50 protein-coding genes, 2 tRNA genes and 4 pseudogenes are annotated in these 56440 nt (G+C 72.8%); 13 read left to right on the forward strand and 43 right to left on the reverse strand.

The genetic code is table 11. From position 1 onward, the window contains the following. Positions 1-272: pseudogene (locus AB0447_RS24855) on the reverse strand (2-isopropylmalate synthase); the annotation flags it as partial. 379 nt (positions 273-651) lie between these two features. Between AB0447_RS24855 and AB0447_RS24860 the strand changes: the two are divergent. From AB0447_RS24860 to AB0447_RS24880, 5 genes are all read left to right on the forward strand, one after another. Beyond that, the gene (locus AB0447_RS24860; protein ID WP_366478956.1) at positions 652-1857 is read left to right on the forward strand and encodes a transposase; all 1206 of its coding nucleotides are present in this window, start codon (positions 652-654) and stop codon (positions 1855-1857) included. Positions 1858-1964: 107 nt separating this feature from the next. Then, a complete protein-coding gene (locus AB0447_RS24865; protein ID WP_366478957.1) occupies positions 1965-3035 on the forward strand; it encodes a M4 family metallopeptidase in 1071 nt (356 codons plus the stop codon). 18 nt (positions 3036-3053) lie between these two features. Further along, complete coding sequence (locus AB0447_RS24870) at positions 3054-3329, forward strand: protealysin inhibitor emfourin (protein WP_366478958.1); 276 nt, start codon at positions 3054-3056, stop codon at positions 3327-3329. Positions 3330-3392: 63 nt separating this feature from the next. After that, positions 3393-4205: a GNAT family N-acetyltransferase gene (locus tag AB0447_RS24875; protein ID WP_366478959.1), complete on the forward strand. Its 813-nt coding sequence runs from the start codon at positions 3393-3395 to the stop codon at positions 4203-4205. Positions 4206-4318: 113 nt separating this feature from the next. Further along, the gene (locus tag AB0447_RS24880) at positions 4319-5020 is read left to right on the forward strand and encodes a class I SAM-dependent methyltransferase (protein ID WP_366478960.1); all 702 of its coding nucleotides are present in this window, start codon (positions 4319-4321) and stop codon (positions 5018-5020) included. Positions 5021-5066: 46 nt separating this feature from the next. On the opposite strand, the gene AB0447_RS24885 is transcribed toward AB0447_RS24880, so the two are convergent. From AB0447_RS24885 to AB0447_RS24905, 5 genes and pseudogenes are all read right to left on the reverse strand, one after another. After that, positions 5067-5639 (reverse strand): hypothetical protein, encoded by a 573-nt coding sequence (locus AB0447_RS24885; protein WP_366478961.1) that lies wholly within the window; start codon positions 5637-5639, stop codon positions 5067-5069. Between the two features lie 185 nt (positions 5640-5824). Continuing rightward, complete coding sequence (era, locus tag AB0447_RS24890; protein WP_366479025.1) at positions 5825-6766, reverse strand: GTPase Era; 942 nt, start codon at positions 6764-6766, stop codon at positions 5825-5827. Positions 6767-7273: 507 nt separating this feature from the next. Next, positions 7274-7666, reverse strand: a pseudogene (locus AB0447_RS24895) (DUF916 domain-containing protein); the annotation flags it as partial. Positions 7667-7758: 92 nt separating this feature from the next. After that, positions 7759-9048, reverse strand: a complete 1290-nt coding sequence (locus AB0447_RS24900; RefSeq protein ID WP_366479026.1) for a beta-xylosidase — start codon at positions 9046-9048, stop codon at positions 7759-7761. A gap of 152 nt (positions 9049-9200) precedes the next feature. Continuing rightward, positions 9201-10250 (reverse strand): helix-turn-helix domain-containing protein, encoded by a 1050-nt coding sequence (locus tag AB0447_RS24905; protein WP_366478962.1) that lies wholly within the window; start codon positions 10248-10250, stop codon positions 9201-9203. 70 nt (positions 10251-10320) lie between these two features. On the opposite strand from AB0447_RS24905, the gene AB0447_RS24910 reads away from it, so the two are divergent. Beyond that, positions 10321-11667 (forward strand): MFS transporter, encoded by a 1347-nt coding sequence (locus tag AB0447_RS24910; RefSeq protein ID WP_366478963.1) that lies wholly within the window; start codon positions 10321-10323, stop codon positions 11665-11667. 125 nt (positions 11668-11792) lie between these two features. Here AB0447_RS24910 and AB0447_RS24915 read toward each other — a convergent pair whose 3' ends face one another. The 7 genes from AB0447_RS24915 to AB0447_RS24945 all read right to left on the reverse strand — a co-directional run bounded on the left by AB0447_RS24915 (position 11793) and on the right by AB0447_RS24945 (position 17575). Beyond that, the gene (locus tag AB0447_RS24915) at positions 11793-12146 is read right to left on the reverse strand and encodes a cytidine deaminase (RefSeq protein ID WP_366478965.1); all 354 of its coding nucleotides are present in this window, start codon (positions 12144-12146) and stop codon (positions 11793-11795) included. Between the two features lie 60 nt (positions 12147-12206). Next, the gene (locus AB0447_RS24920; protein WP_366478966.1) at positions 12207-12869 is read right to left on the reverse strand and encodes a hypothetical protein; all 663 of its coding nucleotides are present in this window, start codon (positions 12867-12869) and stop codon (positions 12207-12209) included. Between the two features lie 89 nt (positions 12870-12958). Next, a complete protein-coding gene (locus tag AB0447_RS24925) occupies positions 12959-13312 on the reverse strand; it encodes an MmcQ/YjbR family DNA-binding protein (RefSeq protein ID WP_366478967.1) in 354 nt (117 codons plus the stop codon). Then, on the reverse strand, positions 13309-14613 hold the full coding sequence (locus AB0447_RS24930) for a hemolysin family protein (protein WP_366478968.1): 1305 nt from the start codon (positions 14611-14613) through the stop codon (positions 13309-13311). Before AB0447_RS24930 ends, AB0447_RS24925 begins: the two co-directional genes overlap by 4 nt. Beyond that, positions 14610-15107, reverse strand: coding sequence for an rRNA maturation RNase YbeY (gene ybeY, locus AB0447_RS24935; protein WP_366478969.1), 498 nt, complete (start codon positions 15105-15107; stop codon positions 14610-14612). The genes AB0447_RS24930 and ybeY overlap by 4 nt, the downstream gene beginning before the upstream one ends. A 14-nt stretch (positions 15108-15121) precedes the next feature. Then, positions 15122-16138: a PhoH family protein gene (locus AB0447_RS24940; RefSeq protein WP_366478970.1), complete on the reverse strand. Its 1017-nt coding sequence runs from the start codon at positions 16136-16138 to the stop codon at positions 15122-15124. A gap of 300 nt (positions 16139-16438) precedes the next feature. After that, on the reverse strand, positions 16439-17575 hold the full coding sequence (locus AB0447_RS24945) for a PfkB family carbohydrate kinase (RefSeq protein WP_366478971.1): 1137 nt from the start codon (positions 17573-17575) through the stop codon (positions 16439-16441). Positions 17576-17841: 266 nt separating this feature from the next. Here AB0447_RS24945 and AB0447_RS24950 point away from each other — a divergent pair, with 266 nt between their 5' ends. Both AB0447_RS24950 and AB0447_RS24955 read left to right on the forward strand, forming a co-directional pair. After that, a complete protein-coding gene (locus tag AB0447_RS24950) occupies positions 17842-19185 on the forward strand; it encodes an MFS transporter (RefSeq protein ID WP_366479027.1) in 1344 nt (447 codons plus the stop codon). Between the two features lie 10 nt (positions 19186-19195). Next, positions 19196-19942 (forward strand): hypothetical protein, encoded by a 747-nt coding sequence (locus tag AB0447_RS24955; protein WP_366478972.1) that lies wholly within the window; start codon positions 19196-19198, stop codon positions 19940-19942. Position 19943: 1 nt separating this feature from the next. On the opposite strand, the gene AB0447_RS24960 is transcribed toward AB0447_RS24955, so the two are convergent. The 6 genes from AB0447_RS24960 to hrcA form a co-directional block, all read right to left on the reverse strand. Continuing rightward, positions 19944-20849 (reverse strand): ribonuclease Z, encoded by a 906-nt coding sequence (locus AB0447_RS24960; RefSeq protein WP_366478973.1) that lies wholly within the window; start codon positions 20847-20849, stop codon positions 19944-19946. A gap of 2 nt (positions 20850-20851) precedes the next feature. Further along, a complete protein-coding gene (locus AB0447_RS24965; protein WP_366478974.1) occupies positions 20852-21211 on the reverse strand; it encodes a histidine triad nucleotide-binding protein in 360 nt (119 codons plus the stop codon). A 71-nt stretch (positions 21212-21282) separates the two neighbouring features. After that, positions 21283-22026, reverse strand: coding sequence for a 16S rRNA (uracil(1498)-N(3))-methyltransferase (locus AB0447_RS24970; RefSeq protein WP_366478975.1), 744 nt, complete (start codon positions 22024-22026; stop codon positions 21283-21285). Continuing rightward, on the reverse strand, positions 22023-23129 hold the full coding sequence (locus AB0447_RS24975; protein WP_366478976.1) for a nitronate monooxygenase: 1107 nt from the start codon (positions 23127-23129) through the stop codon (positions 22023-22025). Before AB0447_RS24975 ends, AB0447_RS24970 begins: the two co-directional genes overlap by 4 nt. Before the next feature lie 252 nt (positions 23130-23381). Continuing rightward, positions 23382-24521, reverse strand: a complete 1140-nt coding sequence (dnaJ, locus tag AB0447_RS24980; RefSeq protein ID WP_366478977.1) for a molecular chaperone DnaJ — start codon at positions 24519-24521, stop codon at positions 23382-23384. Beyond that, positions 24522-25538 carry a heat-inducible transcriptional repressor HrcA gene (gene hrcA, locus AB0447_RS24985; protein ID WP_366478978.1) on the reverse strand — a complete coding sequence of 339 codons (1017 nt, stop codon included), beginning with the start codon at positions 25536-25538 and terminating at the stop codon, positions 24522-24524. A 175-nt stretch (positions 25539-25713) separates the two neighbouring features. Between hrcA and AB0447_RS24990 the strand changes: the two genes are divergently transcribed. Together AB0447_RS24990 and AB0447_RS24995 are read left to right on the forward strand one after the other, a co-directional pair. Continuing rightward, positions 25714-26445 carry an MBL fold metallo-hydrolase gene (locus AB0447_RS24990; RefSeq protein WP_366478980.1) on the forward strand — a complete coding sequence of 244 codons (732 nt, stop codon included), beginning with the start codon at positions 25714-25716 and terminating at the stop codon, positions 26443-26445. A 31-nt stretch (positions 26446-26476) separates the two neighbouring features. After that, positions 26477-27304, forward strand: coding sequence for a DUF3097 domain-containing protein (locus AB0447_RS24995; protein WP_366478981.1), 828 nt, complete (start codon positions 26477-26479; stop codon positions 27302-27304). A gap of 574 nt (positions 27305-27878) precedes the next feature. On the opposite strand, the gene hemW is transcribed toward AB0447_RS24995, so the two are convergent. From hemW to lepA, 3 genes are all read right to left on the reverse strand, one after another. After that, the gene (gene hemW / locus AB0447_RS25000; RefSeq protein ID WP_366478982.1) at positions 27879-29111 is read right to left on the reverse strand and encodes a radical SAM family heme chaperone HemW; all 1233 of its coding nucleotides are present in this window, start codon (positions 29109-29111) and stop codon (positions 27879-27881) included. Positions 29112-29188: 77 nt separating this feature from the next. Beyond that, a complete protein-coding gene (locus AB0447_RS25005) occupies positions 29189-31078 on the reverse strand; it encodes an AMP-dependent synthetase/ligase (protein WP_366478984.1) in 1890 nt (629 codons plus the stop codon). 178 nt (positions 31079-31256) lie between these two features. After that, positions 31257-33122 carry a translation elongation factor 4 gene (lepA, locus tag AB0447_RS25010; protein WP_366478985.1) on the reverse strand — a complete coding sequence of 622 codons (1866 nt, stop codon included), beginning with the start codon at positions 33120-33122 and terminating at the stop codon, positions 31257-31259. A gap of 189 nt (positions 33123-33311) precedes the next feature. Between lepA and rpsT the strand changes: the two genes are divergently transcribed. Beyond that, on the forward strand, positions 33312-33572 hold the full coding sequence (rpsT, locus tag AB0447_RS25015; RefSeq protein ID WP_366478986.1) for a 30S ribosomal protein S20: 261 nt from the start codon (positions 33312-33314) through the stop codon (positions 33570-33572). 173 nt (positions 33573-33745) lie between these two features. Here the strand turns inward: rpsT and AB0447_RS25020 are convergent, their stop codons facing one another. Further along, a complete protein-coding gene (locus tag AB0447_RS25020) occupies positions 33746-34339 on the reverse strand; it encodes a TetR/AcrR family transcriptional regulator (protein WP_366478987.1) in 594 nt (197 codons plus the stop codon). An 81-nt stretch (positions 34340-34420) separates the two neighbouring features. Continuing rightward, positions 34421-35419 carry a DNA polymerase III subunit delta gene (gene holA / locus AB0447_RS25025; protein ID WP_366478989.1) on the reverse strand — a complete coding sequence of 333 codons (999 nt, stop codon included), beginning with the start codon at positions 35417-35419 and terminating at the stop codon, positions 34421-34423. Between the two features lie 38 nt (positions 35420-35457). Between holA and AB0447_RS25030 the strand changes: the two genes are divergently transcribed. Then, on the forward strand, positions 35458-35718 hold the full coding sequence (locus AB0447_RS25030; protein ID WP_366478990.1) for a hypothetical protein: 261 nt from the start codon (positions 35458-35460) through the stop codon (positions 35716-35718). A gap of 72 nt (positions 35719-35790) precedes the next feature. Here the strand turns inward: AB0447_RS25030 and AB0447_RS25035 are convergent, their stop codons facing one another. The 14 genes and pseudogenes from AB0447_RS25035 to AB0447_RS25100 all read right to left on the reverse strand — a co-directional run bounded on the left by AB0447_RS25035 (position 35791) and on the right by AB0447_RS25100 (position 50060). Then, the gene (locus AB0447_RS25035) at positions 35791-36594 is read right to left on the reverse strand and encodes a YceI family protein (protein WP_366478991.1); all 804 of its coding nucleotides are present in this window, start codon (positions 36592-36594) and stop codon (positions 35791-35793) included. Between the two features lie 211 nt (positions 36595-36805). Beyond that, positions 36806-39148 (reverse strand): annotated as a pseudogene (locus AB0447_RS25040) (ComEC/Rec2 family competence protein); the annotation flags it as partial. A 23-nt stretch (positions 39149-39171) separates the two neighbouring features. After that, positions 39172-40104, reverse strand: a complete 933-nt coding sequence (locus tag AB0447_RS25045; protein ID WP_366478992.1) for a helix-hairpin-helix domain-containing protein — start codon at positions 40102-40104, stop codon at positions 39172-39174. 475 nt (positions 40105-40579) lie between these two features. After that, the gene (locus AB0447_RS25050; protein WP_366478993.1) at positions 40580-41425 is read right to left on the reverse strand and encodes a DegV family protein; all 846 of its coding nucleotides are present in this window, start codon (positions 41423-41425) and stop codon (positions 40580-40582) included. 111 nt (positions 41426-41536) lie between these two features. Further along, positions 41537-42301, reverse strand: a complete 765-nt coding sequence (locus AB0447_RS25055; RefSeq protein ID WP_366478994.1) for a hypothetical protein — start codon at positions 42299-42301, stop codon at positions 41537-41539. 200 nt (positions 42302-42501) lie between these two features. Beyond that, positions 42502-45366 (reverse strand): leucine--tRNA ligase, encoded by a 2865-nt coding sequence (gene leuS, locus AB0447_RS25060; RefSeq protein ID WP_366478995.1) that lies wholly within the window; start codon positions 45364-45366, stop codon positions 42502-42504. Between the two features lie 248 nt (positions 45367-45614). Next, positions 45615-45687 (reverse strand) — tRNA-Ala (locus tag AB0447_RS25065). Between the two features lie 128 nt (positions 45688-45815). Continuing rightward, positions 45816-46049 carry a hypothetical protein gene (locus tag AB0447_RS25070; protein ID WP_366478996.1) on the reverse strand — a complete coding sequence of 78 codons (234 nt, stop codon included), beginning with the start codon at positions 46047-46049 and terminating at the stop codon, positions 45816-45818. Positions 46050-46192: 143 nt separating this feature from the next. After that, a tRNA-Ala gene (locus tag AB0447_RS25075) sits at positions 46193-46265 on the reverse strand. Positions 46266-46377: 112 nt separating this feature from the next. Continuing rightward, complete coding sequence (locus tag AB0447_RS25080) at positions 46378-47025, reverse strand: histidine phosphatase family protein (RefSeq protein ID WP_366479029.1); 648 nt, start codon at positions 47023-47025, stop codon at positions 46378-46380. Next, positions 47022-47468, reverse strand: a complete 447-nt coding sequence (rsfS, locus tag AB0447_RS25085) for a ribosome silencing factor (protein ID WP_366478997.1) — start codon at positions 47466-47468, stop codon at positions 47022-47024. The genes AB0447_RS25080 and rsfS overlap by 4 nt, the downstream gene beginning before the upstream one ends. Before the next feature lie 84 nt (positions 47469-47552). Then, positions 47553-49199 (reverse strand): LCP family protein, encoded by a 1647-nt coding sequence (locus AB0447_RS25090; RefSeq protein WP_366478998.1) that lies wholly within the window; start codon positions 49197-49199, stop codon positions 47553-47555. A gap of 25 nt (positions 49200-49224) precedes the next feature. Further along, positions 49225-49842, reverse strand: coding sequence for a nicotinate-nucleotide adenylyltransferase (gene nadD, locus AB0447_RS25095; RefSeq protein WP_366478999.1), 618 nt, complete (start codon positions 49840-49842; stop codon positions 49225-49227). A gap of 50 nt (positions 49843-49892) precedes the next feature. Next, positions 49893-50060, reverse strand: coding sequence for a hypothetical protein (locus tag AB0447_RS25100; RefSeq protein ID WP_366479000.1), 168 nt, complete (start codon positions 50058-50060; stop codon positions 49893-49895). Positions 50061-50202: 142 nt separating this feature from the next. On the opposite strand from AB0447_RS25100, the gene AB0447_RS25105 reads away from it, so the two are divergent. Next, positions 50203-51318, forward strand: a complete 1116-nt coding sequence (locus AB0447_RS25105) for a M48 family metallopeptidase (protein ID WP_366479001.1) — start codon at positions 50203-50205, stop codon at positions 51316-51318. Here AB0447_RS25105 and AB0447_RS25110 read toward each other — a convergent pair. The 5 genes and pseudogenes from AB0447_RS25110 to proB all read right to left on the reverse strand — a co-directional run bounded on the left by AB0447_RS25110 (position 51302) and on the right by proB (position 56284). Continuing rightward, complete coding sequence (locus tag AB0447_RS25110; RefSeq protein WP_366479002.1) at positions 51302-52474, reverse strand: hypothetical protein; 1173 nt, start codon at positions 52472-52474, stop codon at positions 51302-51304. The two genes, AB0447_RS25105 and AB0447_RS25110, sit on opposite strands and share 17 nt — an antisense overlap. 34 nt (positions 52475-52508) lie before the next feature. Then, the gene (locus AB0447_RS25115; protein ID WP_366479003.1) at positions 52509-53066 is read right to left on the reverse strand and encodes a hypothetical protein; all 558 of its coding nucleotides are present in this window, start codon (positions 53064-53066) and stop codon (positions 52509-52511) included. A 77-nt stretch (positions 53067-53143) separates the two neighbouring features. Then, positions 53144-54436 (reverse strand): annotated as a pseudogene (locus AB0447_RS25120) (glutamate-5-semialdehyde dehydrogenase); the annotation flags it as partial. Positions 54437-54712: 276 nt separating this feature from the next. Next, positions 54713-55099 (reverse strand): hypothetical protein, encoded by a 387-nt coding sequence (locus AB0447_RS25125; RefSeq protein ID WP_366479030.1) that lies wholly within the window; start codon positions 55097-55099, stop codon positions 54713-54715. 96 nt (positions 55100-55195) lie between these two features. Then, positions 55196-56284, reverse strand: a complete 1089-nt coding sequence (proB, locus tag AB0447_RS25130; protein WP_366479031.1) for a glutamate 5-kinase — start codon at positions 56282-56284, stop codon at positions 55196-55198. Positions 56285-56440 lie beyond the last annotated feature (156 nt).

Below are 56440 nucleotides of genomic sequence, written 5' to 3' on the forward strand. Positions count from 1 at the left end.
TCGATCTCCTTGTAACCCATGCGCACCAGCAGGTCGAACATCTCCCGCTTCCGGGCGGGCGTCATGGGGTCGATCAGCGACTGGTTGCCGTCCCGAAGATCAGTGGACAGCCAACGCGGAGCCTTGGTGATACGAGCGTCCGGCCAGGTGCGGTCCGGGATGTCGACCTGCTCGTACTCGCCGTACTTGTGGATCGGCATGCCGGAGGGCTGCTGGGTGTGGGTCGCGTTGGTGATGGGCGTGGGGCGACCGGCAAAGCTGTGCTGGCTCATGGCGTAGGGCTCCTCGCGTGTCCGCGTGTAGTTCGCTGGAACGGCCGACAGGTCGTAAATCCGCAACACCAGACTCCGCGGGGAGGGGGTCGGCCTACGACTACAGGCCCTCGCCGCGGCAGCTAAGGAGAAGCAGCCCGAAACGCATGATGAGCGGCAGCCTAGCCGAGCCGCACCGGGGGCGCGTGGCTGTTTCAGTATGCAAGACCACCTAGTCCGTTTTGCCTCAATTGTGAACTAAGCCTCGTTCGCCGCGGAGAGGTCGGTTCCATCAGCCAAGGCCCCCCGGATCCGTACGTACGATCCCCTGATAGCCGGTCCTGGTGACGGACACGCGATCGCTCTCCGACCAGACGTACGGCCCGCTAGCTTCGCAGTCATGAAGCTGGTGATGCAGGTCAGGCTGTTGCCGACGCCCGCCCAGGCGTCGGCGCTGGAGAGGACCATTCAGGCCTGCAACGAGGCAGCTTCATGGGCGGCCGAAGTCGCATGCGCCAAGGAGGTGTACCGGAATTTCGACCTGCGTAGGCACACCTACGCGGAAGTGAAGGCCCGGTGGGGGCTGGGCGCGCAGGCCGCGCAGCACGTGATCAAGAAGGCGGCTGACGCATGCACCTCCATGCGGGCGAAACTGCGCGCCGGGCGTCGCCGCGGATCGGATTCGAGAGGCCGCCTCCAGGCCTCGGGTAAGCCGCCGACCTTCCGATCCGACGCGGCCCAGCCGTACGACGACCGCATGCTGTCGTGGCAGATAGAAGCACGCACCGTCTCGATTTGGACGACAAGCGGGCGCCTCAAGGGCGTGAGCATTGCGGCCGGCGTCGAGCAGTTCGCCACCCTGGCCAGTCACCGCCAAGGCGAGTCCGACCTCCTCTACCGGGATGGCGGCTGGTACCTGCTCGCGCCCTGCGAGGTGCCCGAGGCGGTGCTGAACGCCGAGCCCGCGGATTTCCTGGGCGTGGACCTGGGGATCGTGAACATCGCCACCACCAGTGACGGCCAGATCATGGCCGGACGGCGGCTCAACCGACTGCGCCGCCGCGATCGCGCGCTGCGCGGCAAGCTCCAACGAAAGGGCACCAAATCCGCCAAGCGGCGGGCCCGGCGTCGGCGACGTAAGGAGTCTCGGCGGAGCCGGGACATCAATCACAAGATCGCGAAACACATCGTGGCCGAGGCTGAACGCACCGGGCGCGGAATCGGTTTGGAAGATCTGACCGGCATCCGTGAACGGGTACGGCTGAGGAAGCCCCAACGGGTCACGCTCCATTCCTGGGCCTTCGCCCAGCTCGGAGAGTTCATCGCCTACAAGGCCCGCCGGGCAGGCGTGCCGGTGGTGCACGTCGATCCGGCGTACACCTCCCTCACCTGCTCCCGGTGCGGGCACGTGGACAAGGCCAACCGGGCCTCGCAAGCCCGCTTCGCGTGCCGGTCCTGCGGATTCGTTGATCACGCAGACCGCAACGGCTCCCGCAACATCCGCGCACGCGCGCAGATGCTGTGGCGAAGCGGGGCCCCGTCACCGGCCCCCGCCGTCCCGCACCAGCGCGACGGCCGGACGCGGGCGGTGCGCCACAGCCAGTGATGCGCCGTAACGCAAGCCCGTCGCCCGGCGACCGGCATGTGACACAACCGAATGAATCATGGTTGCAGCTAGTGACAATGCCGTACCTCGGTGTCACATTGCCGGGCATGGATGTCTCCCGATTTAACCGCCACCCGGTCTTCTGCACCATCGTGCCGCCCCACCTGCTCGACAAGATCGCGCTGTCCGAGGACACCCGGCGCGCCGACATCGCGCAGCGCACCCTCGAGCACGACTCCCTCCAGCGCACCCGGCGCCGGGTCACCACCCTGCGCGGGATCGCGCCCGCGCTGGCCGCGCGCGTGTCCGAACAGCCCGAGCGGACCATCTACGACGCCCAGCACAAGACCCGGCTGCCCGGCACCAAGGTGCGTGGGGAGGGGACCGAGCCGGGGCAGGACGCGACGGTCAACCGGGCCTACGCGGGGCTCGGGGCGACCTTCGACCTCTTCCTGAAGGCGTTCGGGCGCCACTCGATCGACGACGCCGGGCTGCCGCTCGACGCCACCGTCCACTACGGCGTGGAGTACAACAACGCGTTCTGGGACGGCCGGCAGATGGTCTTCGGCGACGGCGACGGGGACCTGTTCCTCGACTTCACCGTGTCCGTCGACATCATCGGCCACGAGCTGGCCCACGGGGTCACCCAGTACACGGCCAACCTGGAGTACTACAAGCAGGCCGGCGCGCTCAACGAGTCCATGTCGGACGTCTTCGGCTCCCTGATCAAGCAGTACGGCCTGGACCAGACCGCCGACCAGGCGGACTGGCTGATCGGGGCAGGACTGCTCGGCCCGGACGTGACCGGGGTCGCGCTGCGCTCGATGAAGGCGCCGGGCACCGCGTACGACGACGACGAGCTGGGCAAGGACCCGCAGCCGGCGACGATGGACGACTACGTCGAGACCAGCCGGGACAACGGCGGGGTGCACATCAACTCGGGCATCCCGAACCGCGCCTTCTACCTGCTGGCCACCGAGCTCGGCGGCAAGGCCTGGGAGCGGGCCGGGCAGATCTGGTACGACACCCTCACCGGCGGCGAGCTGGGCACCAAGGCGAAGTTCGCGGACTTCGCGCGGCTGTCCGTGGCCGCGGCGGCCGCCAGGTTCGGGGACGGCGGCGCGGAGCACCAGGCGGTGCTGAAGGCATGGTCCGAGGTGGGTGTGCCCGCCGAGTAGAGCAGGTAGACAGATCCCATGCGGATTCACGTGGTGCGGACGGGCGGCTTCGCGGGCATCGAGCGGCAGGCCGAGGTCGATACGTCGGGCCGGCCCGACGCGGAGGTGTGGCAGGCCCTGGCCGAGCGGGCACTGGCGCCGGACCGCTCGGGTGCGCCCGGCGGGCGGGCCGTCGTACCGGACGGCTTCAGTTACGTCATCACGGTGGACGGCCGGACCGTCAGGTGCGCGGATCCGCACCTGACGGACGCCCAGCGGGAGCTGATCAGCCGGGTCCTCAAGGAGGGCGCCTGAGCGAGGCAACGCAGCGAGGATAAACGAGGTGCCTGAGCTGGGCATCTTTGTTTGGATCGTCCGGTGACGATTCTTGATGACCTTGAGCGGTACTACGACACCGTCCCCCGGCTGGGCGGAGCGCGGGCCGAGGACTTCGGCCCGCTGACCTTGTTCGTCCAGGAGGGCGGCGGCTGGCCGTACTACGCGCGGCCCACTCTTGCGGGTGCCGGTGACGGCGCCGAGGTGACGGCGGAGGCGGTCCGGCGGGTCCGCGAGCGGCAGCGGGAGCTGGGCGTGCCGGAGGCCTTCGAGTGGGTGGCCGAAACCAGCCCCTCGCTGCGGGCCGCCGCGGAGGCGGCGGGACTGGACGTGCACGCGCATCCGCTGATGGTGCTGGCGACGGATGCCGAGCCGCCGGCCCCGCATCCGGAGGTGCGGCTGGTGGGCGCCGACGACCCGCTGCTGCCCGCCGCGGTGACGGTGCCGAAGCTGGCGTTCGGGGCGCCGGGCACGGCCCTCGGCGAGGCCGGCCCGGCGGAGCTGGCACAGGCGCTGGCGGATCCGGGAACGGCGGACCGGGCGGCGCACGTGTCGGCGAGGCTCGGCTCCGGGCGCAGCGGGATGGCGGCGGCCGTCCGGGACGGGGTGGTGCTGGCCTCGGGCATGCACAACCCGGTCGGCGGGGTCGCCGAGGTCGTTGCGGTGGGCACGCTGCCGGCGGCGCGCCGCCAGGGCCTGGCGCTGGGTGTGACGGCGGCCCTGGTCGCGGACGCGCGGGCGCGGGGCGCGGACCTTGTCTTCCTGTCGGCGGGCGACGAGGACGTGGCCCGTATCTACGGTCGGGCGGGTTTCCGGCGCGTGGGTACGGCCCTGATCGCGGAACCGGCGGCGTAGGACCCTTCCCGCAGCGGGAGTTTTTTGCCGGAACAGCAAGGTTCTTTGCCCCGGGATGGCGGGCGGGCGCAGCATCGGCGGTATCGACGACCTGCGACCGGAAGAGGCATCCGATGACGGCACAGCCGCACGAGAACGAGCACGAGCGCCGGCACGAGCAGCACCGGCATCAGCACGGGCACTTCCCCGCCCCGGAGTCCTCCGGTGCGGAGTTCTGGGACGACCGCTACCGGGAGAGCGACCGGATCTGGAGCGGCAACCCCAATGCCGCCCTGGTCCGGGAGGTCGAGGGGCTGGCCCCGGGCCGGGCCCTCGACCTCGGCTGCGGTGAGGGCGCCGACGCGGTGTGGCTGGCCCGGCGGGGGTGGCGGGTCACCGGCACCGACATCTCCGGGGTGGCCCTGGCCCGGGCGGCCGAACACGCCGCCGAGGCCGGGGTCGCCGACCGCGTCGACCTCCAGCGGCACGACCTGGGCGAGTCCTTCCCGGCCGGGGAGTTCGACCTAATCTCCGCCTGCTACCTGCACTCCCACGGGGACATGCCCCGGGAGCGGATCCTGCGGACCGCGGCGGCGGCCGTGGCGCCCGGCGGGACCCTGCTGGTGGTCGGCCACGGCGGCTGGGCCCCCTGGGAGGAGAACCCGCACCCGGGCATCCACTTCCCCACACCCGCGGAGGTGGTGGCGCAGCTGGAGCTGCCGGAGGGCCGGTGGGAGGTGCTGCGGTGCGAGGAGCACGAGCGCACCCAGACGGCGCCGGACGGCCGGCCCGGCATGCGCACGGACAACACGGTCAAGGTCCGCCGGCTCCGCTGAGCACCGCCCGGGTGTTTCGCCCCCTCCCGGCCACTGTGCCGCTGCCTCAGTTCTGCCTGTCGGTCCCGGTTTGGCAGAAGCGTTCGAAGCCGAAGTCCTGGCCTGCGAGGTAGCCCTTTTCGTAGTTCGGGTCGAGGCCTGTGAGTCCGGGCTTGGGGGGTGTCTTCCGGCAGTCGTCCCGCGCGTCGTTCCGGCCGTCTTGGAAGCCCTGCCGGTACTGGGTACGGGCTTCCTCCTGCTCTTGCTTGGGGTCCTTCTCCGGAGGCGCGCCGACCAGCCTGCAAGGTACCTGCACATTGGTGCCGGTGGCGGTGACCTTGACGGTTGCCGCGTCGTTGGGTTCGCCCGGAGAGGTGTGACGGAAGGCACCCGCCGCGTCGGTCTTCACCACCACACCGCTGCCGGCGCCTGAGTCCGGGGAAAGGCGTACCTCGCTGTTTGCGGGGAATGCCGCTCCGTCGAAGTGAATGACGCTCGAATTCGCATCGAACATCGGCGTAACGGTGCAGGTGGCTGCGGGCGGGGCTGCGACGGCTGCGGATACGGGCAGCAGTACGGAGGCGCCGATGACGGCCGACGACAGCAGCGTGGAGGCTATGAACGGGAGAGGCGGCTTCATGGTGATTCCCAAGAAGGCGGGGGAGGGGGACGCAAGTTGCGGCCGATCCTGACAGGGGCCGTTCGCAGCCCGCCCGGCCGCGCAAGCGCGAAGCGAGGATCATCGCATCGGGCATCCGCTTCCCATCATCTCTCCCCCTGGCCACAACGTCGACACGGCAGGGTCGGCCCGACCCCCCAAGGGGGTCAGAAGCCGAGCTTGCGGAGCTGCTTGGGGTCGCGCTGCCAGTCCTTGGCGACCTTCACGTGCAGGTCCAGGAAGACCGGCGTGCCGAGCAGCGCCTCGATGTGCTTGCGCGACTTCATGCCGACCTCCTTCAGGCGCGAGCCCTTCGGGCCGATGATGATGCCCTTCTGGCTGGGCCGCTCGATGTAGACGTTCGCGTGGATGTCCAGCAGCGGCTTGTCCTTGGGGCGGTTCTCCCGGGGGATCATCTCCTCCACCACGACCGCGATGGAGTGCGGGAGTTCGTCCCGGACGCCTTCCAGCGCGGCCTCCCGGATGAGCTCGGCGACCATCACCATCTCGGGCTCGTCGGTGAGGTCGCCCTCCGGGTACAGGGGCGGGCTCTCCGGGAGCAGCGGGGCGATCAGGTCGGCCAGCAGCTGGACCTGGCTGTCGCCGACCGCGGAGACGGGCACGATCTCGGCCCATTCGAAGCCGAGCTCCTGGCCGAGCTGCTGGATGGCGATCAGCTGCTCGGCCAGCGCCTTGGAATCCACCAGGTCGGTCTTGGTCACGATGGCGATCTTGGGGGTCTTCTTGATCCCCGCGAGTTCCTTCGCGATGAACTTGTCGCCGGGGCCGAGCTTCTGGTCGGCGGGCAGGCAGAAGCCGATGACGTCGACCTCGGCCCAGGTGGTGCGGACGACGTCGTTCAGCCGCTCGCCGAGCAGGGTGCGCGGCTTGTGCAGGCCGGGCGTGTCGACGAGGACGAGCTGGGCGTCCGGGCGGTGCACGATGCCGCGGACGGTGTGCCGGGTGGTCTGCGGCCGGTTGGAGGTGATCGCGACCTTCGTGCCCACCAGTGCGTTGGTCAGGGTCGACTTGCCCGCGTTGGGGCGGCCGACGAAGCAGGCGAAGCCCGCACGGTGCGGGGCGGTGGGCTCGGGGGAACGATCGCTCATACGGGCCATTCTCCCCGATGCGGCTGCCCTCGCCGACCAGGCGGCTGCCGGGAGGGCGAGGAGCCCGGCGAGGGCGGTGGTCAGGTGGGGGTGGGCGGCGTACGCGGTGGTGGCGTGGGCGGCCGTGCCGGGGGCGGTGGCGCGGACGGTGATCTCGGCCCAGTCGAGGGGCGGCGGGCCGGTCCAGGACTCGGTGAGGCGGACCCGCTGGCCGGGGAGCAGTTCGGCGGGCAGGCCGGTGAGGGTGCGGCGGAGCAGGCTGCGGCCGAGGGTGCCGGAGGCGGTGAGGGCGGCCCGGGGGCGGAGGGTGACGTTGCCGAGGTTGTGCAGGGTGTACGTGATCTCCGCGCGGCCGGCGTCGCTGCGTACGCCGAGTTCCTCGACGGCCAGGGCGGGGGCGGTGGGTCCGGAGACGCGGAGGTGGACGCGGGCCGCGACGGCCTGCTGGACGCCGAGGCCCTGCGGGCTGCCGTGGATCCGCTCCTCCAGGGCGACGACGGCGCCGGGGTGGTCTCCGGGTTCGGCCTGTTCGGGGACGGTGAGGGTGAAGGGCACGTCGGTGGCGGACCGGGCGGGGACGGTGACCCGGTCCCGGGCGAGGCGGAGCCAGGCTCCGGTGGCCCGGCGGGGTTCGTCGGGGCCGCGGACGGCGAAGCCGCCGTCGCGTGCGGTGTTGTGGGCGTCCGCGGCGTACAGGCGGAAGGTGCGGGGGCTGTCGGTCCGGTTGGTCAGGGTCACGGTGTCGGTGACGGTGCCGCCGGGGGTGGTGGCGAGGTAGAAGTAGGGCCGCTGGCCGACCTTGGTGACGGCGGGCAGGACGGCCCACTGGCCGTTGTCGGCGGCCGCGGCCGTCGCGGCGGGGCCGAGGAGTACGGCGGCCAGCGCGGCGAGGGCGACCATCGCGGCGAGGGCGGCCGGCGCAGCGAGGGCGGCCAGCGCGAGGGCGGTCGCCCTGCGGGCGGTCCTCCCCCGGTACAGCGGCTGCCCGCGGTTCACGACAGGGTGAGGGTCAGCAGGGCCGTGTAGGCGCCGGGCGGTGCGTAGGGCGGGACCTGGAGGGTGACTCCGGCGTCCACCGTGAAGGTGCCGCCCACGAGGTCGGCGTCGGGGGTGGAGGCCAGCACGGCGCCGTCGGGACCGACCGGGCCGGCGCTGCCGGGGGCGCAGGTGCTGGGGCTGCCGGGGGTGGTGGTGCAGGTGGGGGTCCAGCTGAGGGAGGCGCCGGGGATGCGGGTGCCGCCGGGTCCGGCGAAGTCGGTGACCTTGCCGACCAGGGACCAACCGGCGGGGCCGCCACGGGCGTCCTTGACGGTGACGGTGCTGAGCTTGCCGGGCGCCCCGCCGCCTTCGCCGTACGGGACGGCGCCGAGGGCGGTCTCCGTACCGGCCTGGGTCATGGAGAGGGTGCCGGGTTCGACGGTGGCGGTGACCTTCTGGGTGCCGGGCGGCGGCGGGGCCGGGGCGATCACGGTGTAGGCCGCCGGTCCGGAGCCCTTGGCCGCGGTCCAGGCCGGGCCCTCGTAGCCGACGACGGCGGTCGTGGCCGGGTCGGTGACGGGGAGTTCGGCGGTGAGCCGGCCGTGGGCGTCCGCGGTGGCGGTGGCCCGGTCGGCGGTCCGGGAGGCGCCGGCGCGGCCGGCGAGGGTGACGGGGGCGCCGGGGGTGAACCCGGCCGCGGTCACCTTGACGGTGGCGCCCGGTGTGCCGTGGGCCGTGCCGAGGGCGAGGTACCGCAGGTTGGCGGTGGGCAGCGGGGTGGCGGTGAGGCGCCCGGAGACCGGGGCGGTCCCGGCCGGGGTGCAGGGGGTGCCGAGTTCGGTGAGGTGGCCGGTGTGCAGGGAGTAGCCGCCGGGGGCGAGGGTGGTCTCGCCGGGGGCGGTGACCGTGAAGGTGCCGGTCATCAGGAAGGCGCCGAGGGTGGTGCCGGGCGGGACCGGGCTGTTGCGCCGGGCGCCGACCACGGTGACCTCGCCGGTCTGGGCGCCGGCCAGCCGGACGGTGCCGGTGGGGGTGAGGGTGTCGGCCGGGAGCTCGGCGGCGAGCGGGTTCACGGCGGGGGTGCGGGTCACCCGGTAGGTGACGGTGACGGTGTCGCCGACCTGTGGTGCGGGGTTGTCGACGGTGATCTCGGCGGTGGTGGGGCCGTCGGCGGGCGGCAGCCCGGCCTCCTGCGGGGGGACGCACTGGGTGGGGAACTCGACCCGGCCCGGGGCGGGCCGGGCCGGTGGGTCGGCGGCCGCGGGGGCGCTCAGGGCGCCGCTCGCGGCGGCGAGGACGGCCATTCCCACGGCCGCCGGCCAACTCCTTCTGCGCGCCGCTCTGCCCACTGCCCGCCCACCCCCCGGGGTCCGCCGGTCGCCTCTGGGCGCCATTCACGAGCGGGCGGCGGCAGAAGTCAATGCACGGGTCCGGCATTGACTGATGGGCCATCAGGTCATGGCAGGGTCGGCCTCGGCCCGGCCCGGTTGCCGTCCCCCGTGAGCGCGGTGGTGGGGGCGGGGCCGGTGAGCGGCTCGCCGCCGGCCCGGAAGGTGCGCCGGTACGCGGTCGGGCTGACGCCCAGGGCCGCCTGAACGTGTTTGCGGAGGGACTGGGCGGTGCCGAAACCCGTCCGGTGGGCGACCTGGTCCATCGACAGCCCGGTGGTCTCCAGCAGGTGGCGGGCCCGGTCCACCCGCTGCATGACGATCCACTCGCCGGGGCTGACCCCGCACTCCTCGCGGAACCGGCGGGTGAAGGTCCGTACGGACATGGCCTCCTGGCGGGCCATGTCGGCCAGCCGCAGCGGCTCGTGCAGCCGCTCCAGCACCCAGGTGCGGGCCGCGGTGGTGCTGGCCAGCTGCGGCTGGGGCACCGGGCGTTCGATGAACTGGCTCTGCCCGCCGTCCCGGTGCGGCGGTACGACGGTCAGTCGGGCCACCTCGTTGGCCACCGCCGCGCCGTGGTCGCGGCGGACGATGTGCAGGCAGAGGTCGATGCCGGCCGCCACCCCGGCGGAGGTCAGCACGTCCCCGTCGTCGGTGTACAGCACGTCGGCGTCGACCCGGACGGCCGGGAAGAGCCGCTGGAAGTGCTCGGCCGAGGCCCAGTGGGTGGTGGCGCGGCGGCCGTCCAGATATCCGGCGGCGGCCAGCACGTAGCCGCCGGTGCAGATGGCGACGAGCCGGGTGCCGGGCCGGATGTGGGCGAGGGCGGCGGCCAGCTTCGCGGAGAGCCTGCCCTCCTCGTGGGCCGGCCCGAGCTCGTACGAGGCGGGGACGACCACGGTGTCGGCGGTGGCCAGCAGCTCCGGCCCGTGCTCGACCTGGACGGTGAAGTCCGCGTCGGTGCGGACCGGGCCGGGGGCCAGCCCGCAGGTGAGGATCTCGTACAGCGGCCGGCCGGCCGGATCCTTGGCCCGGCCGAAGATCCGGTGCGGAATCCCCAGCTCGAAGGGCAGCAGCCCGGCGAGCGCCAGCACGACAACCCGATGCGGCACGGTCATGGCCCGATCATACCGAACCCTGTCGGTCAGGCCACTGGAGCGGAGGGCGGGCCGGCCCGAGGCTTACCGCGTGACACAGACAGAACCTGCCTCCGCCTCAGCCTCGGCCTCGGCCTCCGCGCCCGACTCCGGCCGGCCGGCGCCCAAGCACACCCCGCGCACGCCCCGCGTCCACCGCGCCTGGTTCGTCGCGGCGGTGTCCTTCGTGACGATCATCGGGGCGGCCGCCTTCTCCTCGCTGCCCGGTCTGCTCATCGAGCCGCTGCACGAGGATTTCCGCTGGTCGCGCGGCACCATCGGCTTCGCCGTCTCGGTCAACCTCGCGCTCTACGGGCTGACCGCGCCGTTCGCCGCCGCCCTGATGGACCGCTTCGGCATCCGCAAGGTGGTGGCCTGCGCGCTGACGGTGATCGCCGGGGGCTCGGTCGCGACGGTGTGGATGACCGCGCCGTGGCAACTGGTCCTGTTCTGGGGCGTGCTGGTCGGCCTGGGCAGCGGCTCCATGGCGCTGGCCTTCGCGGCCACCGTCACCAACCGCTGGTTCACCGCCCGGCGCGGCCTGGTCACCGGCATCCTGACCGCGGCCGGCGCCTCCGGTCAGCTGATCTTCCTGCCGCTGCTGTCCTGGCTGGTGGAACACCACGGCTGGCGGCCGGCCGCGGTCACCGTCTCCCTCACCGCGCTGGCCGTCGTCCCCTTCGTGTGGCTGCTGCTCCGCGACCATCCGGCGGACGTGGGAGTCGCCCCGTACGGGGGCACGTACGCGGAGAAGCCCGCGCCGGTCCCGGGTGCGGCGCGGCGCGCGGTGACGGTCCTCTTCCGGGCGGCCCGGACCGGCCCGTTCTGGCTGCTGGCCGGCACCTTCGCGATCTGCGGCGCGTCCACGAACGGCCTGGTCAGGACGCACTTCGTGCCGGCCGCGCACGACCACGGGATGCCGGTCACGGCGGCCGCCGGACTGCTCGCCGTCATCGGGGTCTTCGATGTGATCGGCACGATCGCCTCGGGCTGGTTCACCGACCGCTTCGAGGCCCGCCGCCTGCTGGCCGTCTACTACGCGCTGCGCGGTGTCTCGCTGCTGTTCCTGCCGATGCTGCTGGCGCCGTCCGTGCACCCGCCGATGGTGTTCTTCATCATCTTCTACGGCCTGGACTGGGTCGCCACCGTCCCGCCGACGATCGCGCTGTGCCGCGAGCACTACGGCGAGGACAGCGCGATCGTGTTCGGCTGGGTGCTGGCCTCGCACCAGGTGGGTGCGGCCGTCGTGGCCTTCCTCGGCGGGATGGCCCGCGACACCTTCGGCTCGTACGACGTCGTCTGGTACGCGTCGGGCGCGCTGTGCGCGATGGCGGCGCTGATGGCGATGGTGATCCGCCGCCGCCCCGCAGTGCCTACGCCGGCGCCTGCGTCCGCGTAGGTTGCGGGACATGACGGACCATCCGCAGGTCCGGACGGCGCGGAGCTGCCCGCAGGGCTTGTCCTGCGGGCGCGCATCGCGACGTTCCTGCTACGAGCGCGGCCCCGCCCCGCGGGACCGACCGGTCAGCCCGCCGGGGTCGTCGACTTCAGGGCGCCGTCCGGGCCGGCCAGCAGCACCGGGGTGTCCGGGCCGCCCAGGTCGCGGACGGCCGCGCGGTCGGCCTCGGCGGGCGCCTCGGCGGCGCTGACCACGGCGGCGGCCTCCAGCGACTGCGCCCCGCTGGCCACGGCCATGGCGACGGCGGTCTGCAGCGCGCTGAGCTTCAGCGAGTCGAGCTCCACGGTGCCGGCGACATAGGTCCGCCCGGTCTCGTCCCGGACGGCGGCACCCTCGGGCACGCCGTTGCGGGCCCGGGCGCTGCGCGCCAGCGTGATGATCTTGCTGTCCTCGGGGTCGAGCGCTGTGGTGTCGGTCATGGTCGAAAGCATAGGGAGCGCCCCGACGGTGCCGTGCAACGACCCCGTTCCGCCGCGCGCCTAGGGGGCCTGAGCCGTCAGCTTCTTCACGACCAGGCTGGTGAACGCCTCGAATCCCTTGGCGTCCGGCCGGTCGCCGACGGAGGAACTGCCGGAGGTGGCGATCAGACCGCCCCGGCGGACGAGCACCACGTTCACGTGCCGCGACATGTCGGAGTCGAGCGCGGCGTCCACGGAGAAGCCGTAGCTGCCGTCCCCCGCCGATGGGGCCGCGAGCGGTTGGGCGCGCGAGGGCAACGGCGGCTCGGCGCCGCCGTCCGCCTCCGCGGTGACGGAGTACGCGCCGCATGCGCGCACGGCGTTCTCGACGTCCTTCAGGAACCCGGCCGCGCCCGCCTCGCCGAGTTCGAACACGCTCGTCTCGTAGCTCGCCCCAGCGGCATTCGCGAAGGAGGCGACCGCGGCGCCCCCTTCGAGCTGCGCCGGCCGGCCGGCTTCCGTCAGGTCCACCAGCACCTGGCACTCCGGCTTGTCGGCCGGTGAGGATCCGTTCTGTGTCGGTGACGTGCTCGCGGTCCAGCCCTCGGGCAGATCCGCCTCGATGAGGACGGCCTTCGCCGGCGTGGGCGGCGCCGACGGGTCGGCGGGGCCGCCGCCGCACGCGGTGAGGAGTATCGACGTCGTCAGGGCGGCGGTCGTCACACGGGCGGTACGGACGTACACGGGCACTCCGGGGATGTCGCGTTGTGTGCGGGGCCGCGACAGGATAAGTGCGCCTCGGCGGGGGCGGAAACCTCCGCCACCAAGGCGCCCTACGGGCGGTCGAGCCGCAGCCGCTCCGCCCGGGGCAGGCCCGCGACCACCAGGTCGTACGAGTCCTCGATCAGCTCCCGCACCATCCGGTCGGGGAGCCCGCCCACCGTCACCGTGTTCCAGTGCCGCTTGTTCAGGTGCCAGCCGGGCACGATCGCCGGGTGCGCGGCCCGGAGCTCGACGGCGAGTTCCGGGTCGCATTTGAGGCTGACCTTCAGCGGCGCGGCGTCCAGCGCGGAGAGCGCGAACACCTTGCCCAGCACCTTGAAGACCGAGGTCTCCGGGTTGAACGGGAACTCCTCCACCACCGCGTTGAAGCCCAGGCAGAAGGTCCGCAGTTGCGCCGGGGTCATCCGATGGAGTCCTCGTCGGCCTCGGTGGGCGGCACCGGCTCCGCCAGCACCGTCACGATCTTGTTCCGGCGGCCGGCCGGGGACTCCGCGGTCAGCCGCAGCGAGCGACCGTCCGGCAGTTCGACCACGGCCGATGCCCCGGCGATCGGCACCCGGCCGAGCGCCTTGGCCAGCAGGCCGCCGACCGTCTCCACGTCCTCGTCGTCGAAGGAGTCCAGGCCGAACAGCTCGCCGAGGTCGGTGATGTCGAGGCGGGCCGTGACCCGGTAGCGGTCCTCGCCGAGGTCTTCCACCGGCGGGAGTTCGCGGTCGTACTCGTCGGTGATCTCGCCGACGATCTCCTCCAGGATGTCCTCGATGGTGACGATCCCGGCGGTGCCCCCGTACTCGTCGATGACCACCGCGACGTGGTTGCGGACCTGCTGCATCTCCCGCAGCAGGTCACCGGCGTTCTTCGTGTCGGGCACGAACACCGCCGGCCGCATCGCCGTGGAGACCAGGTCGGCCTCGGCGTCCCGGTTGATGTGGGTCTTGCGGACCAGGTCCTTCAGGTAGACGATCCCGACGATGTCGTCCTCGTTCTCGCCGGTCACCGGGATCCGCGAGAAGCCCGAGCGCAGCGCCAGCGTGGTGGCCTGACGGACCGTCTTGTACCGCTCGATGCAGACCAGGTCGGTGCGGGGCACCATCACCTCGCGCACCAGGGTGTCGCCGAGCTCGAAGACCTGGTGCACCATCCGGCGCTCGTCGTCCTCGATCAGCGACTCCTTCTCCGCCAGGTCCACCATCGCCCGCAGCTCGGCCTCGGAGGCGAAGGGCCCCTTGCGGAAGCCCTTCCCGGGGGTGAGCGCGTTGCCGATGAGGATCAGCAGCTGCGGGATCGGGCCCATGATCTGGGCCAGCGGTACGAGGACGTACGCGGCGGCCGTCGCGGTGTTCAGCGGGTGCTGGCGGCCGATCGTACGGGGCGACACCCCGACGGCGACGAAGGAGACCAGCACCATCACGCCGATGGCGACGAGCAGCGCGGTCCAGTTCTCGCCGAAGTGGTCGAGGCAGACGTAGGTGACGAGCACCCCGGCGGCCATCTCGCAGGTGACCCGGACCAGCAGCGCCACATTGAGGTACCGGGTGGTGTCGGCGGCGACCTCGGCCAGTTTGGCGCTGCCGCGCCGGCCCTCCCGTACGGCCTGTTCGGCGCGGAAGCTGGAGACCCGGGCGATGCCCGCCTCGGCGCAGGCCGCCAGCCAGGCGACCATGACCAGCAGGACCGCGCCGGTGATCAGCTGGGTGGCGGTCACGACACGGTGGGCGCGGGCGACGGGCCGGTCAGACCGCGCTCGCTCCGCCAGCCGTCCACGATGGCCGCCTGGAGCCCGAACATCTCGGCCTTCTCGTCGGGCTCCTCGTGGTCGTAGCCGAGCAGGTGCAGCACTCCGTGGACGGTCAGGAGCTGGAGCTCCTCGTCCATGGAGTGCTGCGTCGGGGCTTCCTCGCCCTGCCGCTTGGCGACTTCGGGGCAGAGCACGATGTCACCGAGGAGCCCCTGCGGGGGCTCCTCGTCGTCCTTGGCCGGCGGGCGGAGTTCGTCCATCGGGAAGGACATGACGTCCGTCGGGCCGGGCAGGTCCATCCACTGGATGTGGAGCTGCTCCATCGCGTCCTCGTCGATGACGATGACGGAGAGCTCCGAGAGCGGGTGGATCCGCATCCGGGTGAGCGCGTAGCGGGCGATGTCGAGGATCGCCTGCTCGTCGACCTCGGTTCCGGACTCGTTGTTGACGTCGATCGACATGGTGCGCTGTTGCTCTACTTCCCGTTTCGGCTGTCGTACTGCTCGTACGCGTCGACGATACGGCCGACGAGCTTGTGCCGGACGACATCCTGCGACGTGAGCAGCGAGAAGTGCACGTCCTCGACCCCTTCGAGGATCTCCCGGACCTGCTTGAGGCCCGACTTGGTACCGCCGGGCAGGTCGATCTGGGTCACGTCACCGGTGATGACGATCTTCGAATCGAAGCCGAGGCGGGTGAGGAACATCTTCATCTGCTCGGGATTCGTGTTCTGCGCCTCGTCGAGGATGATGAAGGCGTCGTTGAGGGTCCGGCCGCGCATGTAGGCGAGCGGGGCGACCTCGATCGTGCCGGCCGCCATCAGGCGCGGGATCGAATCCGGGTCGAGCATGTCGTGCAGCGCGTCGTACAGCGGGCGCAGGTACGGGTCGATCTTCTCGTAGAGGGTGCCCGGCAGGAAGCCGAGCCGCTCGCCCGCCTCGACGGCGGGCCGGGTCAGGATGATCCGGCTGATCTGCTTGGACTGCAGGGCCTGGACCGCCTTGGCCATGGCGAGGTAGGTCTTGCCGGTACCGGCGGGACCGATGCCGAAGACGATCGTGTGCTTGTCGATCGCGTCGACGTAGCGCTTCTGGTTGAGGGTCTTGGGGCGGATGGTGCGGCCGCGGTTGGAGAGGATGTTCTGGGTGAGCACCTCGGCCGGGGTTTCGGCCGGTCCGTTGCCGTTCTCGCTCGCCTGGAGCATGGCGATCGATCGTTCCACTGCGTCCTCCGTCATCGGCTGCCCGGTGCGGAGCACCAGCATCATCTCGTCGAACAGGCGCTGGATCAGGGCGACTTCCGCCGCGTCGCCGACCGCGCTGACCTGGTTGCCCCGAACGTGGATGTCGGCCTTCGGGAACGCATTCTCGATCACGCGCAACAGGGCGTCACCCGAGCCGAGCACCGTCACCATCGGGTGCTTGGCGGGAACGGTGAAGTGGGCTCGTGCCTGCCCCGGCGCGGGGGTCTGGGCTGTGGGTGTCTGAGTCATGGGCCGGCTCTGTGGCCTGCACATACCTCCCGTTGAGAGGTCTCGCCGATCGACAACCTCTGGAATACCAAGCGTACGACGCCGCAGGAGGTAGCCCGAGGGGTTTTCCGGCACGGCTCGGCGGGCCGCCGCGGCCCCGGGCTCGGGCCTCGGGTGCGGGCCCCGGGCTCGGGCCTCGGGCTCGGGCCCGGGGCTCGGGCTCCGGCAGGCGCTCGGGTACAGGCCTTGGCAGGCGCCCGGGTGCGGGCCTCGGGTGCCGGCTTGGGCACCGGCCTCGGGTACCGGCCTCGGGTGCCGGCCTCAGGCGGGGTGCCGGAAGCCGATCGTCGGGACCGCGCGGCGGCGGGCGGAGGCCGCGGGCGGGGCCGCCGGGTCCTCGTGCTGCGGGCCCAGCAGCTCCTCCAGGAACCCGAACCGGGCCGGCCGCTCCCCCTGGGAGCGCCACCAGTGGGCGACCTCCTCCCAGCCCGGCGCGGAGAGCGAGCCGCCGAACTCCTGCACCGACAGCGCGGCCGTCAGCCCCGCGAAGGCCAGCCGGTCGGACAGCGGCCAGCCGGCCAGGGTGCCGGTCACGAAGCCCGCCACGAAGACGTCCCCGGCGCCCGTCGGGTCGAGGGCGTCCACCGCGATGCCGGGCACCTCCGCGGTCTCCCCGGTCCGGCTGTCCACCGCGTACGAGCCTTCGGCGCCCATGGTCACCACCGCGACCGGCACCCGCTCGGCCAGCGCCCTGGCCGCCGCCCGCGGGCAGTCGGTCCCGGTGTACCGCATCGCCTCGCCCGCGTTCGGCAGGAACGCCTCGCAGTGCTCCAGGTCCGCCAGCGCGCCCAGGTCCCAGCGGCCGCTCTCGTCCCAGCCGACGTCGGCGAACACCCGGGCACCGCGGCAGGCCGCCTCGGCCACCCAGGCCTCCCGGCGGCCCGGGGCGAGCGAGGCCACCGCCGCGCGGGCCCGCGGCGGGCAGTCCGGGAAGGGCCCGGTGCCGGCCGGGGGCGGGGGCGGGGCCTCGTGGCCGTGCGAGACCATCGTGCGCTCCCCCTCGTACGCCATGGAGACGGTCACCGGGCTGTGCCAGCCGGCGATCGTCCGGGACATCGACAGGTCGATGCCCTCGCCCTGCTCCAGTGCGTCCCAGCAGTACTCGCCGTAGTGGTCGTCGCCGAACGCGGCCGCGAGGGAGGTGCGCAGCCCCAGCCGGGCCAGCGCGGTGGCCATGTTGGCGACACCGCCGGGGCTGGAGCCCATCCCCCGCGCCCAGGACTCGGTGCCCCGGACCGGGGCCGAGTCGAGGCCGGTGAAGATGATGTCGAGGAAGACCGCGCCGGTCAGGAAGACGTCGCAGCCGGGGTCCTGCGGCGCGCGGAGTGCACCCAGCGGGTCCACCCCGGCGGTGCGCGGGGTGGTGTGCGATCCGTTTCTGCTGGTCCGGCCGGTCATCGGGTACTCCCCCTTTTGAGTGGAAAGCTGGCAGCTATGCCCGCCCGGCGGCGGCGCAAAACCAAGTGTGTCCCACATCACGACGGGGCCGCCCTTCTCCTCGGCTCGCGGCGCTTGATACATATGGGCCCCGCTCGTCCTGCGGTCCCCTCGCGACACCTCGCGCCACCCCCGCACCACCTGGAACCACCGTGTCCGACCGGACCCCCGCGCCCTCGTCCGGGCCCTCTCCCGCGCCCTCGTCCGGGCCCTCCCCGGCCTGGCCCCTGGTGGCCCTGTTCACGGCCGGGTACCTCGCCCCGTACCTGCTTCCCACCGTCGTCGGACGGCTCGACGCCGGGCTGCCCCTCAGCCCCGCCCAGGCCGGCCTGATCGGCTCGGCGCTGCTGCTCGGATCGGCCGCCGCCGGATTCACCCTGGCCTCCCGCATCCCGCGGTACGGGCCCCGCCCGCCGGCCCGGCTCGGGCTGCTGCTCGCCCTCGTCGGCTACGGGACGGCGGCGGCGACCCCGCTGCTGCCGGTGGTGGTGGCGGGCGCGGTGGTCGGCGGGTTCGGCTCCGGGACGGCCACCGCCGTCGCCGCGTCGGGGATCGCCGCGCAGCGGGACCCGCACCGGACCTCCGCTCTGGGCCTGTTGTCGGTGTCGGCGACGGCCGGAGTCCTCTACCTGACGCTGCCCCGGCTGGGCGGCGGGCACGGGCTGCCGTTCGCGGCCATCGCGCTGGTCGCCCTGCTGGCGTGGCCGGCGACGGGTCGGCTGGCCGCCCCGCCGGCCGCCGCGGTCTCCCCCGGCCTGCCCGCCGGCCCGCCCACCGCTCTGCCCGCCGGCCGGCTGCCGTACCCGCGGGCCGGGGCGCTGCTCGCGTGCTCCCTGCTGCTGTGGTCCATGGCCCAGAACGCGCTGTGGGGCGTCAGCGGCCGCATCGGCCTGCACCAGGCCGGGCTCGGCGAGATCGCCCTGGGGGCGGTCTTCGCGGCCGCGCTGGGTGCCGGCCTGCTCGGGGTCGCGGCCGCATCGGCGCTGGGGTCCCGGCTCGGGCGTGCCGTGCCGATCGGCGCGGGCACCGTGCTGATCGCCTGCTGCGTGGTGCTGTCGGCCTCCGCCCGTACCCCGGTGTCCTTCGCGGTCGGCGAGATCCTCTGGAACGCCGTCTACCCGGTGGTCCTCTCGTACGTGATCGGGCTCGCGGCCGCCTTGGACCCGCGGGGCCGCTGGGCGGTCCTGGCAGGCTCGGCCTCCTCGCTCGGGGTGGCCTGCGGCCCGGTGACCGGCAGCCTGCTCGCCGAGGGTGCGGGGTTCGCGGGCATGGGCCTGGTGCTGGGCGGGCTGCTGCTGGCGGTGGCGCTGCCGATGACCGCGGTCGCCCTGCGGGTCTCCGGCCGCCCGCTGATCCCGGGCTCGGTCCGCCGCCGCGGCGGCGCCCCGGCGGCGGTACTGGCGGCGGGCGCGGGGGCGCCCTCGGGTGCCGTTCCGCGGATGGGGGCAGCGGAGCTGGAGATCGCCCCGGTGGCGCTGGCGCCCGTACGCCGGCCGGTGCGCAGGATCCTGCTGCTGTCCCCGGCGGCCCGCCGGGCCAGGGAGAAGTCCCGCGCGAGCCATTCCGTGTGATCATCCGCCAATGACGAGGGTGGGGGCGGAGATCAACGGAACCGCAGGACGACACAGGGCCCTGGCCGGGCTGGCCGCGCTGACCGCGTGGGCGGCACTGACCGGGTGCGGGCCCGCGGAAGCGGGCCCCTCCGGGGCGGCCGGGCCTGACGTGAACTCCCCGGCGGCGGCACCCGCGCCGAGCGGGACACCGGCGGCGGCTCCGGAACCGACCGGGACACCGCCCGCGGCCGGGCCTCCCGAGGAGCAGCTCGCCCTGGCGATGCTGCCGGACGCGGCGACGCTACCGGGCTGGGCGGCCCCGCTGCCGCCGTCCGCCGCGAGCCCGGACGGCGAGCACTCCCCGATGTTCGAACGCACGTACCGGGAGGCGGAGGGCTGGTGCGAGGGCATGCGGGCGACCGCCCTCGTCAACCGCGTGAAGCGGCCCGAGGCGCGGATCTCCTTCTTCGTCATCTCCTACCGGGACGAGAAGTCCGCAGAAGCCGCGTACGAGCGCGCCTGGAAGGTCCAGCGCACCGCGGCGGGCCCCACGCCCGCGCCGGCCCGGCTCGGCAGGACCGGCGACCGGCTGGACGCGGTACGCGGCGAGGGACGGCCGGGCTGGGACAGCACGGCCGTGCAGATCCGGGCCGGCCGGGCGCTGCTCCAGATCAGCGCGGAGGCCGACCCGAAGACACCGCTGAGCGACCGGCAGATGACCGAGCTGGCGGCCCACTTCGCCGAGCGGGCCCGCCGGGCCCAGGGCCTGCGCTGACTCAGCCCCGCTTCGGGAGCGGGACGCGCAGCAGGTCCGCCGCGATGGTGAGGTCGCCCTCGAACCCGGCCCGGCGGGCCTGGCGTTCGAACTCGTCGGGGTCCGTGTAGCGCTGCGAGAAGTGGGTCAGCACCAGGTGCCGGACCCCCGCGTCGCGGGCGGCCCGGGCCGCCTGGCCCGCCGTCAGGTGGCCGTGCTCCACGGCCAGGTGCTCGTCCTCGTCGAGGAAGGTGGACTCGATCACCAGCATGTCGCAGCCCTCGGCGAGCGCGGCCACCCCCGCGCAGAGCCGGGTGTCCATGACGAAGGCGAAGCTCTGACCGGGCCGGTGTTCGCTGACCTGGTCGAGGGTGACGCCGTTCAGCTCGCCCTCGCGCTGGATCCGGCCGACGTCCGGGCCCTTGATGCCGTACCGGGCGAGGAGTTCGGGCAGTATCCGGCGGCCGTCCGGCTCGGTGAGCCGGTAGCCGAAGGACTCCACCGGGTGGGAGAGCCTGCGGGCCTCGAGGGTGTACGAGGGCCCGGCCGCCAGCACCCCGTCCGCGGCCACCGGCGCCTCGTCGATCACGACGGTCTCCCGGTACGCGGTGGCGTACCGGAGCCGGTCGAAGAACCTCTGCCCGGAAGCCGGGAAGTGCGCGCTGACCGGGTGCGGGACCCGGTCGAGGTTGATCCGCTGGATCACCCCGGCGAGGCCGAGGCTGTGGTCACCGTGGAAGTGGGTGACGCAGATCCGGTTGATGTCGTGTGCGGCCACCCCGGCCCGCAGCATCTGGCGCTGGGTGCCCTCGCCCGGGTCGAAGAGGATGCCCTCCCCGTCCCAGCGCAGCAGGTACCCGTTGTGGTTGCGGTGCCGGGTGGGCACCTGGCTGGCGGTGCCGAGGACGACGAACTCGCGTGCGGACATGACTACCCGGGGGGCCAGGCGAGGCCGCGGCCGCCGAGGACGTGCGCATGGGCGTGCCATACGGTCTGGCCGGCGCCGGACCCGGTGTTGAAGACGATCCGGTAGCCGTGGTCGTCGATCTTCTCGTCGGCGGCCACCTGGCCGGCCTCGCGCAACACGTCCACCAGGGCGTCCGGGGCTTCGGCGGCCAGCGTGGCGGCGTCCGGGTAGTGCACCTTGGGGATCACTAGCACATGGCTGGGTGCCTGCGGGTTGATGTCGCGGAACGCGACCGTGGTGTCCGTCTCGCGCACGATCGTCGCCGGGATGTCACCCGTGACGATCTTGCAGAACAGGCAGTCCGCCTGCGGTTCCCCGGCCATGGCCGTCGCCTCCCGTGATCGTGATCGTGATCCTGATCGCTACGCGTCGGGACTGATCGTATCCGGCCCGCTCACGACCAGCGGCCGGTGCGGGCCAGCAGCACCGCCACCGCGGCCGTGCCCGCCGTCGAGGTGCGCAGCACCGAGCGGCCCAGCCGGTACGGCAGCGCGCCCGCCTCCGCGAAGACGGCCAGCTCCTCCGGGGAGACGCCGCCCTCCGGGCCGACCACGACCACGATGGAGCCCGAGGCGGGGAGTTCGGCGGTGGCCAGGGCCGCGGAGGCGGTGTCCCGGTCCTCGTGCAGCACCATCGCCAGATCGGCCTCCGCCAGCAGCTGGGCGACCTGCTTGGTGGACAGGGCCTCCGCCACCTCGGGGAAGCGGACCCGGCGGGACTGCTTGCCGGCTTCCCGGGCGGTGGACCGCCACTTGGCCAGGGACTTGGCGCCCCGGTCGCCGCGCCACTGGGTGATGCAGCGGGAGGCCTGCCAGGGCACGATCGCGTCCACGCCGGTCTCGGTCATGGTCTCGACGGCCAGTTCGCCGCGGTCGCCCTTGGGGAGGGCCTGGACCACGGTGATCCTGACCGGCGGCGCCGGTTCCTCCGACACCTCGGACACGGTGACGACCAGGCGGTCCTTGCCCTCGGCCGCCTCGACCACACAGTCCGCCCAGCCGCCCCGGCCGTCCGTCAGGACCACCGCCTCGCCCGGGTTGAGCCGCTTCACCGACACCGCGTGCCGGCCTTCCGGCCCGTCCAGGACGAACTGCGGCCCCTTGGGGACCTCTTCGACCACGAATACCGGGGCCGTCATGATGCACTCCTGTTGTCTTGGTCCTGCGCGTGTCGCATGCTCCGCAACCCGCTCTGCGCCTCGGCCAGTTCGGCCGCCAGCACTTCCACCAGCCGCCCGGCCGGCAGCGACCGCGCCAGCCGGTGGCCCTGGCCCGCCCACAGGGCCATGCCCTGCGGGTCTCCGGCCGCGGCCGCCGCCTTGCGCAGCCCCGAGGTCAGGTGGTGGACCTGGGGGTAGGCGGCCGGCGCGTACGGGCCGTGCTCCCGCATGAAGCGGTTGACCAGGCCCCGGGCCGGGCGGCCGGAGAAGGCCCGGGTGAGTTCCGTACGGACGAACAACGGGTCGGTCAGCGCCTTCTTGTGCAGCGCGTGCGCCCCGGACTCCGGGCAGGCCAGGAAGGCGGTGCCGAGCTGCGCGGCATCCGCCCCCGCCGCGAGCACCCCCGCGATCTGCGAGCCGCGCATCAGCCCGCCCGCCGCGACGATGGGCAGCGCCACCGCCTCCCGTACCTGGCCGACCAGGGCGAGCAGGCCCACGCCGGTGAAGTCGGCCTCCGGGTCGTCGCGGTGGGTGCCCTGGTGGCCGCCGGCCTCGATGCCCTGGACGCAGAGCGCGTCGGCCCCGGCCGCCTGCGCGGCGCGGGCCTCGTCGACGGAGGTGACGGTGACCAGGGTGAAGGTGCCGGCCTTGCGGAGGCGGGTGAGGGCGTCCGGCGCGGGACAGCCGAAGGTGAAGGAGACGACCGGAACCGGGTCCTCGACGAGAATGGCCAGTTTTGCGTCATAGCCGTCGTCGCCGGTGCCAACGATGTCATCTTCGGCGAGGGAGACCTCGTACCAGCCGGCTTCGCCCGCGAGCTGTCCCCGGTAGGCCTCGACGGCGGCCGGGTCCACCTGCGCGGTCTGCGGCATGAAGAGGTTGACGCCGAACGGTCGCCGGGTGAGGCCGCGGACCAGTTTGATCTCCTGGTACATGCCGTCGGCGGTCTTGTAGCCGCCGGCCAGGAAACCGAGACCGCCCGCCTCGGACACGGCGGCGACGAGCGGCGGACAGGAGCCTCCGCCCGCCATGGGAGCCTGCACGATCGGGTATTGGCAGAGACCGTTCACCGCGGAGGACATGACCTGCATCGTGCCATGTCCCCCGCAGCAGACCGAATCACACAATTCGCCTGGCATAGTCCGCTTGCGTCAACCGGCCAGCCCGGTACCGCGCCGCGCGTCAGCGGCCGGCAGGGGCCGCCGACGCACTCGGCGTCAGCGGCCGTTGAACGCGTCCTTCAGGCGGCTGAACAGCCCCTGCTGCCCCGGCTGACTGTGCCGACCCGGGGGCAACCCCCGGACCCCCGGCAGGGGCCGCCGACGCACTCGGCGTCAGCGGCCGTTGAACGCGTCCTTCAGGCGGCTGAACAGCCCCTGCTGCCCGGGCTGGAACTGGCCGGTGGGCCGTTCCTCGCCGCGCAGCTTCGCCAGCTGGCGCAGCAGGTCCTCCTGCTGCGGGTCCAGCTTGCTCGGGGTCGTCACCTCGACGTGGACGATCAGGTCGCCCCGCCCGTTGCCGCGCAGGTGCGTGACACCGCGGCCGTGCAGCGGGATCGACTGGCCGGACTGGGTGCCGGGCCGGATGTCGACCTCCTCCATGCCGTCCAGGGTCTCCAGCGGGCACTTGGTGCCCAGCGCTGCCGCGGTCATCGGGATGGTCACCGTGCAGTGCAGGTCGTCCCCGCGCCGCTGGAAGACCGGGTGCGGCAGCTCGTGGATCTCCACGTACAGGTCGCCGGCGGGGCCGCCGCCGGGGCCGACCTCGCCCTCGCCCGAGAGCTGGATGCGGGTGCCGTTCTCGACGCCCGCGGGGATCTTGACCGTCAGGTTGCGGCGGGAGCGGACCCGGCCGTCGCCCGCGCACTCCGGGCACGGGGTCGGGACCACGGTGCCGAAGCCCTGGCACTGCGGGCACGGCCGCGAGGTCATGACCTGGCCCAGGAAGGACCGGGTGACCTGGGAGACCTCACCGCGGCCGCGGCACATGTCGCAGGTCTGCGCCGAGGTGCCGGGTGCGGCGCCCTCACCGGAACAGGTCGTGCACACGATCGCCGTGTCGACCTGGATGTCCTTGGTCGTACCGAAGGCGGCCTCGTCCAGTTCCAGGTCGAGGCGGATCATCGCGTCCTGGCCGCGCCGGGTGCGCGAGCGCGGGCCGCGCTGGGAGGCCTGGCCGAAGAAGGCGTCCATGATGTCGGAGAAGTTGCCGAAGCCCCCGGCCCCGAAACCACCCGCGCCACCGCCGCCGCCGGAGGCGGACAGCGGGTCGCCGCCGAGGTCGTAGACCTGCTTCTTCTGCGGGTCCGACAGCACCTCGTACGCGGCGTTGATCTCCTTGAAACGCTCTTGCGTCTTGGGATCGGGGTTCACGTCCGGGTGCAGCTCGCGGGCGAGCTTGCGGAAGGCCTTCTTGATCTCGTCCTGAGATGCGTCGCGGCGCACGCCGAGTACGGCGTAGTAGTCCGTGGCCACTTACGACTCCGCCAGGATCTGTCCGACGTAACGTGCCACTGCGCGTACCGCTCCCATCGTTCCGGGGTAGTCCATGCGGGTCGGTCCGACCACGCCGAGTTTGGCGACTGCTTCGCCGCCCGAACCGTAGCCGACCGAGACGACCGACGTGGAGTTGAGTCCTTCGTAGGCGTTCTCGTGGCCGATGCGTACGGTCATCCCCGACTCGTTGGCCTCGCCCAGCAGTTTGAGGAGCACGACCTGCTCCTCGAGTGCTTCGAGCACGGGCCGGATGGTCAGGGGGAAGTCGTGTCCGAAGCGGGTGAGATTGGCGGTGCCGCCGATCATCAGCCGCTCCTCGGTCTCCTCGACCAGGGTTTCGAGGAGGGTGGCGAGGACCGTGGAGACCGTCGCCCGGTCCTCGGCCTCGAAGGATTCCGGCAGGTCCTGCACCAGCGGCGGCACGTCCGCGAAGCGGCGGCCGACGACCATGCCGTTGAGGCGGGCGCGCAGGTCGGTGAGGGAGGTCTCGCCGAACGGCGCGGGGCAGTCCACGATGCGCTGCTCGACCCGGCCGGTGTCGGTGATCAGTACGAGCATCAGCCGGGCGGGCGCGAGCGAGAGCAGCTCGACGTGGCGGACCGTGGAGCGGGTCAGCGACGGGTACTGCACGACGGCGACCTGCCGGGTCAGCTGGGCGAGCAGCCGCACCGTCCGGCCGACCACGTCGTCGAGGTCGACGGCGCCGTCGAGGAAGTTCTGGATGGCCCGGCGCTCGGGGGTCGACAGCGGCTTGACCCCGGCCAGCTTGTCGACGAAGAGCCGGTAGCCCTTGTCGGTGGGGATCCGGCCGGCGCTGGTGTGGGGCTGCGCGATGTAGCCCTCCTCCTCCAGCAGCGCCATGTCGTTGCGCACGGTCGCGGGCGAGACGCCGAGGGCGTGCCGCTCGGTGAGCGCCTTGGAGCCGACCGGCTCCTCCGTCCCGACATAGTCCTGGACGATGGCGCGCAGCACTTCGAGCCTGCGTTCACTGAGCATCGCGCGCCACCTCCAACGGTGAATCCGGTCTTCTGCGGTTCTTCTGCGGTCCCTGGTCCCCGGTCCCCCGGGTCCCGGCTGGCACTCACAGGGTTGGAGTGCCAGAGTCCCCCGGTCAGTGTACGGCGGGCAGGTACACCGGAGGCAAGGGAGCCCGCCACGGTAGCGTCGCTGCATGGACGTGCAATGGGAAGAGGCGGGCTGGGAGCGGCTGACCCGACGGGCCGGCCGGCGGCGGCTTCCGGTGTGGGACTGCACGGCAGGACTGGTGGTCGGGGACGATTCGGTGCTGCTGGTCGACCCCGGATCGTGCCTCCGGGAGGGCGCCGAGCTGCGGGCGCAGGCGGAGCGGCTGACCGGTCGGCGGGTGACCCATATCGCATTCACCCACGGACATTTCGATCATGTGCTGGGGGCGGCGGCGTTCGCGGGGGCCGAGGTCTACGGGGCGGTCGGGCTGGATGCGCTGCTGGGCTCGGCCGGGGGCCGTGAGGAACTCCGCTCGGACGCGGTGCGCCACGGACTGCCGGCCCAGGACGCGGCCGAATCGGCGGACCTGCTGGTCCCGCCCCGCCACCTGGTGTCGGGCGAGTGGACGCTGGACCTGGGCGGGGTGCAGGTGCTGCTGGCCAATGTGGGCCCCGGGCACACCCGGCACGACCTGGCGCTGTTCGTGCCGGGCGGCGAGGGGGAGGTGGTCTTCTGCGGGGACCTGGTCGAGGAGTCCGGGGAGCCCTCGGCGGGCCCGGACGCGATCCCGTCCCGGTGGCCGGACGCGCTGGACCGGCTGCTCTCCCTGGGCGGCGAGGACGCGCTGTACGTCCCCGGCCACGGAGCGGTGGTCTCCGCCGCCTTCGTCCGTGCGCAACGCGCCACACTGGCGGCCCGTTTCCGCGTGTCGCCTTGATGCGAGGGCGGTTGCCCCTACGCTCGTCCGAATGCGCGAGCACTCCCCCGACTACTCCCCCGATCTGACGCCTGCCTGGAAGCGCACGAAACCGGTGCCGGAGGTGGCCGCGGACCCCGATCTGGTCGTCGAGGTGGCGGGTACGGAGTTCTGCGGCGCGGTGGTGGCCTGCGAGGGCGGCACGGTGACCCTGGAGGACCGCTTCGGCAAGCGGCGCGTCTTCCCGCTGGAGCCGCGCGGCTTCCTGCTGGAGGGTGCGGTGGTCACCCTGGTCCGCCCGTCCCGCGCCGCCCGCCGGCCCGCGGCTCCGCTCCGTACGGCCTCGGGCTCGATCGCGGTCCCCGGGGCGCGGGCCCGGGTGGCCCGGGCGGGCCGGATCTACGTGGAGGGCCGCCACGACGCGGAGCTGGTGGAGAAGGTGTGGGGCGACGACCTGCGGATCGAGGGGGTCGTCGTGGAGTACCTGTCCGGGGTGGACGACCTTCCGGCGATCGTCGCCGAGTTCGCGCCGGCCGCCGATGCGCGGCTGGGCGTCCTGGTGGACCACCTGGTCCCGGGCTCGAAGGAGTCCCGTCTGGCGGCGCAGGTCGCGTCGTCCCCGGACGTCCTGGTGGTCGGCCACCCGTACGTGGACGTCTGGCAGGCGGTGAAACCGTCCTCCCTCGGCATCCGGGCCTGGCCGGTGGTCCCGCCGGGCCAGGACTGGAAGACGGGCGTCTGCCGCGCGCTGGGCTGGCCCCCGAACACGGGCGCGGCCTGGCAGCACATCCTGTCCCGCGTCACCTCGTACCGCGACCTGGAACCGGCCCTCCTGGGCCCCGTGGAACACCTCATCGACCACGTCACGTCCGCCCCCTGACCCCGCCCCCGGCAACGCCACCGGGCTGCTGCGCCCCCTTGCGCGGGCGCTGCCCCCAATCCCCCGCGCCTCAAACGCCGGCGGGGCTGAATGCCTGCGGCCACATGCGCCGCGGGGCTGGATGCCCTGCGGCCCACAGGTGCCGCGGGGCTGGATGCCCTGCGGCCCACAGGTGCCGGTCCGCGGCCCAGTGCCGCGCCGCTGCCGGGGGCCAGCCCCCGGATCCCCGCGCCTCAAACGCCGGCGGGGCTGGAATTGCCGCTACGCGGCAACCCAACCCCGCCGGGCGGTACCCCCCAGCCCCGCCGGCGTTTGAGGCGCGGGGTCTGGGGCGGAGCCCCAGTTCGGGAAGGGGCGGGTAGGGGAAAGGCTCCGCGCAGCGGCACCCCCGGCTACACCCCGCCCGGCCGCGCGCCCCCGCCGGGTGCCGGCACCGGTCGGCACCGGGCAGGCCGGGCCACCAGGCCGGGCGCTGCCGGGGGGACGGGCCGCAGGCCGGGGCTCAGGCGGGAGGCCCCAGGCGGGAGGCCTCAGGCCGGGGGCCTCAGGCGGGAGGCCTCAGGCGGGAGGGCGGTCAGTCGACCAGGTCGCGGACCACCGCGTCGGCCAGCAGCCTGCCCCGCAGCGTCAGAACGGCCCGCCCGGCCTCATAGGGCCCCGCCTCCAGCAGCCCGTCCGCCAGGGCGCGCCGAGAGGCCGCCAGACCGGCCGGCGCCAGGAGCGACAGCGGACACCCGTCCACCAGCCTCAGCTCCAGCAGGATCCGCTCGACCCGCCGGTCCTCCTCGGACAGGACCTCCCGCCCGGCCCCGGGCGACCGCCCCTCCGCCAGCGCGGCCGCATACGCGCCGGGGTGCTTGACGTTCCACCACCGCACCCCGCCCACGTGCGAGTGCGCCCCCGGCCCGGCCCCCCACCAGTCGGCGCCGCGCCAGTACAGCTCGTTGTGCAGGCAGCGCCCGGCCTCGGAGGTCGCCCAGTTGGAGACCTCGTACCAGGAGTACCCGGCCGCCGCGAACACCTCGTCCGCGATCAGGTACCGGTCCGCGTGCACGTCGTCGTCGGTCATCGGCACCTCGCCGCGCCGGATCCGGCGGGCCAGCTGGGTGCCCTCCTCGACGATCAGCGCGTACGCCGACACGTGGTCGGGGCCGGCCCCGATCGCCGCGTCCAGGGAGGCCCGCCAGTCCTCGTCGGACTCGCCGGGCGTGCCGTAGATCAGGTCCAGGTTGACGTGCTCGAAGCCCGCCGCCCGCGCCTCGGCCACGCACGCCTCGGGCCGGCCGGGGGTGTGGGTGCGGTCCAGCACCTTCAGGACGTGCTGCCTGGCGCTCTGCATGCCGAAGGAGATCCGGTTGAAGCCCCCGGCCCGCAGCTCCGCCAGATACTCCGGCGTCACCGATTCCGGATTGGCCTCGGTGGTCACCTCTGCGTCGGCCGCCAGCCCGAACTCGTCCCGGATCGCGCCGAGCATCCGTACGAGGTCCGCGGCGGCCAGCAGCGTGGGCGTGCCGCCGCCGACGAAGACGGTCCGGACCTCGCGCGGGTCGTCGCCGAGGACCTTCCGCGCCAGCCGGACCTCGTCGGTCAGGGTGTCGGCGTAGTTGTCCCGGGAGGCCAGCACCCCGCCGGAGCCGCGCAGCTCGGTGGCGGTGTAGGTGTTGAAGTCGCAGTACCCGCAGCGCGTGGCGCAGTACGGAACGTGCAGGTAGAACCCGAGCGGCCGGGCCGCCGCACCCTCCAGGGCGTGCGACGGCAGCGACCCGTCCTCGGGCATGGGCTGACCATCGGGCAGTGCGGAAGGCATGCACCCATTGTCCCGCACCGCCCGGGTCCGCCCGACCCGCCGAGGCCCGGTGGGGCTCGGCGGGGCCCGGTGGGGGCCTACGCCTCCCGGGAGCCCTCGTACATCTCCTCGATGAGGTGCTTGAACTCACGCTCGACGACCGGCCGCTTCAGCTTGAGGCTGGGGGTGAGGTCGCCGTGTTCGACGTCCAGGTCGCGGGGCAGGAGGCGGAACTTCTTGATGGTCTGCCAGCGCTGCAGGCCCTCGTTGAGGGTCTGGATGTACGTCTCGATCAGGCGGTTGGTCTCGGCGGCGGCGACGACCTCCGCGTACGACTTGCCCTCCAGGCCGTTCTCGGCGGCCCAGCCCAGGATGGCGGGGCCGTCCAGGGCGATCAGGGCGGAGCAGAAGTTCCGGTCGGCTCCGTGGACCACGATGTTGGAGACGTACGGGCAGATCGCCTTGAACTGGCCTTCGACCTCGGCGGGGGCGACGTACTTGCCGCCGGAGGTCTTGATCAGGTCCTTCTTGCGGTCGGTGATCCGGAGGTAGCCGTCGGCGGAGAGTTCGCCGATGTCGCCGGTGTGCAGCCAGCCGTCGGACTCCAGGACCTCGGCGGTCTTCTCGGGGAGGCCGTGGTAGCCCTCCATGATGCCCGGGCCGCGGAGCAGGATCTCGCCGTCGTCGGCGATGCGGACCTCGGTGCCGGGGAGCGGCTTGCCGACGGTGCCGGTGCGGTAGGCCTCGCCGGGGTTGACGAAGGAGGCCGCGCTGGACTCGGTGAGGCCGTAGCCCTCCAGGATGTGGATGCCGGCGCCGGAGAAGAAGAAGCCGATCTCGGGGGCGAGGCCGGCGGAGCCGGAGACGGCGGCGCGGAGGTTGCCGCCGAAGGCCTCGCGGAGCTTGGAGTAGACGAGCGCGTCGGCGATCTTGTGCTTGGTGGAGAGCGCGAAGGGGACGCTCGCCTTGCCGGTGCGGCGGAAGTTGTCCTGGCTGACCTTGGCGTACTGGCGGGCGACGTCGGCAGCCCACTGGAAGATCTTGTACTTGGCGCCGCCGGCGGCCCGGGCCTTGGCCACGACCCCGTTGTAGACCTTCTCGAAGATGCGCGGGACGGCCGCCATGTAGGTGGGCTGGACCACCGGCAGGTTCTCGATGATCTTGTCGATGCGGCCGTCGACGGCGGTGACGTGGCCGACTTCGATCTGGCCGGAGGTCAGCACCTTGCCGAAGACGTGGGCGAGCGGCAGCCACAGGTACTGGACGTCGTCCGCGCCGATCATGCCGGTGGCGACGGTGGCCTTGGCCATGTACGACCAGTTGTCGTGCGGCAGCCGTACGCCCTTGGGGCGGCCGGTGGTGCCGGAGGTGTAGATGAGGGTGGCGAGCTGGTCGGCGGTGATGGCCGAGATCCGGTCCTTGACCGCCGCGGGGTGCTTCGCGAGGTACTCCTTGCCGCGCGCCTCCAGGTCGGCGAGGGAGATCACCCAGCCCTCCGGGTCGCCTTCGGCGGGGACCGCGTCCGCGGTCTCGACGACGACCACGTGGGCGAGCTCGGGCAGGGCGGCGCGGTGCTCGCGGGCCTTGGCGAGCTGGGCGGCGTCCTCGGCGATCAGCACCCGGCTGGTCGAGTCGGCGAGGATGTAGGAGGACTCCTCGGCGTTGGTGCTGGGGTAGATCGTGGTGGTCGCGGCGCCGGCGCACATCACGCCGAGGTCGGTGAGGATCCACTCCACCCGCGTGTTGGAGGCGAGCGCGACCCGCTCCTCGGGCTGTACGCCGAGGTCGATCAGGCCGGCGGCGACGGCGAAGACGCGCTCCGCGGCCTGGCCCCAGCTGAGCGATTTCCACTCGTCGGGGCCCTGGCCGCCGGCGGCGGGCACGGGGTAGCGGTAGGCCTCGGCGTCCGGGGTGGCGGCGACACGCTCAAGGAAGAGGGCCGCCACGGTGGGCGGGCGGTTCTCGATCATCGTCTGTGTGTCGCTCACGACATCCTCCGGGCCAGGCGGCAGGGCTTGTGTAACTGGCGAGTAACCATCGAGCTGGAGATCAGGGTAGGGGTCGCCCGCCCGGCACGTAAGGGCTCGCGAGCTGCCGATTCATAACGAAACCGGCCCCCGTGCCTCAAGCACGGGGGCCGTTCCGCATGTCGGACGGTGGCCGAAGCTACTTCTTCTTCGCGCCGGACTCGTCGCTGGACAGCACCGCGATGAAGGCCTCCTGCGGGACCTCCACGGAACCGACCATCTTCATCCGCTTCTTGCCTTCCTTCTGCTTCTCCAGCAGCTTCCGCTTACGGGAGATGTCACCGCCGTAGCACTTGGCGAGGACGTCCTTGCGGATGGCGCGGATGGTTTCGCGGGCGATGACCCGCGAGCCGACGGCCGCCTGGATCGGCACCTCGAACGCCTGCCGCGGGATGAGCTCGCGCAGCTTGGCGACCAGGCGCACGCCGTAGGCGTAGGCGGCGTCCTTGTGCGTGACGGCGGAGAAGGCGTCGACCTTGTCGCCGTGCAGCAGGATGTCGACCTTGACCAGGCTGGAGGCCTGCTCGCCGGTGGGCTCGTAGTCGAGGGAGGCGTAGCCGCGGGTCTTGGACTTCAGCTGGTCGAAGAAGTCGAAGACGATCTCCGCGAGCGGGAGGGTGTAGCGGATCTCGACCCGGTCCTCGGAGAGGTAGTCCATGCCGAGGAGCGTGCCGCGGCGGGTCTGGCAGAGCTCCATGATCGCGCCGATGAACTCGGTGGGCGCGAGGACGGTGGCCCGTACGACCGGCTCGAACACGTCCGAGATCTTGCCCTCGGGGAACTCGCTCGGGTTGGTGACCGTGACTTCCTTGCCGTCCTCCATGACCACGCGGTAGACCACGTTGGGGGCGGTGGCGATCAGGTCGAGGCCGAATTCGCGCTCCAGGCGCTCACGGACCACGTCGAGGTGGAGCAGGCCGAGGAAGCCGACGCGGAAGCCGAAGCCGAGGGCGGCGGAGGTCTCCGGCTCGTAGACCAGGGCGGCGTCGTTGAGCTGCAGCTTGTCGAGGGCCTCGCGCAGGTCCGGGTAGTCCGAGCCGTCGAGCGGGTACAGGCCCGAGAAGACCATCGGCTTCGGGTCCTTGTAGCCGCCCAGGGCCTCGGTGGCGCCGTTGTGCAGGCTGGTGATGGTGTCACCGACCTTGGACTGACGGACGTCCTTCACGCCGGTGATGATGTAGCCCACCTCACCGACGCCGATGCCGTCGGCCGGGGTCATCTCCGGGGAGGAGACACCGATCTCGAGCAGCTCGTGGGTGGCTCCGGTGGACATCATCCGGATCCGCTCGCGCTTGTTGAGCTGGCCGTCGACCACTCGTACGTACGTCACCACGCCGCGGTACGAGTCGTAGACCGAGTCGAAGATCATGGCGCGGGCGGGGGCGTCCTTGACGCCGACCGGGGCCGGGACGGTGGCCACGACCTTGTCGAGCAGGGCGTCCACGCCGAGGCCCGTCTTGGCGGAGACCCGCAGGACGTCGTCGGGGTCGCAGCCGACCAGGTTCGCGAGTTCCTCGGCGAACTTCTCCGGCTGGGCGGCCGGCAGGTCGATCTTGTTCAGGACGGGGACGATCGCGAGGTCGTTCTCCATCGCCAGGTAGAGGTTGGCGAGGGTCTGGGCCTCGATGCCCTGGGCGGCGTCCACCAGGAGGATCGTGCCCTCACAGGCCGCGAGCGACCGGGAGACCTCGTAGGTGAAGTCGACGTGACCGGGGGTGTCGATCATGTTGAGGATGTGCGTCTGGCCCTGGCTCTCACCCGAGGTGGGCGCCCAGGGCAGACGGACCGCCTGCGACTTGATCGTGATGCCGCGCTCACGCTCGATGTCCATGCGGTCGAGGTACTGGGCACGCATCTGCCGCTGGTCGACGACGCCCGTGAGCTGGAGCATCCGGTCGGCGAGGGTCGACTTGCCGTGGTCGATGTGCGCGATGATGCAGAAATTGCGGATCAGCGCCGGGTCGGTACGGCTCGGCTCGGGCACGTGGCTGGGGATGGCGGGCACGCAGTGTCCTGATTCTAGGGTCGCAGTCGGAACGTTACGCAGGCCCCCATCGTCCCATGACCGGGCGACTGTGCTCGGTTTGGGCCGCCCAAAGGGCTGCTGGTACTGTGGACAGCTGTGTCTCGCATGCCCTCTCAGCAGTCGAGACGCAATCCGAAGAAAAACCTCTGAACCTGAAAAGGCTCTTTCGTGGCGAACATCAAGTCCCAGATCAAGCGGAACAAGACCAACGAGAAGGCTCGCCTTCGCAACAAGTCGGTCAAGTCCGAGCTGCGCACCTTCATCCGCAAGGCCAACGAGGCCATCGTCGCCGGTGACGCCGAGAAGGCCACTGCGGCTGCCCGTGTCGCTTCGCAGAAGCTGGACAAGGCTGTCTCGAAGGGTGTCATCCACAAGAACGCCGCCGCCAACAAGAAGTCGGCGCTGGCCTCCAAGGTTGCCGCTCTCTAAGACAGAGCACTCGATGTGATCGCCGGGACGGACTCAGCGGGCCCTCTCTTCCGCTCCTGACCGGCACCCCTGCGCCGCACGCGGCCTGCGTTCGCCACGCGGGTGCGGCGCACCAGATGTACAGCGAAGGCCCCGGCCACCGCCCTTCCCCAGGACGGCAGCCGGGGCCTTCGTCATGCCCGCTGCCCGGCTCCGGGCGGAGTGAGGGCGCCGAGGACGGTGGCGGTGAGCGTGTCCGCGGCGGCCTCGGCGGGCATCCGGCCGGCCTGCACCTCGGCGGCGGCCGCGTGGACGAGGCTGTAGACGACGGTCACCTGCCAGTCGGCGGGCTGGTCGGACCTGATCTCCGCGGACTCCCGGCCGCGCAGGACGAGGGAACGGACCGGGGCGAGCACCCGGTCGTGGCGCTCGCGCAGCACCTCGGGCGGGAGCACGCCGGAGACGGCGGCGAAGACCGCCGAATGCCGGTCCAGGAGCCGCCAGGAGCTGCGGACCAGGCGGGCGAGGGCGGTGACCGTGTCCTCGCCGGGCTGCTCGGCCTCGAGCACGGCGGCGGCCTCGGTGACGGCCCGTTCGAGGGCGGCGTCGAGGAGGGCCTCACGGGTCGGGAAGTGCGCGTACAGGGTGACGCGGCTGACGCCGGCGGCGCGGGCGATGGCCGTCATGCTCGCCTGCGGGTCGGCGAGGAAGCAGTCCAGACCGGCATCGATGATCGTGGCCGTGTTGCGCTCGGCGTCGGCGCGGCGGCGGGGGGTTCCGGTGACCATGCCCCAAAATTTAACAGCCGTGTTCGTATTCGAGCAGCGGCGGGGACGCCCCCGCGGGCGTCCCTCGCCGATCGGGCCGGATCAGTACGAGGGACGGCGGGGACGGGCCGCGCGGGCCACGGCCACGACCGCCTTTTCGAGGGCGTACTCGGGGTCGTCCCCGCCGCCCTTGACGCCCGCGTCCGCCTCGGCGATCGCCCGCAGCGCGACCGACACGCCGTCCGCCGACCAGCCCCGCATCTGCTGCCGGACCCGGTCGATCTTCCACGACGGCATGCCGAGGTCCCGCGCCAGGTCGCCCGGCCGGGCGCCGCGCGGGGCGGAGGCGAGCTTGCCGATCGCCCGGACGGCCTGGGCCAGCGCGCTGGTGACCAGGACGGGGGCCACGCCGGTCGACAGCGACCAGCGCAGTGCCTCCAGCGCCTCCGCCGCCCGGCCTTCGACGGCCCGGTCGGCGACCTCGAAGCTGGAGGCTTCGGCGCGGCCGGTGTAGTAGCGGCCGACCACGGCCTCGTCGATGGTCCCCTCGACGTCCGCGCACAGCTGGGTCACCGCGCTCGCGAGCTCGCGCAGGTCGCTGCCGATCGCGTCCACCAGGGTCTGGGAGGCCTCCGGGGTGGCCGAGCGGCCGAGCGCCCGGAACTCGCCGCGGACGAAGGCGAGGCGGTCGCCCGCCTTGGTCATCTTCGGGCAGGCGACCTCCCGGGCGCCCGCCTTCCTGGCCGCGTCCAGCAGTCCCTTGCCCTTCGCGCCGCCCGCATGCAGCAGGACGAGGGTGATCTCCTCGGCCGGCGCGTCGAGGTACGCCTTCACGTCCTTGATCGTGTCCGCGGACAGGTCGTGCGCATTGCGGACGATCACGACCTTGCGCTCGGCGAACAGGGAGGGACTGGTCAGCTCGGCGAGCGTGCCGGGCTGCAGCTGTTCCGGGGCGAGGTCGCGGACGTCGGTGTCGGCATCGGCGGCCCGGGCGGCCGTCACGACCTCCCGGACCGCGCGGTCGAGCAGCAGATCCTCCTGCCCCACCGCGAGGGTGAGCGGGGCGAGCGGATCGTCGGTGGAGTTCTTCCTGGTGGCCATCGGCTCCAGGATCCCACGGCCCGCTGACACTCCCCCGCATGCCCGAGAATGGTGCGGTGATTCTGCGACATGTACTGGTCCTGCCCGATCGCGACGCCGCCGAGGAGGTGGCCGCGGAGCTCACCGACCGCTTCGGTCTCGCCGAGGAGCCTCACCTGGTCCGTGATGCGCTCGCCGGTGAGGACGATGCCGAGGACGCCCAGTGGCTGGTGGTGGTCGAGGACCCGGACGGCCGCTACGACCCCGAGGCCCTCGACTCCCTCGCCGACGAGCACGAGGGCTGGCTGGAGGCCCCTTAGGGGGTGTCCGTCTCCTCCGGGTCCCGGCCGGCCGGCCCCTCGGCCCGAGGGGCCGGCCGACGCGGGCAGGACTCAGGCCTTGTGGACGATCTGGACGTCCAGTTCGACCTCGATGCTCGAGCCGATCGCCGCGATCCCGTGCGCCAGCATCGACTGCCAGTTCAGGGTGAAGTCCTCGCGGTGCAGTTCGGCGGTCGCCCGGCAGGCCGCACGCGGCTCGCCCTCCAAGCCGGTACCGAGGCCGAGGTACTGGGTGTCCAGGGTGACCGAGCGGCTGATGCCGTGCAGGGTGAGGGCTCCCGCGACCGCCCAGCGGCTGCCGCTGCGGTGGATGAACCGCTCGCTGTAGAACTCGACGGTCGGATGCCGGGCGGCGTCGAGGAAGTCCGCGGAGCGCAGGTGGTCGTCGCGCAGCCTGAGGCCGGTGTCGATGCTCGCCGCGTCGATGATCACGTGCATGGAGGAGTCCTCCATGCGGCCGGCTATCCGGACCGCCCCGGCAAAGGTGTTGAACCGGCCCCGGATCCGGGCCAGTCCGATGTGACGGGCCGTGAATCCGATGGAGGAATGACCCGGGTCGAGCTCCCAGTGGCCGGGCTGCGGCAGCAGCGGCGGCTCGACGGCCTCCAGGATGATCTCCCCGGTGCCCGGCTGGGTGCCCTCGCCGACCAGGGTCGCGCCGTGGAACGGGGCGTAGCCCTCGGCCGTCACGGACATCCGGTACTCGCCCTCCGGGACCGCCGCGGTGAATCCGCCGTACGGGTCGGTCTCCCCGCTGACGATCCGCCGCCCGATCGGGTCGGTGACCTCGAACCGGGCCTGCCGGACCGGCTGGTGGACCGTGTCGAGGACACGGCAGGAGAGCAGGCCCGCCATGGGCGGCAGGGTAAGTGTCGCGGATGTGGACTGACTGGTGTTTCCGGCCGTCTCCAACCCCCGCCGGCGACCGAACATGGTTGACGCACCCCCGTGCTGATTGAACGTAAGCCCCTCTGGCGAAGAGGCATTCGATCATGATGCCGGGTCGGGGGCAAACAGGATGCCGACGCCTCGTGTCGGCGCGGCCGCGCCGGCGCCGTACGGCCGGGACGGCCCGCAGGGAGGGACCGGACCCGGTGACCGCGACCGAGCCGTCGGTGTCGGTGCGCAGGACGGCCGCCCCGCCAGCCCGCAGCCGGGCCAGGGTGTACGGGGAGGGGTGCCCGTACCGGTTCTCCGCGCCGACCGGGACGATCGCGAGCCGGGGCCGGAGCCTTTCGTGCAGGGCGGGGTCCTGGTGGGCGGAGCCGTGGTGGGCGACCTTCAGCACGTCGACGGGCCCCAGTTCCGGATGGCTGCTCAGCAGGGCCTGCTGAGCAGGGGGTTCGAGGTCGCCGAGGAGGAGCAGGGTCACGCCGGACGCGCGGACCAGGAGGGCGACGCTGGCGTCGTTGGGCCCTTCCGATACCGGCCCGGCGGGCGGCGGCCAGAGGACCTGCCACTCCAGCGGCCCGGCCCGGCGCCGCTCTCCCGCGAGGGCGGGCAGTACGGGGATCCGCGCGGCCGCGGCCGTACGGCGGACCCACCGGGCGCGGTTCGGGGGCTCTTCCAGGCTCGTGGTCTGGATGAGGCCGACGGAACGGCCGCGCAACACTCCGGACAGGCCGCCCACGTGGTCCGCGTGAAAGTGCGTCAGGAGCAGCAGCGGGATGCGCTGCACCCCGAGGGCGCGCAGGCAGCGGTCCACGGGGCCCGGGTCCGGGCCGGCGTCCACCACGACGGCGGTGCCCGGGGCGACGGCCAGTACCCCGGTGTCGCCCTGGCCGACCGCGCACTGGACGTAGCGCCAGCCGGGCGGCGGCCAGCCGGTCAGCACCCGGGTGACCTGCGGTGGCCGCAGCACCGTGAGGAGCAGCAGCAGGGCCGCCCCGGCACAGGCCCAGCGGCGGCGGACCAGGCGCGCCGCGCACAGGACGAGGAGCAGGGTGACGGCGGCGAGCAGCAGTCCGCCGGCCCATCCGCCCGGCCAGGCGAGCTCCGCTCCGGGCAGTGCGGCGCCGGTCCGGGCCACCCGGGCGATCCATTCGGCGGGTACTGCGGCGCAACGGGCGAGCAGTTCGGCGGCCGGCATCCACACCGGGGCCGCGGCGAGGGCGGCGAACCCGAGCACGGTGGCCGGGCCGGCCGCGAGCTCCGCCAGCAGATTGCAGGGGACGGCGACCAGGCTCACCCGGGCGGCGGCCACCGCCACCACCGGCCCGCACACCGCCTGCGCGGCGGCCGCCGCGGCGAGCGCCTCGGCGAGCCGGGGCCGCACCCCGCGCCGCTGAAGGGCTTCGCTCCAGCGTGGGGCCAAGGTCAGCAGGGCCGCGGTGGCCAATACGGACAGCAGGAAGCCGTAACTGCGGGAGAGCCACGGGTCGTACAGCACCAGCAGCAGGACGGCCGCGGCCAGGGCCGGGATCAGCGATCTGCGGCGGCCGGTGGCGATGGCCAGCAGGGTGACGGCCCCGCAGGCGGCCGCCCGCAGCACGCTCGGCTCGGGCCGGCACACCACGACGAAGGCGAGGGTCAGGGCGGCGCCGCACAGGGCGGTCGACCGCAGGGACAGTCCGAGCCGGGGAGCCAGGCCGCGACGTTCGGCGTGCTGGGCGCTGCCGGGCGGGCCGATCAGCAGGAACAGCACCACGGTGAGGTTGGAGCCGGACACCGCCAGGAGGTGCAGCAGGTCGGTGGCGCGGAACGCCTCCTGAAGGTCGGAGGGGACCCGCGAGGTGTCCCCGACCACCAGGCCGGGCAGCAGCGCCCGCGCGTCGGGCGGCAGGTCCTCGGTGGCCGCCCGCAGCCCGGCCCGCAGGGCGCCCGCCTGCCGTTGCACGGTGTCCGGTCCGCCGGCCGGCTCCGGCCGGGTCTCGCCGGGCACCCGGAGCACTGCCACCGGCCGTCCGCCGCCCCGGGCCGGGGCGAGCCGCGCGGCCACCGCGACCCGGGTCGAGGGCAGCAGCCGCGCCCACTCCTTGTGCCGGGCCAGGACCAGGACGGGAGTCGCGATCCGGGTGCTCCGCCCGTCCGGTCCGGTCACCCGGGTCAATACGGCGTCCAGCACCACCCCGGGCGGCCCGGTCCTGGTCCGCCGGGGGTCGGCCGTGACGGTCAGCTCCGCCTCGATCCGGGCGTGCGCGTCGGCCAGCTCGGGCACCGGTCCGGCCCGCGCCTCGGCCCGCGCCAGGCCGGCCACCCCGGCCCCCGCCGCCGCGCACAGCAGGGCGGCCGCCGCGGCCGTGCCGACCGTCCAGCGCGGGCCGGGCCGCCGCCGGCCGACCAGCACCAGCACCCCGGCGCCGGCCGTGGCCAGGCCCACTCCGGTTGCCGTCCACGAGCCGGGGAGGTCCAGCGCCGGCGCGGCCGCCGCCCAGGCGGCACCGGCCGGCACCGCGAGCCGCAGGTCCACCGGGTGGTGGCCGTCGGGGCGGTTCACGGCCGCACCAGGGGCCGCAGGTCGGCGAACCGGCGCTCACCGATGCCGTTGACCTTGCGGAGGTCCTCGACGGAGCGGAAGCCGCCGCGGGTGGTGCGGAAGTCGACGATGTGCTGGGCCAGCACCGGGCCGACCCCGGGCAGCCCGTCGAGCTGCTCGACGGTGGCACTGCCGAGGCTGAGCGGGGCGCCGGCGGTGGCTGTTCCGCCCGGCAGCGGGGGTGGCGGGCCCGGCGGCGGGGCGGGGGCTCCGACCAGCACCTGCTCGCCGTCGGCCAGTACCCGGGCCTGGTTCAGCCCGGTGGTGTCCGTGCCGGGCCGCACTCCCCCGGCGGCGGCCAGGGCGTCCGCCACCCGCGAACCGGCGGGCAGCCGCCGGACTCCGGGGTCGCGGACCTTGCCGCTGACGTCCACGACGATGCGGGCGCCGACCGGGCCGACGGGGCCGGCCGGCGCGACCGCCGGTGGGCCGGGAGGCCCGGGTGTGACCACGGCGACCGGGGCGGTCACCGGCTCCGGCCGGGCCGACCAGTACTGCTGCGCGGCGAACCCGACGGCCGCCACCAGCAGGACGCCCACCGCGGCCAGGGGGCGCGGCTCCAACCCGCATCTGCTCTGGAGCCAGAGCGGCACCCGCTCACGCAGGGCGAGCCGTCCGGCGGCGGCAGGAGTGAGCGGGGCCGGCACCGGCGCCTGCTCGGCGGCCGCGGGCCCGCCGGGTGAGGGTCGTGCCGGACGTGCGCCGCCGGCCGAGAGTGGGGCCGGACGTGCGCCACCGGCCGGGGGTCGGGCCGGACGTGCACCGGCCGATGGTCGGACCGGACGTGCGCCACCGGCCGGCAGCCCGGTCGGCACGGGCCCGGTGCCTGCAGCCTCACTGGCCCGGAGTGCGGTCGGGGGCGGGCCACCGGCCGGCAGCCCGGTCGGCACGGGCCCGGTGCCTGCAGCCTCACTGGCCCGGAGTGCGGTCGGGGGCGGGCCGCCGGCCGGCAGCGCGGCCGGCACGGGCCCGGGGAGCGCAGCCTCATTGGCCCGGGGTGGGGTCGGACGCGGGCCGCCGGTCGGCGGCAGCGCGGCCGGCGCGGGCCCGGGGGGCGCAGCCTCATTGGCCCGGGGTGGGCCGCCGCCCAGTAGTGCGGCGGCGCGGCGGCGGACTGCTTCCGGGTCCGGTGGGTACCGGCGTCGGCGACGGCTGCGGATGCCGCGGTGCCGAAGCCGGCTGTCCGAGGCGGCGGGCCGGCCGGGGCCGGAACCCCGGCCGCCGGTGGTGGGTCGGACGGTTGTCGCATGCGTCTGAGGTGTCATGGCACACGACGGTAGGGAGGAATCCCCGATGCGGTTCGGAGGGACGGATTCCTGTGCATGGCCGCGAGGTTGTGGATATCCCGGCCACCCCTGAGGGTGATCAGCGCGGCGAGATCACCGCGGCCAGCAGCCCCGGTCCGGTGTGCGCCCCGATCACCGCGCCGACCTCGCTGACGTGCAGCTCGACCAGGCCGGGGACGCGTTCGCGGAGCCGCTCCGCGAGCTTCTCCGCGCGTTCCGGGGCGGCGAGGTGGTGCACGGCGATGTCGACGCCGGCCGTACCGGCCCGCTCGACGGCGAGCTCCTCCAGGCGTGCGATGGCCTTGGAGGCCGTACGCACCTTCTCCAGCATCTCGATCCGGCCGCCGTCCAGCTGGAGCAGGGGCTTCACGGCGAGCGCCGAGCCCAGGAGGGCCTGGGCCGCGCCGATGCGGCCGCCGCGGCGCAGGTAGTCGAGGGTGTCGACGTAGAAGAAGGCGGACATGCCGGCGGCGCGCTTCTCTGCGGCGGCCACGGCCTCGTCGGCCGAGCCGCCCGCCTCGGCGCTCTCGGCGGCGGCCAGCGCGCAGAAGCCGAGGGCCATCGCGACCATGCCGGTGTCGACGACCCGGACCGGGACGGGGGCGGACCGGGCGGCCAGGACGGCGGCGTCGTAGGTGCCGGAGAACTCGGCGGACAGGTGCAGGCTCACGATGCCGGTCGCACCGGCGGCCGCGGCCGCCTCGTAGGCGCGCACGAAGTCCTGCGGGCTGGGACGGGAGGTGGTGACCGGGCGGCGCTTCTGGAGGGCGAGGGCGAGGCTGCGGGCGGAGATCTCGGTGCCCTCTTCCAGGGCCTCGTCGCCGAGGACCACGGTCAGGGGCACGGAGGTGATCCCGTGCCGCGCCATTGCCTGTTGCGGCAGGTAGGCCGTGGAATCGGTGACGATCGCGACATGGCGGGACATGAGGCGGAGGTTACCGCCAGTGGGGGCGCGGCGGCAGCAGGGGGCCGCGCCGGAGCCGCCCGCCTGAGCCGCCTACCGTACGCGGCCGGCTGCGCTAGCGGGCCCGACGCCTCAGGTCGTCGTCTCCGGCCGGGGGCTCTTGGTCTTCGCCCACGGGTACGGCTTCGGCTGCTGGGCCGGGTTCAGGGCGTGCCGCGGGTCCGGCGGTGAGGCGGGCTCCGCCGCGGCCGAGGAAGCCGTCGGGGAAGCCGCCGGGGAAGCCGTCGGGGATGCCGTCGGGGATGCCGCCGGCCCGCCTGCCGAGGCCAGCAGGTCGTCCATCGACGGCCGGGACCAGTCCCGCAGCGCACCCGATTCGACCTCGATCTCCGCCGACAGGGCGGTGAGGTCGTCCTCGGCGAAGCGGCGGGCGCGGTCGCGGGCCGCCCAGCGCAGGGATTCTGCCGCGTGGGTGATGCGTTCCGTGCGTTCGCGCAGCTCGGGGAGGCGGGCCGTCAGGCGGGTCTTGTCCGGCTCCGTCTCCAGGCGCTTGAGTTCGTCGTCCAGTTCGCGGCCGTGCGCGCTCAGCCGGTCGAAGAGGGCGAGCGATTCCTGAAGCGAGGCGTCCGTCCGGGCGCCCTCCTGGAGCGCCTGCTGGGTCGCCCGCAGCGAGGTCCGCAGGTCCAGCCGGAGCTGGGCCAGTGCGCCCGCGACGCCGATCTGGCCGAAGCTCTTCGCCTTCAGGGTGGTGTCCTCCACGGCCCGCCGGGCCTGGCTCACCGTCCGGTCCACGCCGCGTTTGGCCGCGCCGACCACTTTGACGGTGGCCCACGCACCCAGTCCCAGGACGGCGAACAGCATCAGCAGCGCAAAGATGATCAACGCGCCCGCGTCCATGGCGAACCCTTTCCCCTGGATTGTCCCGGCTTGCCGCCCGGGTCTCGCTACCCCTCCCACCGTAAACGCCACGGGCAGGCCGGGGGTTCCAGTTGAACCCCCAACCTGCCCGTACGGGATCTCCCCGAGAGAGCCTTTGTCAGGTGACGCGGACGGTCAGCGAACGGTCAGCACAGAGGCGGCGGACGGTCGGCGGACGGTCAGATGACGATGTTCACCAGCTTCGGCGCGCGCACGATCACCTTGCGGATCTCCGCGCCGCCCAGCGCCGCGACCACACCCTCGTCCGTGACCGCCAGCTGCTCCAGGTCCGCCTCCGAGATCGTCGGCGGCACCTCCAGACGGGCCTTGACCTTGCCCTTGACCTGGACCACGCAGGTGACCGTCTCGTCGACGACGTACGCCGGGTCCGCGACGGGGAAGTCCTGGTGGACGACCGAGTCGGTGTGGCCCAGCCGGTGCCACAGCTCCTCCGCGACGTGCGGGGCCAGCGGGGCCACCAGCAGGACCAGCTGCTCCGCGACGACGCGCTCCAGCGGCCGGCCCGCCTTCGTCAGGGTGTTGTTCAGCTCGGTGATCTTGGCGATGGCGGTGTTGAACCGCAGACCCGCCATGTCCGAGCCGGCCCCGTCGATGGCCTTGTGCAGGGCGCGCAGGGTGTCCTCCGACGGGTCGGAGTCGACCACCGTCACCGCGCCCGTCTCCTCGTCGACGATGTTGCGCCACAGGCGCTGCAGCAGGCGGTACTGGCCCACCACGGCCCGGGTGTCCCACGGCCGCGAGACGTCCAGCGGGCCCATCGCCATCTCGTACAGGCGCAGGGTGTCGGCGCCGTACTCCTCGCAGATCGTCTCCGGGGTGACGGCGTTCTTCAGGGACTTGCCCATCTTGCCCAGCTCGCGCTTGACGGGCTCGCCCTCGAAGAAGAACTTCCCGTCGCGCTCCTCGACCTCGGTGGCGGTCACCGGGAAGCCGCGCTCGTCGCGGTAGACGTACGCCTGGATCATGCCCTGGTTGAACAGCTTGTGGAACGGCTCCGCCGAGGAGACGTGCCCCAGGTCGAACAGCACCTTCGACCAGAAGCGGGCGTACAGCAGGTGCAGCACCGCGTGCTCGGCGCCGCCCACGTACAGGTCGACGCCGCCGTGCGGCTGGCCGTCCCGCGGGCCCATCCAGTACTGCTCGATCTCCGGGTCGACCAGGGCGTCCGCGTTGTTCGGGTCCAGGTAGCGCAGCTCGTACCAGCAGGAGCCGGCCCAGTTCGGCATGGTGTTGGTCTCGCGGCGGTACGACTTCACGCCGTCGCCCAGGTCCAGCTCGACGTTGACCCAGTCCGCCTTGCGCGACAGCGGGGTCTCCGGCTGGGAGTCGGCGTCGTCCGGCTCGAAGGTGCGCGGCGAGTAGTCCTCGACCTCGGGCAGTTCCAGCGGCAGCATCGACTCGGGCAGGGCGTGCGCGACGCCGTCCTCGTCGTAGACGATCGGGAAGGGCTCGCCCCAGTAGCGCTGGCGGCTGAACAGCCAGTCGCGCAGGCGGAAGTTGACGGTGCCCTCGCCGATGCCCCGCTCCGACAGCCACTGGGTGATGGCGGCCTTGGCCTCCACCACGCCCAGGCCGTCCAGGGAGATGCCCTCGCCGGCCGAGTTGACCAGCGTGGCCTCGTAGGAGACGAACGCGTCCTCCCACTCGGCCGGATCGGTGCCGCGGCCGTCGGTCGGCTGGACCACGCAGCGGATCGGCAGCTCGAAGGCGCGGGCGAACTCGAAGTCGCGGCTGTCGTGCGCCGGGACCGCCATGATCGCGCCGGTGCCGTAGCCCATCAGCACGTAGTCGGCGATGAAGACGGGGACCTTCTCGCCGCTGACCGGGTTGACCGCGTACTCGCCGGTGAAGACACCGGTCTTGTCCTTGGCCTCGGCCTGCCGCTCGACGTCCGACTTGGAGGCGGCCTGCTTGCGGTACGCGTCGACGGCCTCGGCCGGGGTGGCGTGCCCGCCGGTCCACACCTGGTGGGTGCCCTCGGGCCAGGCGGCCGGGATGAACTTCTCCACCAGGGGGTGCTCGGGCGCCAGCACCATGTAGGTGGCGCCGAACAGGGTGTCGGGGCGGGTGGTGAAGACGGTGATCGCCTCGTCGCCCAGCGCGAAGTCGACGCGCGCGCCCTCGCTGCGGCCGATCCAGTTGCGCTGCTGCAGCTTGATGGCCTCGGGCCAGTCCAGCGCGTCCAGGTCGTCCAGCAGGCGGTCCGCGTAGGCGGTGATCCGCATGTTCCACTGGCTCAGCTTGGCCTTGAAGACGGGGAAGTTGCCGCGCTCGGACCGGCCGTCGGCGGTGACCTCCTCGTTGGCCAGGACGGTGCCCAGCCCGGGGCACCAGTTCACGGGCGCGTCGGAGGAGTACGCCAGCCGGTACTCGTTCAGTACGTCGGCCCGCTCGCCGGCGGTCAGCTCAGCCCACGCCCGGCCCCCGGGAACCTCACGGGAGCCGTCCTCGAAGGCGGCGATCAGCTCGGCGATCGGGCGGGCCTTCGCCGCGTCCGCGTCGTACCAGGAGTTGTAGATCTGCAGGAAGATCCACTGGGTCCACTTGTAGTAGTCCGGGTCGATCGTGGCGAACGAGCGGCGCTTGTCGTGGCCCAGGCCCAGCCGGCGCAGCTGGACCTTCATGTTCTCGATGTTCGCCTCGGTCGACACCCGCGGGTGCGTGCCGGTCTGCACGGCGTACTGCTCGGCGGGCAGGCCGAAGGCGTCGAAGCCCAGGGTGTGCAGGACGTTGTGGCCGGTCATCCGCTGGTGGCGGGCGAACACGTCGGTGGCGATGTACCCGAGCGGGTGGCCGACGTGCAGTCCCGCACCGGACGGGTACGGGAACATGTCCATGATGAACTTCTTGGGGCGGGCGACCACCGCGGGGTCCCCGGCCAGGTCACCGGTCGGGTTCGGAGCCTCGTAGGTCCCCTCCGCGTCCCATACGTCCTGCCAGCGTGCCTCGATGTCGGCGGCCATGGCAGCCGTGTAACGGTGCGCCTCGGCCGCCTCGGGGGCCGGGGTGTTCGTCTCGCTCATGATTTCTGAAGCTCCATCGATCGTCTCTGCCGCCTCTGCCTGCCCAAACGAAAAAACCCCTCGCACAGGAGGGGACGCCGCGCCGATGCCGACCATCTCGAAGGGTCGGCCCTGATCAGCGCGGCTCGGTAAGCAGAAGGCGTACGGCACGCATGGCGTCAGGGTACCGCAGCGGCCCCGGGGGCCGCTCGGCCGTTCCGGACAACGAGAAGCGGGCCACCCGATCCGGGTGGCCCGCTTCTCTTCTGTGGAGCTAAGGAGAATTGAACTCCTGACCTCCTGCATGCCATGCAGGCGCTCTACCAACTGAGCTATAGCCCCTTGCTTCTTTGCCGCCGGGCCCCTGCTCGGTTTCCCTTGCCGGTTCCCCCTGGCGACATCGAGAACATTACACGGTCATGGCCCAGGTCCAAAAATCGATTTCCCGCCAGCCCGAGATGCCCGATTCGTCACGCTCTGGCGAACTGGTAGAAGCGCTTCAGCGTGCAGTGCTCGTCGAGCAGCCGGCCGTAGATCGGCTCCCCTTCCAGCTCACGGTAGGTCTCGATGGGGTCGCCTTTTATGATCAGCGCCCGCGCGCATTCCTCGCACCAGTACTGGTAGTCGAGGTTGACCGGTTCCATGTCCCGCACGATCGGCGTGCCGTTGTCGCACCAGTCGCACCGCCGCCGGTGTGCACCCATCCGCAGCGACTCCCTCCCGTTCAGAGCCGTCCGGGCCGTCGTCTCCCCCTCCGGCCGTCCGATTCTGCCATGCCGGTGCATGGCTGGTCAGCAGAGAGAAACGCCGAGGATCCCACCCCCTGTTGGGGATGGGATCCTGATTGTGGAGCTAAGGAGAATTGAACTCCTGACCTCCTGCATGCCATGCAGGCGCTCTACCAACTGAGCTATAGCCCCGCTCTCCGCCGCGCTTCCCGCTGTTTCCTGCGGTCCTCGCTGCGGACAAGAAGAACTCTAGCCTGTGACCTGCCGGAAAGTGAAATCCGGGTCGGCGGCCCCGCGGAGGGGCTCAGTCGTCGTCGCCGAGCACCGGTTCCGGCAGGGTGCCGGCGTTGTGCTCCAGCAGCCGCCAGCCCCGCGCGCCCTCGCCCAGCACGGACCAGCAGCAGTTGGAGAGCCCGCCCAGACCCTCCCAGTAGTACGAGTCCAGGCCCAGCAGCCGGCCGATGGTGGTGCGGATGGTGCCGCCGTGGCTGACCACGACCAGCGTGCCGTTCTCACGGAGGCGGGCGGCGTGCTCCAGCACCACCGGGGCCGCGCGGTCCGCGACCTCGGTCTCCAGTTCGCCGCCACCGCGGCGCACCGGCTCGCCGCGCTTCCACGCCGCGTACTGCTCGCCGTACTTGGCGAGGATCTCGTCGTGGGTCAGGCCCTGCCACTCGCCCGCGTACGTCTCGCGCAGCGCCTGGTCGTGCTCGACCCGGAGCCCGGTGACGGCGGCCAGCTCGGCGGCCGTGGCCGCCGCCCGCTTGAGGTCGGAGGCCACGATGGCGTCCGGCCGCAGCGAGGCGAGCAGCCGGGCGGAGCGGCGCGCCTGCGCCACTCCGGTCCCGGTCAGCTCGATGTCCGTGGAGCCCTGGAATCGGCGCTCAAGGTTCCAGGAGGTCTGGCCGTGCCGCCACAGGACGATCCTGCGGCCGTTCCTGGGGGTGCTCAGAACAGATCACCGTCCAGGTCGTCATCGCCCTGAGCGGCACGCAGCTTGGCGTGCTCCTCCGCCTTGCCCTTGGTCAGCTTGGCGTCCTCGGGCAGCTCGATCTCGGGGCAGTCCTTCCAGAGGCGCTCCAGCGCGTAGAAGACCCGCTCCTCGCTGTGCTGCACGTGGACGACGATGTCGACGTAGTCGAGCAGGATCCAGCGGGCGTCGCGGTCGCCCTCCCGGCGCACCGGCTTGGCGCCGAGCTCCTTCTGCAGCCGCTCTTCGATCTCGTCGACGATCGACTTGACCTGGCGGTCGCTGGGCGCCGAGGCGAGGAGGAAGGCGTCGGTGATCGACAGCACGTCGCTGACGTCGTACGCGATGATGTCGTGCGCGAGCCGGTCGGCCGCCGCCTGGGCGGCGGTGGTGATGAGCTCGATGGAGCGGTCCGTGGCGGTCACTGGCCATGCTTTCGGGTCGAGGGCAGATCCTTACAAGGGTCTCATGGGCGGCAGACACCGCCCACGCCATTGCTCCGCCGCACGTCAGGGAGCCTTGTAGTCCTTGCCGAGGGTCACCACGACGTCCGCGTTCACCGCGTTGCCCTCGGCCCCGGCCTTCTTGACCGCGGTCTCCGGCAGGCCGAGCGTCTTGGCGACCTCGACGGCCATCGGACGCTGTGCCTCGTCCACGTACGTGATCTGGGTGGCGCCCTGGCTCTGGGCGGCCTTGCCGCCGTCGACGAACGTGTAGCCGCCGTTGACCAGCGCCGCCTTGGCCGTCAGAACGGCCTTGTCGTTCCCGGCGGCGTTGCGGAGGCCGACCCGCGGGGCCGTGGAGGCGTCCGGGGAGGCGGTCACGGTGCCGCCGAGGACCTCCTTGACGACCGTCTGGCCGGCCCCGTCGGCGAGGGTGCCGTCGGGCTTGAGCGGGAGCAGGTCGGTGCGGTAGGCGCCGGTCTTGGCGTGTTCGGCGAGCTTGGCCAGGGAGCCGCCGAGTGCCTGCTCGGTGAGCGAGGGGTCCAGGATCTGTCCCAGGTACTCGACGGTCTGGACGGCAGCCCTCTCGTCGCCCGGCATCTTGCGCAGGGTGCCGAGGAGGACCCTGCCGAACCGCTCCAGCTGCTTGGTCTCCGGCTCGCCCTGGCCGCGGTGGGTGGCGTACGCGACGGCCATCGCGCCGTTCAGGCTCTGCTTGGGACCCTGGCCCACGGCGGGGGTCTTCGCCTTGTCGTCGGCGGGGACGGCGGTGTCGGTGTCGACCTCGATGCCGCCGATCCTCTCCACGAGGTTCTCCAGGTACGGGGTGTCCAGCCGCCAGGTGCCGCCGATGTGGGTGCCGAGCATGGCGTCGAGGGCCTCGCGGGTGCCGCCGAGGCCGTCCTCCGCCACCGAGGTGCCGAGATTGACCGAGGTGCCGTCGTCCTTGGGAACGCTCAGCGCGTTCGGCAGCAGGACGGTGGCGCCCTTCTTCGCGGTGACGTTGTCGACCAGCAGCGCGGTGGCGGTGCCGCCCTTCTTGGTGTTGTGCAGGTGGACGACGATCACCTCGCGCTTCTGCGGTCCGGTCGGGGCGGCCGTGCCGCCTGCCTTCGGGCCGTCGAGGAAGGGCAGCTTGTCGGCGTACCAGAGGTAGCCGAGGCCGCCGACGACGAACAGGGCGAGGGCGACGATCAGGGCGACGACGCGGTTGCGGCCGCGCCGGCGGGCCTCCTCGCGGCGCTCGGTGCGGCTCTCGGTGAACTTGAGCCAGTCGATGACGTCCTCGGAGTCCTCGTCGGGCTGGTCGAGGAAGGAGAACTGCTCGGTGCGGTAGTCGGGGGTGCGGCGCTGTTCCGGCACCTGCGGCGACTCGGGGGCGGGCTCGGGGTCGGGCTCCGACGCGGGGGCCGGCGCCTGCTGCGGGATCCACTGCTGCCGGCTCTGCTGCGCCTGCTGGGGGTACCCGGTCTGCTGGGACTGCTGAGGCTGAGGCTGCTGGGCCTGCTGCTGGTACCCCTGCTGGTCGTAGCCGTAGTACTGCTGCTGGGGCTGCCCGTACGCGTCGTACCCGTACTGCTGCCCGTCGTACGCCTGCTGCGGGTACGCCTGCTGGTCGTACTGCTGCTGCGGGGGCTGTGCGGGCACCTGGCCGTACACCGGCTGCCCGTATGCGTCGTAGCCGATGAACTGCGGTTCCTGTCGGTCGCTCACCGCGGTGCCCCTCTCATGCGGAACCTCAGGCTCCGCGGTACAGCTCTCGCTTGTCGATGTACCGCACCACACCGTCCGGCACCAGGTACCAGACCGGGTCCCCCTGGGCCACGCGCATGCGGCAGTCGGTGGAGGAGATCGCCAGCGCCGGAACCTCCACCAGGGACACGCCGCCCTCGGGCAGGCCGTCGTCGGTGAGCAGGTGGCCGGGCCGGGTGACGCCGATGAAATGGGCGAGCGCGAAGAGCTCCTCGGCGTCGCGCCAGGTGAGGATCTGCGCCAGGGCGTCCGCCCCCGTGATGAAGAACAGGTCCGCGTCGTCGTTGAGACGCCGCAGGTCACGCAGGGTGTCGATGGTGTACGTCGGGCCGCCGCGGTCGATGTCGATGCGGCTCACCGAGAACTGCGGGTTGGAGGCCGTCGCGATGACCGTCATCAGATAGCGGTCCTCGGCGGGGGAAACCGCCCGCTGGGACTTCTGCCACGGCTCGCCCGTGGGTACGAAGACCACCTCGTCCAGGTGGAAAAGGGCGGCCACCTCGCTCGCGGCCACCAGGTGTCCGTGGTGGATCGGGTCGAATGTCCCGCCCATCACGCCGAGCCGGCGCTTGACCGGACCGGTAGGCATCTCCTGCTCTCCCATGAGCGCAGACCATACCGGCCCGGGGCCGCCGTGCTTCCGTCGCGGTGGGACTAGCGGTCGCGGTTGAGACGGGTGGTCACCCACAGCATCAGGAGCAGCACGAAGAGCGCGCCGCCGCCGGTGAGGTACGGGTTCAGGCTGTCGTGGTTGCCGCCGTGCTTCTCGACCTCCTCAGAGGCGAGGAGAACCAGGCTCTGGGCGGTGGTGGGGAGGCTCATCAGGCAGGTACCTATCGGGTCGGGGGTGCGGGCGGAGACTTCGCTCACATCGTATGCGGGTGCCTGGGGCACGCTCACGCCGACTCAGGCGTTGGAGAGGATAGACGTATGGCGAGGCAGTCCGATCAAGGGGGAGGGCGCGATGAGTGACACGGCGGGATTCCAGAAGGTGCCGGCGCGGGAGCGGAGGAGGTTCCCGGGGATCTCCTCGCGGGCGTACGAGCATCCGGCGGACCGGTCGGCTCTGGTGGCGCTGCGCAAGCTGAGCGGTTTCGACACGGTGTTCAAGGCGCTGAGCGGGCTGCTGCCCGAGCGGAGTCTGCGGCTGCTGTTCCTGTCGGACTCGGTGCGGGTGGGCGACGCCCAGTTCCCGCACCTGTACGCGATGCTCCGGGACGCCTGCTACATCCTGGACCTGGAGAAGGTCCCGCAGATGTACGTGCAGCAGGACCCGAAGCCGAATGCCATGTGCATCGGCCTGGACGAGCCGATCATCGTGGTCACCACGGGCCTGGTCGAGCTGCTCGACGAGGAGGAGATGCGGGCGGTCGTGGGCCACGAGGTGGGCCACGCGCTGTCGGGGCACGCGGTGTACCGGACGATCCTGCTGTTCCTGACGAACCTGGCGCTCAAGGTCGCCTGGATCCCGCTGGGCAATGTGGCGATCATGGCGATCGTCACCGCGCTGCGCGAGTGGTTCCGCAAGTCCGAGCTGTCGGCGGACCGGGCCGGGCTGCTGGTGGGGCAGGACCTGCAGGCCTCGATGCGGGGCCTGATGAAGATCGCGGGCGGCAACCACCTGCACGAGATGAACGTGGACGCGTTCCTGGCGCAGGCCGAGGAGTACGAGTCCAGCGGTGACCTGCGCGACTCCGTGCTGAAGATCCTCAACATGCTGCCGCGGACCCACCCCTTCACCACGGTGCGGGCGGCGGAGCTGAAGAAGTGGTCGGAGCACCGCGACTACCAGCGGATCATGGACGGGCACTACCCGCGCCGCGAGGAGGACAAGGACACCTCGGTGACGGACTCCTTCCGGCAGTCCGCCTCGCACTACGCGGACTCGGTGCGCACCAGCAAGGACCCGCTGATGAAGCTGGTGGGCGACATCGCGGGCGGGGCGGGCGATCTGGCCGGCTCGCTGCGCGACAGGTTCACCGGCGGCGGCTCGGGTTCGGGGTCCGGCGGCTCGGGCTCCGGTTCCGGCTCCGGTTCCGGCTCCGGCGGGAAGGACGCGGGTCCTACGAGCCGGGACTGACCGGCGCGGCGGGCTCGACGGGGGCCGCCGGCGTCGAGGTCGGCTGGGCCTGCGTGGCCAGTACGCCGCACAGCCCGGCCGCGCGGCGCCCCTGGCCGCCCGTGTGGGGGTCGGTGGCCGGCGGGCCCACCGTGGTGGCCTTGGCCCCGGCCGGCAGCGGTTTGAAGCTGCCGGCCGGATCGGCCGCGCAGTCCTGCGGTCCGGCCATCACATAGGCCGACAGCAGTTCGGCGCGGCGGGCCACCAGGTCCTCGCGGTCGAAGCGCATCCGCAGCTCGCGCCGGACGGTGAACAGCGAGGCCCCTTCGGCGTCGGACGGCGGTCCGGCGGCGGCCGGGCGGACGGCGTACACGAACACGTGGTCGGAGGTGACCTCCAGGACGTCCGGGGTCACTTCCTCGAAGGCCAGCGTGCCGTGCACCCGGACCCGGGAGTCCGCCAGCAGGGCGGTGGCCGGGTCGAAGCGGACCAGCCAGCCGGTGGCGGCGTGCCGGCCGTCGCCGCTCGGTGCGCTCATGCTGAGGTCGAACTGCTCCAGCTGGTCGGGGTCGACCAGCACCCGTACCGGGCGGGTGGCGGCGCCGGCCAGCACGTCGGGGTCCAGGGCGGACTGCACCAGGTAGTCCTTGGCGACCGACAGGGCGGTGACCACCTGGGTGTCGGAGAAGTGCGGGGTGCGGCGCACGGCCGGGAGGGTGATGCCGGCCGCCCCGACCCGGTACTGGGCCGCCGGGCTCTTCGCGTACAGGTCGGCGGGCCGGCCGCCGGGCACGGTGTCGGCGGGGGCGAGCGGGACCACCGTGCTGGCCAGCGGGTCGGTGGTCCCGCCGGCCGGCACGACGTACGGGTTCCGCATGCCCATGTAGACGGCCGCGGCGAAGGCCAGCGCGATGAGCAGCACCAGCAGCATGCCCTGCCGGGCGCCCCGGCCGGGGGTGCCGGTGCCGCGGCCCGCACCGGAGGACCACAGGGAGCGGCTGCGCACGGCGCGCGCGTGCTCGCCCATGCGCTCGTCGGCGGAGTACTCCTGGAGGCGGGCAGCCCGGATGAAGTCCTCGTCGAACACCACCGACCGGTATTCGTCCGACCGGTACTCGTCCTCGCCACCGCCGATTCCGTCGGGGGTGCCGTCAGGTGGATCTCCTGGCACGGCCATGCGCGTCTCCCTGCTCCGGGAGGGGGTCGTACCTTCAGGGTTGGCGGCCGACCGGGTGCGTAAACGCGCCATCGCCTCTGACTTCGGTCAGGGGGGTCCTGGCGGGGGGCGGGGCCTGGCCGGAATCGCCGGAGGCGCTCCGGTAGACCGCGATGAAGGCCAGCGCGACCATGCCGATGCCCATCACGACGGCGAGCACCCAGGCGACCGGCCGCAGCCAGCGGGACCGGCCGCGGTAGGGGCGCAGGGCACCGCCGTAGGCTCCGTACGGGTCGTAGCCGTAGCCCGTTCCGTAGCCGTAGCCGTACGGGCTGTCGTAGCCGTCGTCCGGGGCTTCGCCGGGTCCGTACCCGTCCGGGTGGCCGTACGGGTAGGCGTCGAAGGGGTCCTCGTCGCCCGGGCGGCCGCCCGCGACGGCGCGCGCCGCCTCCGCCTCGCGCAGCCGCTCGGCGGCGCTCGGCTCATGGATCTCGGCGCTCCGGACGAAGTCCTCGTCGAACACCACGGAGGCGAAGTCCTGATCCGCGCCTCCGCGGTCGTCGTCGGGTTCCCCGTGGTCCGGGAACGGCTTGCCCCCCACGTCGTCCGGCACGGATCCAGCGTAGACCTGGGCAGCGGTTTTGGGCAGGGCATGGACCGGAATTCGGCCACGCGGAGTCTGCCCGGTGGTTACCGCACGTGACCGTCGCCGGTGACGATGTACTTGGTCGAGGTGAGCTCGGGGAGGCCCATGGGGCCCCGGGCGTGCAGCTTCTGGGTGGAGATGCCGATCTCCGCGCCGAAGCCGAACTGGCCACCGTCGGTGAACCGGGTGGAGGCATTCACGGCGACCGTGGTCGAGTCGACCAGCTGGGTGAAGCGGCGGGCCGCGGCCTGCGAGGTGGTGACGATGGCCTCGGTGTGCCCGGAGGTCCAGCGGCGGATGTGGGCCACGGCCTCGTCGAGGGAGCCGACCACGGCGGCGGCGATGTCGTACGAGAGGTACTCGGCGGCCCAGTCCTCGTCGGTGGCGGGCAGGGCGGTCGCCTTGGTGTTCTCGGCGGCCGCGAGGATCCGGGCGTCGCCGTGGACGGTGACGCCGGCGTCGGCGAGCGCATCGAGGGCGAGCGGCAGGAAGGCGTCTGCGACGTCCTGGTGGACGAGGAGGGTCTCGGCGGCGTTGCAGACGGAGGGCCGGCTGGCCTTGGAGTTGACGAGGATCTGCACGGCCATGTCGAGGTCGGCCTGCGCGTCGACGTAGACGTGGCAGTTGCCGGTGCCGGTCTCGATGACCGGGACGGTGGACTCCTCCACCACGGTCTTGATGAGGGAGGCGCCGCCGCGCGGGATGAGGACGTCGACGAGGCCGCGGGCGCGCATCAGCTCGCGCACGGAGTCGCGGGACTCGCCGGGGACCAGCTGGATGGCGTCGGCGGGGATGCCGGTGCTCTCGACGGCGTCGCGGAGGATGCCGACGAGGGCGGTGTTGGAGGCGTACGCGGAGGAGGAGCCGCGGAGCAGGACCGCGTTGCCGGACTTCAGGCAGAGGGCGGCGGCGTCCACGGTGACGTTGGGGCGGGCCTCGTAGATGATGCCGACGACGCCGAGGGGGACGCGGATCTGGCGGAGGTCGATGCCGTTGGGGAGGGTGGAGCCGCGGACGACCTCGCCGACGGGGTCGGGGAGGGCGGCGACGTCGCGCACGTCGGAGGCGATGGCTGCGACGCGCTCGGGGGTGAGGGTGAGGCGGTCGATGACGGTCTCGCTGGTGCCGGCGGCCCTGGCCTTCGCGATGTCCTGCGCGTTGGCCTCGACGATCTCGGAGGTACGGGCCTCCAGGGCGTCCGCGATCGCCAGCAGGGCGGTGTCCTTGGCGGAGCGCGGGAGGGGGGCGAGGGCGGCGGCGGCCGTGCGGGACCGCTGGGCGGTGGCGAGGACGGGAGAGGTGGCGGCATCGAGCGAGGTCATGCCGCCCAGGGTAGTCCTCGACCGTGGCCCGGCCGACGGGGTTTCACCCCGCGAGACGGTGTCCGGCTACGGCCGCCGCCTCGGCGGCCGGACCGCTGCGCGGAGCCTTTCCCCTACCCGCCCCTTCCCGAACTGGGGCTCCGCCCCAGACCCCGCGCCTCAAACGCCGGCGAGGCCGGAAACGCTCAGCCCCCGCCGGGTCCGGGGCGGAGCCGCCGGTTTCGGGAAGGGGCGGGGTGGGGGAAGCCCCGCGCAACGGTCCAGGTTGCCGGGCCGGGCGGAACGTTCGGGTCAGTACGGGTGGACACCCACCGGGTGGGCCGGGGGTGGGCCGTAGCCCTCGGCTACGCGTTGGTGGTAGGTCGCGCGGTCGATGACCTCCAGGCCGACGATCTCCCAGGGCGGCAGCTGCGCCGAGGAGCGGTGTTCGCCCCAGAGGCGGAGGGCGACGGCCGCCGCGTCGTGGAGGTCGCGGGCCTCCTCCCAGTAGCGGATCTCCGCGTGGTCGTCGGCGTACCGGCTGGTGAGCAGGAAGGGGTGGTCGTGGGCCAGCTGCTGCAGGCCGCGCCGGACCTCCACCAGTGGCACCGGCTTGCCGGAGACGCTGAGGGTGATGTGCCACAGGCGGGACGCGTCCGGGTCCTCTTCCTCACCGCCGCCGCCCGCGACGCTGGTCAGCGCTCGTCTCACCAGTCGCCTCCTCTGCCCTGCGTGTGTGCCCGCCACCCACAGTTGACCAGTCCCCGGCCCGCCTTGCGGCGGTTTTGCAGAACCTCAGCCCTGCAGCAGAACCAGATCGTCCCGGTGGACGACCTCGCGTTCGTACTCCGGTCCGAGTTCCCGTGCGAGCTCGCGAGTGGAGCGCCCCAGCAGCTGCGGGAGCTCCTTCGCGTCGAAGTTGACCAGGCCCCGGGCGATCGGCCGGCCGTCGGCGGAGCGCAGTTCCACGGGGTCGCCGGCGGTGAAGTCGCCCTCGACCGCCGCGATGCCGGCCGGGAGGAGGCTGCTGCCGCGCTCGGTGACCGCGCGGACCGCGCCGTCGTCGAGGACCAGGTGGCCCTGGGGGGTGGAGGCGTGCTGGAGCCACAGGAGGCGGTCGGCGGAGCGGCGGCCGGTGGCGTGGAAGAGGGTGCCGGTGGTGCGGCCGGCGAGGGCGTCGGCGGCCTGGCTGGCGGAGGTGAGGACGACCGGGATGCCCGCGGCGGCGGCGATCCGGGCCGCCTCCACCTTGGTGACCATGCCGCCGGTCCCGACGCCCGCCTTGCCGGCGCTGCCGATGGAGACGTGGGCGATGTCCTCGGGTCCGCGGACCTCGTCGATCCGGGTGGTGCCTTCGAGGGACGGGTCGCCGTCGTAGAGGCCGTCGACGTCCGAGAGGAGGACGAGGAGGTCCGCGCGGACCAGGTGGGCGACGAGGGCCGCGAGGCGGTCGTTGTCGCCGAAGCGGATCTCGTCCGTGGCCACGGTGTCGTTCTCGTTGACGACGGGCAGGGCGCCCATCTCCAGCAGCTGGTCCAGGGTGCGGTAGGCGTTGCGGTAGTGGGCCCGCCGGCTGGTGTCGTCGGTGGTCAGCAGCACTTGGCCGACGCGTACGCCGTACCGGGCGAAGGAGGCGGTGTACCGGGCGACCAGCAGGCCCTGGCCGACGCTGGCGGCGGCCTGCTGCCGGGCCAGGTCCTTGGGGCGGCGGCGCAGTCCGAGCGGGGCGAGTCCGGCGGCGATGGCGCCGCTGGAGACCAGCACGATCTCCTTCTCGCCGCCGCTGCGCGCCTTGGCGAGGACGTCGACCAGCGCGTCCACCCGGTCGGCGTCGAGTCCGCCGGCCGCGGTGGTGAGGGAGGAGGAGCCGACCTTGACGACGATCCTGCGGGCGTCGACGACGCCCTCCCGTCGCCCACCGCCCTCGAACGAGGCCCTTCGGGCCGCCGCGACACCCTGACTTGCCCCTGCCACGTTCTCCCCTTGCCCGCTGAGCGTATTGAGCGAATGTCCTGCTGCCTGCCTGCTGCTCAATTTACG

This window comes from Streptomyces sp. NPDC051211 (assembly GCF_040689505.1).
In the GTDB taxonomy this organism is placed as follows: domain Bacteria; phylum Actinomycetota; class Actinomycetes; order Streptomycetales; family Streptomycetaceae; genus Streptomyces.

Bases quoted from the DNA above. Each gene is read 5' to 3' on its own strand.
- AB0447_RS24860 (WP_366478956.1), top strand. From the start codon at position 652: ATGAAGCTGGTGATGCAGGTCAGGCTGTTGCCGACGCCCGCCCAGGCG.
- AB0447_RS24865 (WP_366478957.1), top strand. From the start codon at position 1,965: ATGGATGTCTCCCGATTTAACCGCCACCCGGTCTTCTGCACCATCGTG.
- AB0447_RS24870 (WP_366478958.1), top strand. From the start codon at position 3,054: ATGCGGATTCACGTGGTGCGGACGGGCGGCTTCGCGGGCATCGAGCGG.
- AB0447_RS24880 (WP_366478960.1), top strand. From the start codon at position 4,319: ATGACGGCACAGCCGCACGAGAACGAGCACGAGCGCCGGCACGAGCAG.
- AB0447_RS24885 (WP_366478961.1), bottom strand. From the start codon at position 5,639: ATGAAGCCGCCTCTCCCGTTCATAGCCTCCACGCTGCTGTCGTCGGCC.
- era (WP_366479025.1), bottom strand. From the start codon at position 6,766: ATGAGCGATCGTTCCCCCGAGCCCACCGCCCCGCACCGTGCGGGCTTC.
- AB0447_RS24900 (WP_366479026.1), bottom strand. From the start codon at position 9,048: ATGGCCGTCCTCGCCGCCGCGAGCGGCGCCCTGAGCGCCCCCGCGGCC.
- AB0447_RS24905 (WP_366478962.1), bottom strand. From the start codon at position 10,250: ATGACCGTGCCGCATCGGGTTGTCGTGCTGGCGCTCGCCGGGCTGCTG.
- AB0447_RS24915 (WP_366478965.1), bottom strand. From the start codon at position 12,146: ATGACCGACACCACAGCGCTCGACCCCGAGGACAGCAAGATCATCACG.
- AB0447_RS24925 (WP_366478967.1), bottom strand. From the start codon at position 13,312: ATGACCCCGGCGCAACTGCGGACCTTCTGCCTGGGCTTCAACGCGGTG.
- ybeY (WP_366478969.1), bottom strand. From the start codon at position 15,107: ATGTCGATCGACGTCAACAACGAGTCCGGAACCGAGGTCGACGAGCAG.
- AB0447_RS24940 (WP_366478970.1), bottom strand. From the start codon at position 16,138: ATGACTCAGACACCCACAGCCCAGACCCCCGCGCCGGGGCAGGCACGA.
- AB0447_RS24945 (WP_366478971.1), bottom strand. From the start codon at position 17,575: ATGACCGGCCGGACCAGCAGAAACGGATCGCACACCACCCCGCGCACC.
- AB0447_RS24955 (WP_366478972.1), top strand. From the start codon at position 19,196: ATGACGAGGGTGGGGGCGGAGATCAACGGAACCGCAGGACGACACAGG.
- AB0447_RS24960 (WP_366478973.1), bottom strand. From the start codon at position 20,849: ATGTCCGCACGCGAGTTCGTCGTCCTCGGCACCGCCAGCCAGGTGCCC.
- AB0447_RS24965 (WP_366478974.1), bottom strand. From the start codon at position 21,211: ATGGCCGGGGAACCGCAGGCGGACTGCCTGTTCTGCAAGATCGTCACG.
- AB0447_RS24970 (WP_366478975.1), bottom strand. From the start codon at position 22,026: ATGACGGCCCCGGTATTCGTGGTCGAAGAGGTCCCCAAGGGGCCGCAG.
- AB0447_RS24975 (WP_366478976.1), bottom strand. From the start codon at position 23,129: ATGTCCTCCGCGGTGAACGGTCTCTGCCAATACCCGATCGTGCAGGCT.
- hrcA (WP_366478978.1), bottom strand. From the start codon at position 25,538: ATGCTCAGTGAACGCAGGCTCGAAGTGCTGCGCGCCATCGTCCAGGAC.
- AB0447_RS24990 (WP_366478980.1), top strand. From the start codon at position 25,714: ATGGACGTGCAATGGGAAGAGGCGGGCTGGGAGCGGCTGACCCGACGG.
- AB0447_RS24995 (WP_366478981.1), top strand. From the start codon at position 26,477: ATGCGCGAGCACTCCCCCGACTACTCCCCCGATCTGACGCCTGCCTGG.
- hemW (WP_366478982.1), bottom strand. From the start codon at position 29,111: ATGCCTTCCGCACTGCCCGATGGTCAGCCCATGCCCGAGGACGGGTCG.
- AB0447_RS25020 (WP_366478987.1), bottom strand. From the start codon at position 34,339: ATGGTCACCGGAACCCCCCGCCGCCGCGCCGACGCCGAGCGCAACACG.
- holA (WP_366478989.1), bottom strand. From the start codon at position 35,419: ATGGCCACCAGGAAGAACTCCACCGACGATCCGCTCGCCCCGCTCACC.
- AB0447_RS25030 (WP_366478990.1), top strand. From the start codon at position 35,458: ATGCCCGAGAATGGTGCGGTGATTCTGCGACATGTACTGGTCCTGCCC.
- AB0447_RS25035 (WP_366478991.1), bottom strand. From the start codon at position 36,594: ATGGCGGGCCTGCTCTCCTGCCGTGTCCTCGACACGGTCCACCAGCCG.
- AB0447_RS25050 (WP_366478993.1), bottom strand. From the start codon at position 41,425: ATGTCCCGCCATGTCGCGATCGTCACCGATTCCACGGCCTACCTGCCG.
- AB0447_RS25055 (WP_366478994.1), bottom strand. From the start codon at position 42,301: ATGGACGCGGGCGCGTTGATCATCTTTGCGCTGCTGATGCTGTTCGCC.
- leuS (WP_366478995.1), bottom strand. From the start codon at position 45,366: ATGAGCGAGACGAACACCCCGGCCCCCGAGGCGGCCGAGGCGCACCGT.
- AB0447_RS25070 (WP_366478996.1), bottom strand. From the start codon at position 46,049: ATGGGTGCACACCGGCGGCGGTGCGACTGGTGCGACAACGGCACGCCG.
- nadD (WP_366478999.1), bottom strand. From the start codon at position 49,842: ATGGGAGAGCAGGAGATGCCTACCGGTCCGGTCAAGCGCCGGCTCGGC.
- AB0447_RS25100 (WP_366479000.1), bottom strand. From the start codon at position 50,060: ATGAGCCTCCCCACCACCGCCCAGAGCCTGGTTCTCCTCGCCTCTGAG.
- AB0447_RS25105 (WP_366479001.1), top strand. From the start codon at position 50,203: ATGAGTGACACGGCGGGATTCCAGAAGGTGCCGGCGCGGGAGCGGAGG.
- AB0447_RS25110 (WP_366479002.1), bottom strand. From the start codon at position 52,474: ATGGCCGTGCCAGGAGATCCACCTGACGGCACCCCCGACGGAATCGGC.